We start from the raw sequence: 57,671 nt of genomic DNA, 5'->3' as shown, positions 1-57,671 counted from the left end.
GGTGAAGTCGCCCGCACCGATCTGTACTTGCCCGTTGGTGAAGCTAGAGGCATAGATACCTTTCTTCACCGTCGAGATCATTTCTTCTTCCGTCACGTTTCCGGCTTCCATATAGGTAGCGCGCATACGCGGGATCGGCATCTGGCGGAATGATTCACGGCGACCGTTCCCTGTTGAAGGTATACCGTAATGTTTGGCACTGATACGGTCGTGCAGGTAGCTGGTCAGAATGCCTTCTTTCACGATATAAGTCTTTTGCCCGGCGATACCTTCGTCATCGATATTGACAGAACCGCGGTTGAAAGGAATCGTACCGTCGTCCACCACATTGATATGCTCGTTACAAACCTTTTTGTTCAGCTGGTCGGAGAAGATCGATGTATTCTTGCGATTGAAGTCAGCTTCGAAAGCATGGCCGATTGCTTCGTGCAACAAGATGCCGGAACCTCCTGCACCCATTACGACCGGCATTTCGCCTCCTTTAGGCTTGATAGCTTGGAATAGGATGGAGGTTTTCTCTACTGCCTCCTTTGCTACTTCGGCAATGATATCATCTGTCAGGAATTCGGCTCCCATGCGGAAAGCGCGGGATGCATATGAATTTTCGATCTTCCCGTTGTCCTCCATGATACAGACTGCCCCCAGCGTCACCATCGGACGATAGTCGTAGTACATCTGTCCTTCGGAGTTGCAGAACAAGATGTGTGAAGTCGTGTCTCCCAACGAAGCCATCACTTTGTGCACCCGTTTGTCAAGCGCAAAAATCTGATCGTTCAGTTTCTGAAGATACGGGGTCTTTGCATTTACGGCGAGCTCGTCCCAAGGAGTTTGTACACCGTAATAATTATTCGGGATCGGTTCCTCCGTCAGGGCAACCGGAGCTTTTCCTGCCGAGCCGGTTGCGATACGGGCTGCCGTGCGGGCAGCTTTCAGCATCTCGTCGAGAGTCACGTTTTCCACATACGCATAACCGGTCTGATCACCGGCCAATACACGTACTCCCATACCGAAATCGATATTGGACGAAGCACGGTTTACGGCTCCGTCTTGCAATCCGATATTGTTCCGGTAGGAATGTTCAAAGAAAAGATCTGCATAGTCGCCTCCTTTCTCAAGTGCTGCTGCCAACACTTTCTTCATGTCGTTTTCACTGACACCAAAATGGTTCTGAGCGAATGAGATACCGGTAGCCTGATCTACCTTGTTTCCGGTACAACTTCCCAGGAATGAGGGAACTGCTAATGATCCAAGCATAACCATACCTCCTGTTTTGATAAAATCACGTCTGTTGATTTTCATATGTTCGATTATAGTTTATTCTCTTTTGCCCATTGCATGACGTTGGCTGGCGGGCGTTCGGCCAACAATTCTTTTTTCATGAAATCCATGTAAGGAGCCACGTGCTTAAAAAATTTCTTGTAACCTCTACATAGATAGTTCAATCCGGGTTCGCCGTTTGCCGTATGGAGAAAACGGTTCTTGGGACATTCGCCGTTGCAGGCAAACAGGTAGTCACACTCCTTGCATTGGGTAGGGAGTGTTTCATATTTGTCTGCTCCGAACTTCAGTTGGCGTTGGCTGTACATCATCTCGGTAAGCGTCTGGGTATGGATGTTACCTAACTTATATTCCGGGAATACAAAGTGGTCGCAGGCATATACGTCGCCATTGAACTCCATCACACCGGCATGTCCGCAAGTGCGTGCCAGCGTACAGACGCCCGGTTGTTCGCCTACCCAGTTTGCCAGTGTGGAGTCGAAAAGCTGGATATAATAATTACCGACATCCTCTTTCAGCCATTCGTCGAAGACCGCACAGAGGAAATCTCCCCATTTTCCGGCGTCGACCGTGAAAGGGGCTAGTTTGATGTTGGCATCCTGCTGTTCCGGCGAGGTGAGCAACGTTCCGTCCTGATGGAATCCGAGGCGTTCTACAATCGGGGTGAATTGGATATAGTGGCAATCTATTTCCTTGAAAAAGTGATAGAATTCCAGCGGATAATCTACGTTGTAGTCATTGACGACTGCCATTGCGTTGTATTCCACGCCATGCTTTTTCAGCAGTTCGATTCCCTTCATCACTTTATAGAAGGAGGGGAGTCCCTGCTTGTTGCGACGATATTCGTCATGAAACTCCTGCGGGCCGTCTATCGAAACTCCCACGAGGAAGTTGTTTTCTTTGAAGAAACGACACCAGTCGTCGTTCAGCAGTGTCCCGTTTGTCTGGATACAGTTGTCTATCTGGCGTCTGTGGCCGTACTTGCGTTGCAATTCCAGTGCTTTCCGATAGAAACTGATCGGACGCATCAGCGTTTCACCACCGTGCCAGGTAAAGAGAACCTGCGGCATCGTCTGACATTCCAGATATTCCTTGATGAATTTTTCCAGTAACTGTTCGCTCATGATATGATTTTTCACCTCTGGATAAAGTTTCCCTTTCTCCAGATAATAACAGTATTCGCACGCCAGGTTGCAAACTGAACCGACAGGCTTCAACATTACATATACGGGTTTCGCGAACGGGGATATATATGGATTACTCATGGTATGCTTAAAACGATGTTTTATTTAGTTTCATATGCAAAAGTAATCTTTTTAACGGATGAATGTTGTTTTTTTACCGTGTTTTTTTCTTGTAGCGGTTGTAATCGGTGACAAATCCTTCGCAAAGCCAATTCGCGAGTGCCTGACGGTTGTCGCTCAGGATGATTCGCTGCTGGTCGAAACTGTTTTGGATATTACCTAACTCGACGAAAACGGAGGCCGGTGTCGTATGCCTCAACACGTATAAGTTCCGTCCGTCCACTGTTCCGGTAAATCCTCGTCCCGGCTGGTGCTTCTTATATTTATGGGTGAAAGTTGTCCGCATGGTTTTCGCCAGATGCTTGCTTTCGGAGTTTTTATTCTGGTGGTAGAAAAAAACATCGGTCTGGTGTCCCTTGTTCCGGCTGTCCACATGCACGAAGATAGCTCGTTTGTAGGCGTATTTATCCTGCTTGAACAGGGTGTTTATCTTGTCACTTCGTTGTTTCAGGCGACGGACCTGGTTAAAAGGAATAGGGCTACCCATACAAGTTTCCCGTTTACTGTTCTTCAGGTATTTGTCATCCCGTATCCCGTCTTTGGCATCTTGAATGATAATGTGGACTTTGGCTCCTTTTGTCATCAGGTTGCGTGCCAGACGGAGTACGATGTCGTAGGCATATTCGTCTTCGTGCAACTCGATTTTGCCAATCCGTCCGATTGCTCCTGGATCAGGGCCTCCGTGTCCGCTGACCAGATAGAAACAGGCTCCTTTTAGTTCGGATGATGTTACCTTATAGGAGGCCAGTTCTTTGCCGAACAACGGTTCATAGTTCGCTCGTTTGATGGCGGATGCAACAGCTTCTTTTCCCTGTAAGGGGGGAAGCGTATATTTGACTCCTATCCTAAGGGTATTCCCCTTGCCTAACTTGTTTTTGTTCAGCTCGATGAACTGTTTCTGATATGAAATACCTGTACGGTTATGGCGTTTGAGGAACAGGGTGATGCCTTCTCCTTTCTTGGGAAAGGCTTTTTCCTGGGCCTGTAAACGGTTGACGCAAAATATGGTAAAAAATAACGCGAATATGATATTAAGTTTAAACTTCATTGGAGACATGTTGCTAATGCGAACAAAAATAACGCTTTTTCGGGATTATGCAAAATATACGGTTATTATCAGGCGGAGCAGCATGTCCTAGTAGTATCATAGGCAGGAAGAGTTTGTGCCATGTCGATGAAACGGTTGTGCCATGCTGATGAAACAGTTGTGCCATACTGGTGAAACGGTCGTGCCATGCCGATGGAATTATTGTGGCAAAGGCATGAAGCTTTATTTTTATGGTTTGTCTGCTTTTGTTCGCCTGAGTTCAGGAAATATCTCAGATCAAATGATTCATCGCCATGTATTTCCAAAGTGGGGCGGCATGGAGCGCTTGTTTGATCTGGTCGTTTAGCAACAATTCTTTTACTTCGTCGAGAGTCAGAAGGTGGACGCTGAGGTCTTCCGTGTCTTCCAGATGTTGTGCCATGACTGACTCTACATCTGTGGCAAGATAGCAATAAGTCAGGTTGGTGTGGGTGCTCGGATTGACGCCTATTACCATCAGTTCGCTCCAATTTCCGTTGCCGTAGCCGGTCTCTTCGAGCAATTCCCGTTGGGCGGAGACGAGTGGGGAAGCGTCTTCCTTTTCGCAGACACCGGCGCAAAGTTCGTGAGCCGTGATACCCAGTCCATGACGGTATTGGCTTACAAATACGAATTTCTGCTCTTTGGTGATTGCGATCACATTGATCCATTCTGGATATTCGAATATATAATATTCAGGAATCCTGTTTCCGTTCGGCAATTCCACTTCCTCCCTGCGCACGGTGAACCAAGGTTGGCTGGATAGGTATTCACTTTTCAGTACTTTCCAGTTTCTGTTTTTCGGAGTTTCCATATTTGTAGTTTGTTGATGGTGTGTATCAAAATATATAATTATGAAACGGTCGAGTTTGTAATAAATTGTATTTGTACTTATCTTTGTAATTTCGAAAGAGAGGACTTAGATGAATAAAGATAATAATTTTGGTAGGCTTTTGCTCCTGCTACTTCTTGCGTTTGGTATCTGCTTGGGACTTTATTACTTACCGGACCAGCTGTTCGGGATGAAAATAAAAAAAGTTGATTTACTTTCCGATCTCAGGATAAAACCAGAATCCCTGTCTATGGATTCCTTGCGTATGCAATTGGAACAACCGGATACGGTCCGGATAGATTCGGCCGCCGTGCGTGATTCGATCCTGAAAACGACAGGTATCGATTCCGTCGCCCTCGCATTACGCGATTCGCTTTACAAGGTTATGTATGCGGACAAGGGAGCCGATTCGTTGGGAACGCGTATCGAGGATTACTCTGTCGGCCATATCGGTTTGAAACGTTTTTTTGCCGCTTTAAGAAATAGCAGGCAGGCGAACCGCCCGGTGCGTGTCGCCTTTTTGGGTGATTCGTTTATCGAAGGTGACATTGTGGTGGCTGATTTCCGTTCGGGTATGCAGGAGCGGTTCGGAGGACGCGGAGTCGGTTTCGTTCCGGTTACGTCGGTAGCCGCCCAGTTCCGTCCGACGATCGAGCAAAAGGCGGAAGGTTGGACCACCTGGTCCATGTTGACGGATCATCATCATCGGTATACGCTTTCCGGAATGACGTTCGAACCGAAAGGGGAGAAGCCATCTATCTCGATCAAGACGACAGACCGTTATCCGGAGTTGAAAACGGTTTCTTCCCTTAAATTCTTGTATGAAAAGAATATCCGTACACAGATGACTTTGGTTTGCAACGGCACGCAGGACACGATCTGCGAGACCTTGGAACCGACAACCGCCATCACGCAATACGAACAAACAGGAACCTTTACGGAAGCCTCCTTCAGCTTTGCCGATACGGCCGGTTTCCGTGCTCTCGGGGTTGCACTCGAAGATAATTCTGGGGTGATCGTGGACAATTATTCGTTGCGTGGCAATTCGGGGATGATCCTTTCGAGATTGGACAGCACCCGTTGCCGAGAGTTGAACGAGATACGTCCCTATGATCTGGTCGTTTTGCAGTACGGGTTGAATATCGTCAGCGACAGCGTTCTCCAGTATGGCTGGTACGCCAAGCGGATGGAAGAAGCCGTACGCCACGTACGCGTTTGTTTTCCGGATGCCGATATCCTGATGCTGGGGGTTTCGGACAGGAGCCGACAAGTGGACGGAACCTTCGAAACGATGCCTGCCGTATTAGCCTTGCTGCACGCACAGCGGCAGGCGGCTCGCCGTTCGGGGGTCGCTTTCTGGAATGTCTTTGGGGCGATGGGAGGAGAGAACAGCATGATCCGTTTCGTGGAGAACAATTGGGCTAGCAAAGACTATACCCATTTGAGTTTCAGGGGAGGAAAAGAGATAGCTTCTGCCTTGTTGAAGGCAATATTATTAGAAAAGGAGTTTTATGATGAAGCAGACAAAGTGGCTCATTAGTCTATCGGCTTGCCTGGTTTTGATGGCCGCCAGTTCTGCCGGAGTGAAAGGAAAATTGGCGATCCCGTGTCAAGCGTGGGAACAGGGGAGTATTGATACGATCCCGCTCCCTTCCCGTATTTATTCGATCGGGAAGGAGGTCGATTCGATCCAGTCGCCCTCTTCGCTGCAATCCTTCTTTGACGAACTGGATTCGCTCGGAGCGGGGAAGGATACCGTATTGACAATCGTCCATTTAGGCGATTCTCACATACAGGCCGGTTATTATTCCGGTAAAGTGATGCGTCTTTTGCAGGCGCAGTTCGGGAATGCCGGACGTGGATGGATTGCCCCTTTCAAGTTGAGCAAGACGAATGAACCGGACGATTATTTCATCTCTTCTTCCGTCCGCGAATGGGTGACGGGACGCTGTATCCAAGCCAATAAGAAATGTCCTGTTGGAATCGGTGGAATCGGTATCCAGTCCGTTTCTCCTTCCATCAATTTGGACGTTCGGATAGCACCTAACAACGGGGCAGGCTATTCCTTCAACCAGGCGATCCTTTACCGGGGAGAAAAAGCCATGCCTATGTTGCCGGCCGGTTCGTTCAAAGATTCCATACAGACATCCTTGGCTACGGTTCCGGCTGTCGCAGGTGTTTTGGCCGATACCTTCCGTATTTCTCATCCGGTAGATACGTTGCAGCTGCACAGTACCCGGCGGAAACAAGGCACGGATAAGCTGCTTCCGGCCTCCAATTTCAAAAATGTTTATTATGGTTTCAGCCTGACGAACGGTTATCCGGGTGTCCTCTACCATTCGGTCGGCGTGAACGGGGCGATGTATGTCAATTACACAGACGAAGCATACGTTCGTCAGTTGGCCCTGTTGAAACCTTCTTTGCTGATTATTTCGTTGGGTACGAACGAAACCTTCGGCCGTCGCTTCCGTTCGGAAGAATTTGGCGGACAGATACGTGCGTTCGTTTCCCTCGTCAAGAAACAGATGCCTGAAACGGCTATTCTGCTCACCACTCCGCCGGAATGCTACAAGCGGACTTATGTCAATAAAAAACGGACGTATGTCCGTAACTCGAATACCCAACTTGCTGCAAAGGCGATTGTAAAGGCGGCACATGAAGAGGGCGTAGCTTGCTGGGATCTCTTTGCCGCTACGGGAGGGAAAAGCTCCTGCACCAAATGGCGCAAGGAAAAACTGATGGGCCGTGACCGTATTCATTTCACAAAGGATGGCTATCGTGAGCAAGGGACCTTGTTATATCGTGCCCTAATGCAATCTTATAATCAAATGTTGAAAATCAGAAAAGATGATGAATGATTTTATAAATAAAATGGGAGAATATTGGTCTCAGCTCTCATTCGACAAACTTGGCGATATATTGACCTACCATCACAATGCTCCGATACTTTTCAGCAGCGGATTGTTTTTCTTCCTTTTTATCGGTTTCCTGATTATTTATATGTCGCTCAGGAAGCATTTGCTGACGCGTATCATTTATGTTACGTTGTTTTCCATCTATTTCTATTATAAGAGCAGCGGATTGTTTTTCTTTCTCCTGCTGTTTGTCGCAACATCCGATTTTTGCATTGCGCAGTGTATGACTAAGACTGCTTCCAAGTGGGGACGCAAAGCATGGGTTGTCCTGAGCCTGTGCGTTGACTTAGGGCTGTTGGGATATTTCAAATACTTCAATTTCCTACGGGAGATCATGGCTGCCGTTGCTCATGAGTTGGGGTATCAGTTAGGGAATACCTCGTTGCAGAACATTACCTATCAGCCGTTGGATATATTTCTGCCGGTCGGCATTTCCTTCTTTACCTTCCAGACCATCAGCTACGTGATTGATGTGTACCGGGGTAGGATAGCCCCCCTCCGGCGTTGGATCGACTATGTTTTCTATGTCTCCTTCTTCCCGCAGCTGGTGGCCGGTCCAATCGTTCGGGCACGCGATTTTATTCCTCAGATTTATAAGACTCCGGTTGTTACGCGGGCGGAGTTCGGAGAGGGGCTTTTTCTCGTCTTATGTGGGCTCTTTAAGAAAACCGTCATATCCGACTATATCAGCTTGAACTTCGTCGACCGCATATTCGATGCTCCTTTGCTCTATACAGGGGTGGAAAATCTGTTGGGTGTGTATGGTTATGCCTTGCAGATCTATTGCGATTTTTCCGGCTATTCGGATATGGCGATCGGGATTGCATTGTTGTTAGGTTTCCGTTTTAACGTGAATTTCGATTCGCCTTACCAGTCGGCGACCATTACGGAATTCTGGCGACGTTGGCATATCTCGCTCTCTTCTTGGTTGAAAGACTATTTGTATATTTCACTCGGAGGTAATCGGAAAGGGAAAATACGGACATACATCAACCTGCTGATAACGATGTTGTTGGGCGGTTTATGGCACGGAGCCTCCGTGAGTTTTATCCTTTGGGGCGCCCTGCATGGAGTTGCACTGGCCGTCCATAAGTTCGTGATGAACCATTTCAGCAGTTTCAAACCATTAGGATCAGAAATGAAACCCTGGAGAAGAGTGATAGGTGTTCTGATCACTTTCCATCTGGTGTGCTTTGGCTGGATTCTGTTCCGGGCTGACTCGATGCAAACGGTTGGCGAGGTGCTGACGCAGATTTTCACGAATTTCCATCCGGAGGTCTTTATGCAGTTTGTGGTGGGCTATAAAGGAGTGTTCGTCTTGATGGTGGTGGGTTATATCCTGCATTTCATGCCGAAATCGGCGGAAAACGGTTTGCAGGCAGTCGTTACCCGTTCTCCTTTGCTTGTTCAGGCGGTGATGCTGGCGATTGCGATCTTTGTTGTCGTGCAGTTCAAGAGTGCCGGGGTGCAACCATTTATCTACTTCCAGTTCTGACATTGTTTCCTGCCATATCGGGAATCCGATGGAAGCAGAGTTTAATAACAAAAGCCCTTCCGGAGCGGGGAGGGCTTTCGTTATTAAATGTAGGAGGGATCAGAGTCCAGCTTGCGGGTCGAACGTCCCGTTTTCCCAGCCTTTCGTCTGTTCCAGGTTCGGATTGTTACTCATCTCGCTGCGTTTCATCGGCAGGAAGTAGATGTTCTGGTTGGTGATCATCGGTGTGTTATCACGGTCGAACAGATAGGTCGTGTATGTATTATCGGCCTGCTTGTTCATCACTAAGGCATGGCGTTTGCCTTGCCCGTTCATCAATTTGTCGTAGATCATCCAGCGGCGCATATCCCATAAACGTTTTTGTTCGAACAACAATTCGATAAAACGTTCTTCGCGAACTGCTTCACGCATTTCCGTCTGGTTCATGTTTGGGTTCAATCCGTAAACTCTGCCTTTCATTTCCGGATTGGAACTAGTTTCATTGATGCCTGCACGCTTGCGGATCTGTTTCAACATATCGAATGCTTCGTTTGTCTTTCCGACCTCGACGGCAGCTTCGGCATAGTTCAGCATTACTTCAGCCAGGCGAATGTCAATATAGTCGGTTCCAGATTTTTGGCAGTCTGTCACTGAAAGGCTTTCGTCAATGGCTTTACGGGAATAATAGCCGGTTTTCGATCCGACGTTTTTGCCGTAGGCATAGTCGTTTTGCGCATTTTCGTTCAGTTCCATTACGGTATTGAAATATGTCACCCCCTGATAGACGATTGTCGCATAAAAACGTTTGTCCCGATTTTCCCACAAGGCGAAGATATCTTTGCCTTCCTTTTCCCAATCGGCATAGGTGTAAGTTCCTCCGTCTATAGTAGGGAAGCGGTCAATCACTTCCTGTGTCGGGTGATTACCGCCGGTGTTGTTCATCGAGAACGTGATCGGACGGACGGTTGCATCTCTTTTCTGTGTGCGGGTCGGGTTTTCGTAGCGGATGGCAAAAATTACCTCTTTGTTCATCTCATCTAGGAACAGTTTTCCGTAATCATCATACAAGGCATGGCCTTGTCCGATCAGGTAATTCAGTGTCTCTTTGTTGTAGTTGTAGGCGGTTTGCCAATGTTCGTTGTTGTTCGGGTTGAACTGTGGACTAGCACGGAACAAGAATACGCGTCCGAGGAATGCCTTGGCTGCACCTTTCGTCACGCGGCCCAAGTCTTCAGCCGAATAAGAGTCTGGCAACCCTTCTGCACAAGCTTTCAGTTCGTCGATAATGAAATCGAAACATTCTTTTGTAGAGTTACGTTTCACATAGAGGTCGTCCGTCATTTCTTGCGGGATAGTGATCAGTGGGACACCACCGTAACGTTTGACCATTTCGAAATAGAGGTAAGCACGAATGAAACGGGCTTCGTAAGTTAGACGGTCGGCTAGTTCACGGTCTATCGTACAGACTTCGGGATTCTGTGCATTCTGAATGAAAATATTGCAGTTTCGGATGTCAGAATAGGGCCAGTACCAGGTCTGGGCGGAATCTTTCGTGTCACTCATATTGTCCGGTGTGGTGGTTCCCTGTGTCCAGTTGCCTCCGCCCGTCGCTTCGTCGGTCGCATCGGCCACGGCCGTGTCCCAGCTTGGGATGGAAACATACAAAGCATTGAGAAAAGCTGTAGTCAGCGTTTTGTCAACCCAAACCTTGTCCTCCGAGATTGAACTAAGATCTTCCTTATCCAGTACGCTGGTGCAGGAAGAGAATAATGCCAGAATGGCAGCACATGTTATAAATATCTTTTTCATATCTAATTACTCAAATTGTTAGAAACTTACATTGATACCAAAGTTGAAACTTTTTGTCAACGGATACTGATAAGCTCCACGGTCACCGCTGTTTTCGGGATCGTAGATGCCGATGTGGTCGAATACGAACAGGTTTGTGCTTGAAACGTAGACACGGCAACGATCTACACCGATCGAATTCACCCACTGTTTCGGCAACGTATAGCCGAGCTCGATGTTTTTGCAACGGAAATAGTTACCGTTCATCAACCAGAATGAAGAAGCCTGTCCGTTGGCGCCTTTCGAGCCTGTACCACCGACGCGCGGATATTTACCGTCTGTGTTGTCGGGTGAATAAGCGTCCGACCATATGTTCAGAACGGTCTGTTCTGTCCAGGTATCGCCGCGGTTCGGGAACATGATGCTTCGATGGCCTACGCCTTGGAAGAAGGCTGTGAAGTCGATACCTTTCCATTCACCTCCTAAACTGATACCGTAGATGATTTCCGGGTCTTTGCTGTAGAGCGAAAGAACGGCTTGGTCGTTACCGTCGACAACTCCGTCAGGGCCTCCGACGCCGCCTGCACCGTGGATATCTTTCAGGATAATATCGCCTTTCGACCATTCGAATCCGCCGTTATAGAGCGGCAGTCCAGCTAAATCTTCATCCGTACGGGCGATACCGTCGGCGATGTAGCCAGTGATGAAGTTGATCGGGCGTCCTGTCTTTATTTCCCATTCATAGGCGTTTGCCGATTCGTCGATATACGTGTAATGGTTGCGGGCGAAAGAGAAGTTACCGGATACATAATATGTGAAGTTACCGATCTTATTATCGTGGCGCAACATGAACTCACATCCCTGGTTTACCATCTCTGCGTAGTTCTCTTTCGGTAATGTGGCTCCGAAAGTCCCCGGAATCGTACGTTTACGGTCCATCAGGATATCTGAAGTTTTCTTATGGAAGTAATCAAATTCGAGGCTTAGCAGTCCGTTCCACAATCCCAAGTCAAAGCCGACGTCGGCTGTCGTGGTTGTTTCCCAAGTGATGCCTTTGCTTGGATAAACACCCGGTAGAATACCGGTTGCACCTGAACCGAAGACGGCATTGGTTCCTGTTGTAAATTTACTTAAATATTGGTAATAAGCAACATCGTCTCCTCCGTCGTTCCCTAATGTACCATAGGATGCACGTAATTTCAGATTACTGATAAAGTTCAGTTTTTCGTTCTGCTTGAAGAAATTTTCTTCAGTCACGCGCCAACCGGCTGAAACAGACGGGAAAAATCCCCAACGTTTGCCCGGAATCCATTTTACGGACGAGTCGTAACGGAAGTTGGCTTCTAATAGATAGCGGTTGTCGAAACCGTAGTTCACACGGCCGACGTAACCGATGCGTCCAATTTCCGATTCGTGACCATCGGCATCTTTCCACTGGCTGTCCGCGCTTCCGGCGAATAGCTGTTCAAGGGAAGATGAAAGCAATTGCTTGCGCTGTGCCCAAAACATATCACCCCATTCTTCGTATTGCTCATAGAGGAACATGGCGCCGATGTCGTGTTTGCCGAATGTCCGGTTATAGTTTAACTGCAAGTTTAGCGTATAAGCGCTCGTTTCGTTGAAGTCTTTTCGGACGAAGTTTCCGTTTTCGGTTCTCGTACGTGTGCCGACAACCGGGGCGTCGTCGCGGATGATATGGTTATGTCCGCCGCTCGTTTCGTGTATATATAAGGTATACTCTTTTCCTACCTGTTTTTCATTCTCGTAATAACGGCGATAGTTGAACATCGCGTTTGCTGTCAAGCCTTCTACCCAAGGAATTTCCCATTTGGCGCTTAACTTCGTGTTCAGTGTGTTATGTTTTTTGGAAACATGCCCGTTGTTGATTGCTTCCAGAATATTCCAGTTGTAGATGGTTGCGTTCGGCTTTCCGTTTATATAGGCCGGCTCGGTAGTCGGGAAGTTTAGTAGGGCACGATACATATCGTTCATCAAATCTTTATCAGAGTCATGAGGCCAGTAAGGTGTGCGTTGGTCGCTCATATTACCGTCCACATCCAATCCGATCGTAAAGTTATCCGCAACTTTGGCATCTACATTCGAACGGAAACTGTAACGTGTGAAGTCCAGGTTGTTGAATGTTCCGCTCTGGCTGTAATAACCGGCTGACATAAAGTAATTGATACGTTCGCTACCCCCGTTGACACTTAGGTTGTGCTGTGTCGTAAACGGGTTTTTCCAAGCGAGGTCGAACCAGTTTGTACTGTGTGTTTTGAAGTATTCTTGTTCGTCGGCTGTGTAGTAGCGGGAATCTGTTTCCGGGATGCCATTATACATGAATTGGTTATTCAGATATACAGTCCGGTCATAAGCGTTCATCACTTCCGGTGTGCGGGTTGGACGGTCCGTTCCGAATAGACCTGAATAGCTAAACTGAGGCTTTTGGTTTTTACCGCGTTTTGTCGAAACGACAATCACGCCGTTAGAGGCACGAGAGCCGTAAACGGCAGCGGATGCTGCGTCTTTCAATACGGAAATGTTCTCGATCGTGTTCGGATCCAAAGCATCGAAGTCTGCTTTTTCACGAACAACGCCGTCGATGACGTAAGTCGGATTTGTATTGTTGGGTGTATTGACGCCACGGATCGTGATCGGGGAAGATACACCCGGCATACCGGATTTATTGTAAGAGAAAATACCCGGCATACGTCCTGCCATCGCATTGGAGATATTGGAAACCGGGATTGTCGCAATGTTATCTGCCGAAATAGTGGCGACCGAACCGGTCAGGTTCATTTTCTTTTGCGTACCGTAACCGATCACGACCACTTCATCCAGCTTTTGTGTATCTTCCGTCAGTGTGACATTCAGGTTGCTTTGTCCTGCAACTTTTACAAAACAAGTATTGTAACCGATAAACGAAATTTGTAAAGTTGCGTTTTCAGGAACTTCGATCGTGAAGTTTCCGTCCATATCAGTAATGGTCCCGACGGTCGTTCCCTGGATTGAAACGTTTGCTCCGGCGATAGGACCAAATTGGTCGGAAACAACACCTTTAACGGTTTTCTGCTCTTGTTGGACCTTGGCAACGATATCCATCTCTTTCGGACGAAGGATAATTTGTTTCTCATTTACCTTGTACTCGACATTGGTGGATTTGAAAACTTTCTTTAGGATGGATTCGATTGTCTCATTGTCGAATTTTACATTGACTTTTCTGTCTACATTTACCAGTTCATTGTTATAAATAAAATGGAATTCAGAGTTTTCCTCTATTTTGTTCAATACATCTTCTATCGAAACGTTGTTCATTTCTATAGAAAGACGTGCAGATTGCGAATATAGACTATTTGCATTTGCTGCACTAAGAAAGCAGGTTAAACATAAAGCGGCGATTTTCATACGCGTAGGAATTTGAGGAGACAAGTCGAAATATGACCTGAAACCTTTTTGTTTTGATGTAATTTTCATAACTTTACATTATCAAATTTAATTAGGTAGTTATATGACTTAATTAGACAATTATCATTCGTCAGGTGAGATTTTCGGATTGATAATTATTTTTGATCACGGGATGGGAAGATGTTGCAAGCATCTTTCCATCTTTTTGATTCAGATGTGTGTAGCAGCTATGTCTTCATGGTATTTCAATTTTTGTGTTAATCATTCATTTCTGTTTATTACGGCTATTAGACGTAGGAGATAAAAAATCCCCTACGCCAAAATGCAATTTTTTTATCTTGCTTCGATAATAACGGTCCGACGGGTATAAGAATAGTCGCTGGCCTGTTTCGGTTCGATCATTGTGCACTTGATAGGAGCAGTCTTTTCGAGCAGTTGCAGGATCTCTTCAAAGGTTTCGGTCGTAAAGGTTGCAGAATATTTGTAATTGAATATTTTTTTGCTTTGTAAGATGATGTTTACGTTGAAATGGCGTGACAGGCGTTGAGCTATCTCTGCCATTTCGGTCCGGCGGAAGACCATTTTTCCTTCCTTCCATGAAGTAACCATATACAGATTGATGTCTGAAACCTTAGTGTTATCTGTTATCTTATTATATACGGCCTGTTCACCCGGATTCAGAACTTGGGGGATTGGTTTCTTTTCATTTCTGATTTCTATGGAACCGTTTGCCAGAGTGGCTTGTATTTCGTCATCATCTTCATAAGCATTAATATTAAATTCTGTGCCGTAGGCGCTTACCGTAATTCCGTTTGAAAGTGCTACATCGAAGCGGTGCTTTTTATCTGATGAAACCTTGAAATAAGCTTCGCCGGACAGATATACTTTACGATGGTCTCCGACGAACTGTTTAGGATAATGCAGCTTGGAACCTGAATTCAGCCATACTTCGGAACCATCCGGCAGTGTAATTTTAGAAACAAGGCCATAAGCGCTTGACAATTCCACCTGTTCGATCGGCTGATTTTCCAATCTGTAGATACGCTGGTAAAAGTAGATACTGCTAATTAAGGCTGGAATGAGCAATATGGCTGCCGTGTAACGAAAATAGCGACCGATCTTTTGTCGGAATCGGTTTTTCTGCATGGTTCTCGATACATTTTTCCAGTGGTTGTCTACATCTATTTTTTCTTGCAAATATAGCATCTGGCTGGTGTCACAGATAAAACGGAGATCACCGACCTCTTTCCGTAATTCAGGTGAATCCAACATTTGTTTTTCAAAAGCAAGGCTATCTTCTTTCGATAGTTTGCCTTCCAGATAGGCTATGATATGTTCGGTTTGTATATTCACGTTTGTCATGTATTTGTGATTAGACGCATAAAGGGGAGATTCCCCTATGTTAAATATATTTATCAGGAGTTTGAAATAATAAAATAAGGAATGGCAGATAGTCTTTCAGTTCGACGCGTAAAATTTTAAGTGCTTTACTTATATGCGCTTCGACTGTTTTGACTGATATTTGTTGTTCCTCGGCGATCTCTGTATATTTCTTTCCTTCGAAACGATTCTTTTCGAAAATGAGGCGAGTGTTCTCCGGTAGTTTATCCAATGCTTCAGCCAACATCGTTCTAAGTTCGACAATCGAATAGATATCTCCACTTGGTTCGTCCCCCTTGCTTATCTTCCATTGTTTCCAGGCCAACTCGAGTTCCTGTTTTCGGAGATAGTCGATACAATTATTGCGTACGCTTGTGACCAAAAAATTGCGGGCAGATGTTTCGATTCTGATACTTTTTCTGTTTTCCCAGATTTTGAGAAAAGATTCCTGTACGACGTCTTCACATGTTTCCCAACGTTCAATGTACCGGTGGGCAAAGATGCAGAGGGGAGAAAAGAATTGGAAGAATAATGTTTTAAAGGCATTCTCGTCGTCGTTTACAGCGATGTTCCAAAACAACTTGTCGATTGTATGTGGCAGTGTCTCCTTCATGTTTTCGTTTGATGACAACAAATATTTACTAAGTTCTCATAGGACTACGTTAATTAGATCGTCTGTATATAAAAGAATATCAATTGATTAGGGAATTTAATAAGAGAAACACTTCTCCAAATGGAGGCAAATTCGATTTGAATATCATATCGAATTTAGACCTCACTATTAAAAGTTTATGATAATTTTATTATAACTTTGTACATCTAAATTGAATTAGTCCTATGAGAACTATGTGTATCAAAGAGGCAATGAGGTAGAAATAGGTCAAAAAAATAAGGCGTCCCATCACGAGAAACCTTATCTTTGGTATATTCAAATTCAATAGATGTAGGCTTTACCTCTGTATTCTTGATGTGTCATACCTACATGCTGACATATATGGTTTGTAGGTAAAACACCTATGTTTTAAATTCAGATGTCTTTCCTTAATTATATATTGGTTCATTTGCCATCGGATGAATCCTTTCCACTAATGTCCAGTATATCCTTGACTATGTACCAAATCACGAATAGGACCATGATGCTTCCGATCAGGATACCTCCGACTTTGATGACTGTACCGATGTATTCTTCCATATCTATTAAGTATTATTTGGGGTAAATATAGAAATAAAATAATCGATTCTCGTTTTTTTTCATGAAATATGTTGGCGGAGTGTAGTAGAGGAGTAGACACTTATCATAATTGACAGGTATTCTGTCAATTTTATAACATAATATCACGGTTAACTCTTTATTTTTGTTCTTATAATTCTTAAATTCTCAATATTATGATGATTCCGTTTAAGGTGAAGACTTTCTCTTTCCTGTTGGCTTGTGCCTGCTCGACGGCAGGGATGGCGCAAGTAGGCAATGACTCTCCTGTAAAGCAGGTAAAAATATCTGGTTATGTAGGGACTCGAATCACAGATTGTATCGAACATCGTGTGAAAGCGCAGGATGTGGACCATTTGGTCGAACCGTTCCGCCACCAGAACGAGAAGTCGCGCTGGCAAAGCGAGTTTTGGGGGAAATGGATACAGGGTGCGATCGCCTCCTATCGTTATAACCGGGACCCCGAACTGTACCAGATCATAAAGGATGCGGCCGAATCGCTTATGGCAACGCAGTTGCCGAACGGTTATATCGGGAATTATGCGCCGGAATACCAGTTACAGCAATGGGATGTCTGGGGGCGCAAGTATACATCATTGGGATTGATCGCTTGGTATGACCTGTCGGGTGATAAGAAGGCATTGGAAGCAGCTTGCAGAGTTGTCGACCATCTGATGACGCAGGTTGGGCCCGGAAAGGTGGATATCGTCTCAACCGGCAATTACATTGGCATGCCGAGCTCGTCCGTCCTCGAACCTGTCATGTATCTGTATAACAGAACGAAAGAAAAACGTTATCTCGATTTTGCCAAATATATTGTCGGACAATGGGAGACACCCGGTGGTCCGCAGCTGATCAGCAAAGCTATTGCCGATGTGCCCGTAGCCAACCGTTTTCCGCATCCGAAAACTTGGTTTTCGAGGGAAAACGGACAAAAAGCTTATGAAATGATGTCCTGCTATGAAGGCTTGTTGGAACTGTATAAGGTAACGGGCAATCCACTCTATCTCTCTGTCGTGGAAAAGACGGTCGGGCATATCGTACGCGAAGAGATCAACGTGGCCGGATCGGGTAGTGCATTCGAATGCTGGTATGGCGGGAAAGAACGTCAGACGCAACCTACTTACCATACGATGGAAACTTGCGTGACCTTTACCTGGATGCAGCTCTGTAACCGTTTGTTACAGATGACGGGTAACTCCCTGTATGCTGATTATATGGAAACGGCTATCTATAATGCTTTGATGGCATCTTTGAAGGCGGATGCTTCGCAGATAGCCAAATACAGCCCGTTGGAAGGTTGGCGTCATGAAGGGGAGGAGCAGTGCGGCATGCACATCAACTGTTGCAATGCGAACGGCCCGCGTGCCTTTGCCATGATTCCTCAATTTGCCTATCAGGTTCAGGACGATTGTGTCCGGGTAAATTTTTATGCTCCCTCGGAAGCGGAGTTGGTATTGCCGGGCAAGAAGCCGGTCCGGTTGAAGCAAACGACCGATTATCCGCAGACTGATCAGATCGAGATAGAGGTCGATCCTGCGAAAGAGACGGCTTTCACCATTGCCTTGCGCATCCCGGCATGGAGCAAGATTGCGGTGGTTTCTGTAAATGGCCAACCCCAGGATGGTGTCCTGCAAGGTGCATACTTGCCAGTGAACCGTAAGTGGAAAAAGGGCGACCGGATCACTGTCAAACTCGATTTACGTGCCCGTCTGGTGGAAAGGAATCAAGCACAGGCCATCGTGCGCGGTCCGGTCGTCTTGGCTCGCGACAGCCGTTTCGGGGATGGCTTTGTCGATGAGGCGTCTGTTGTTGTTAGTAAAGACGGGTATGTGGAGTTGACGCCTGTAAAGGCTCCTGGTTTTGCCTGGTTGGCCTTTACCGCCCCGATGGTGTTGGGTACGGACTTGGAAAGCAACCGGGCTCCGAAACAGATTCATTTCTGCGATTTTGCTTCTGCCGGAAATACCTGGGACAAGACGCAGCGTTACCGGGTGTGGCTGCCGAAGACATTGAATGTGATGCATTCGCCTTATAGGCCGTACAATCAGTGAACGGGGGCATTTTTACACACTTGGTAATCCGAAGAATGAGTACGGATAGTGGCACACATAGCATCGAGAACAGTGACCTGAGGCGGGACAGTAAATAAAAATTCGTACCTTTGTATCCCTAAAAATACAAGATACGTGGAAGAATATCTGAAACAATTGAATGAAAGTCAGCGCGAAGCAGTTGTCTATACAGACGGGCCTTCGCTTGTGGTAGCCGGAGCCGGATCGGGAAAGACACGCGTGCTGACCTACAAGATAGCCTATCTTTTAAGGCAGGGACTGCCTCCCCAAAGCATTTTGGCACTGACTTTTACGAATAAGGCGGCACGCGAGATGAAAGATCGTATCGCCTCCCTGACAGACGAACGGATGGTACGGCGGTTGTGGATGGGGACGTTCCATTCCGTTTTTTCCCGTATTCTCCGTTCCGAGGCGGAGTGCATCGGCTATCCATCTAATTTTACCATTTACGATGCGACAGATTCCAAAAGTCTACTCCGTTCCATCATGAAGGAGATGCAGCTCGACGACAAGGTGTATCGGCCGGGAATGGTACAGGGCCGTATCTCGAATGCAAAAAATGCACTTATTACCTATAAGGCATACGAACAGAACAAGGAGCTGGTGCAACATGATATAGATTCTAAAGTTCCTTTGCTGCGTGAAATATATAAGCGGTATCAGAATCGTTGCCAGCAAGCGGGGGCGATGGATTTCGACGATTTGCTGTTGCAAACGAATATACTCTTCCGCGATCATCCGGACGTATTGGAGAAGTACAGGAGCTTTTTTCAGTTTGTGCTGGTGGACGAGTATCAGGATACGAATTTTGCCCAGCATCTGATTGTACAGCGCTTGTGCGAAGTACACCGACGTATCTGCGTGGTCGGAGATGATGCGCAAAGTATCTATTCTTTCCGGGGAGCCAATATCGATAATATCCTGCAATTCAAGAACCAGTATCCGGGTTGCCGTATTTTCAAACTGGAACGAAATTATCGTTCGACGCAGAATATCGTAAATGCGGCGAACAGTTTGATACATAAGAATACGAAGCAGATCCCAAAAACCGTTTATTCAGAAAAGGAGGAGGGTAGCAAGGTCTCCATTTGTTCGTCCTATTCCGATTATGAAGAGGGATATGCCGTTGCTGGTAAGATTAACGATATGAGGATGCAGAATTACGATTATGCTGATTTTGCCATCCTGTATCGGACAAATGCACAGTCACGCATCTTGGAAGAGGCCTTGCGTAAAAAGGGAATTCCTTATAAGATATACGGAGGCTTGTCTTTCTATCAGCGTAAGGAAGTGAAGGATGTCATTTCGTATCTTCGTCTGATTGTCAACCCGCATGATGAAGAGGCTTTCAAACGTGTGATAAACTATCCGGCTCGTGGGATAGGCGATACGACTCTCAATAAATTGGTCGTTGCCGCTACAGATCATAATGTCAGTTTGTGGACCGTGTTGAACGATCCGATCGGGTACGCTCTGCCGGTCAATAACGGTACGGCAAAGAAGTTAAGCGATTTCCGGGAGCTTATTTCCGGTTTTATCGAACGGAATGTTAAGCTCTCTGCCGAGGAAATCGCCGCTGCAGTAGTGAAGGAGAGCGGCATTGTCAGTACCTTGTTTCAGGATCGCTCGGTGGAAAGAATCAGCAAGCAGGAAAACTTGCAGGAGTTGTTGAAAGGTATTGCCGAGTTTTGCGAGATACGCCGCGAGGAAGGAACGGAGCATGTCTCGCTTGCTGACTTTCTGTCTGAAGTCTCGCTGTTGACAGATCAGGATAATGATAAGGAAGAACAGGCAAACAAGGTGACGATGATGACGGTGCACGCCGCCAAAGGCCTGGAGTTCCGGAATGTTTTCGTTGTCGGGCTGGAAGAGGACCTGTTTCCCTCCGCCATGTCGAAAGACAATCCGAGAGCGGTGGAGGAAGAACGCCGCCTCTTCTACGTCGCCATTACTCGTGCGGAAGAAAATTGTGTATTGACACACGCCAGAAGCCGTTATCGCAATGGCCAGAGTACGATGTGTTCGCCCAGTCGTTTCTTGAAAGATATCGATCCCAAATATATTTATACGTCGGCAGATGCCGTTACTACCAACGGTTTATTGGCTACTCGTCGTTCCTCGGTTTTCCAGCAACCGAAGGCAATGGAAGGAGAGGCCTATGTCTCTCCGGTCGCTCAGGCAGTCGGACGGCAGGCTCGTCTGACACGGATGGAAACGGCTTCTTTGTCTTCGGCCCCGTCTTCGTCTTCTGCGCCGGCTCTGTCAGGTTTGCATGTCGGGGCTAAAGTTCGGCACGATCGTTTCGGAGAAGGTGAGGTAACTGCCATTGAAGGAGAAGGGGGTAATGCGAAAGCAACCGTTTCATTTGCTCATTTCGGTCAAAAACAATTGCTTTTGAAGTTTGCACGCTTGACAATTGTTGAATAAATCGGCTAGAAGTTCGGATATGTCATTCAAGTAGAATAGAAGGCTCTACCGAAGCTATGAATTAGCGTTTGATTCGGCAGATGGAACGGTTAAACTGGCTGCTATAAGATTGTTATTGAGGAAAATAGAAACAGGCTCTAAATCCGACATTTCACATCAAATAAAAACGGTGCAGTCAATGGCTCAATATAAACCATTAATTATGAGTGGCTTATAGAGGTTTTCCGTTCATTGTGGTTCAATCCTACATCTTAAAATAAATATATTAATATATATATAAGCTCATTTCCTTGTACCCCTTTAAACCGGCAAAGACACGATAGGAACGAAAAAAATCCCTTCTTTCGCATCCGGAAGTCCGGTCTTTCACCTCCCGAACTTCGTGGTTTGACACGTCAAAGTCCCTTATTTCGCACACAGAAGTCCCTTGTTTCAAGGCTCACCCAGATATTGCACGATCGTCCTCACCTGCAGGGGAGTCAACATCTTTTTCCCTTTCCTCCAACCGTTACCCTGTAGCTCTGTCTTTAGCTCCGGGTTTACCCCCACCCATTGGGACAACCGTTTCCCTGCCGATGCCGGCATCAAATCCGGACCGTAAAGGACCGCCAATTCTTGCCACCCGTAACTCCTGACTTCGAATTCATCCATCATCATAACCACCATCGTTTTATTGTCCTGTAAAGATAAGCAATAATTACTGATATTCAAAATATAATGGCGTTTATATTCTACCTGTTTCTGCACCTATCTTCACCGATATTCGCCGATATTCCCCAAACCGTATTCCAACCTGTTGCGAAGCCCTATCTTCGTGTTGTCATCGATAATGAGATTTGCAGGAGGTTGTTGCCAATTGAGCGTTTGGCAAAATTCTCTTAGAAATTTTGTACCAACACATGGGCTATCCGTTCCAGACCGTCGGCAAGCAACGTCCGGGGACAGGCTATATTCAGACGAATGAACCCCTCTCCACCAGGACCGTACAGTGTACCAGAATTGACCATCAGCTTCTGTTCCTCTTGCAAGCGCAGGGTCGTGGCATCCGAGCCGATACTCGATGCTCGGCAATCTATCCAGACCAGATAGGTTCCTTCGAGTGGCAACACAGGATATTGCGGTAGCCGTTGCTCGAAAAAACGGTAAAGATATTCGTAATTCTCCCACAAGTATTTCCGCAAAGCATCGAGCCATGCACCGCCTTCATTGTAAGCGGCTATCGTGGCGATAACGCCGAACGGATTAACGTCGCACACTTCGTTGATGTTGATGGCGCGGTCGATACGGCGGCGTACCCCTTCATCGGCAGCGATGATGTTGGCGATTTGCAATCCGGCAAGGTTGAATGCCTTACTCGGCGAAACGCAGGTTACGGAGTTTTGGCGGAAACGTTCGGACAGGGAGGCGAAAGGCGTGTAGTCATGCCCTTCATAGACCAGCTCACAATGAATCTCGTCTGCCACAACGAACACCCCGTTATGCAGGCAGATGTCACCGATGCGCCACAGTTCCTCCGGCGTCCAGACCCGTCCGACCGGATTGTGAGGATTGCACAACAGCAGGATTTTCGCCTTCGGATCGGCCGCCTTTGTTTCGAGGTCGTCGAAGTCAATCGTGTAGCGGCCGTTCCGATAAACGAGGTAGTTGGCCGACAGTTCGCATCCGCTATTGCGAATCGACGAATAGAAACAGTTGTATGCCGGAGTCTGGACGATTATCTTGTCACTCGGTGCAGCCAAAGCTTTGATAATAGCGGACAGAGCTGGCACGACACCGTTCGTATAGATAATCCACCGGGGATCTATCTGCCAGCGATGCCGGTCATCGAACCACCGGATAACCGCGTCGTAGTAGGCTTTGGGTACTTTGGTATAGCCGAAAATACCATGCGCTATCCGCTTTTGCAAGGCTTCAACAATAGCTGGTACTGTACGGAAATCCATATCCGCCACCCACATAGGCAATACATTCTCCTCTTCGGGAGTATCCCATTTGTAAGAATTCGTCCCGCGCCGCGGGATGATTGTATCGAAATCGTATTTCATAATTTATCTTTTTATTCGTAATTTATAAATCCAGTTACTACCCCAAAGCCTGACAAGAAAAATCGTTCCCCGGAAGCAAAGCTCGATATCCAATATATCAAAGCTCCCATGACACCCATAATCAGCATCCCCGACCAGCCAACTGGGAAGCATATCACTGATGGTAATACCGGTCACCGCCAGCAGGGAACTGAAAATAAGCGTGGCTGTAACCGACTGGCGCAGTATCTTTCTGGCTCCCGCGAAATCCTCGGCTCCGATCCGGTGTGCTACCTGCACGGAAAATCCTGTTGTGGCTGCTGCTTCAGCGTCATACTCTTCCCTTCGCGGATAAGCGACAACAAGTAATCGGTCTTTCTCTTTTCTCTTCCCAAAGCCTCAATTCACAATCGGCAGGAGCCTTTATATTTTCATCGAGGATGATCTCCCCATAGCTCTCGGCGGTAATACAGCCTGTCTGCGGATTCTTCACTCCGCCTATTGCACCTTTGATGGTTGCCTGCACCGAACTGTACTCGAAAGCCCGGTCACAATCTGGGCCGAAGGTGCAATTCTCCAACACGAGGTCGTGGGCATAGCAGAGCGGCTGTTCGCCGGTAATGTGACAGTTCACCAACCGAAGATTGCGCGAATGCCAGCCCAGATATTCACCGTTGAGTTCGGAATCGTAGATCGTCACATTCTCCACCTCCCAGAAGGCATCCTTCGTAGTGATTTTGGCATTGCGCAACTCCACATTCTTCACATACTGGAAAACGTATTTGCTGTCGCTTTCCAATCCGTCTATACGGATGTTGCTGCTGAACATAAACGGATAAGTTCCTCCATGCAGTTTCAGATTTTTGATGTTCAGATTCTGGCAACGCCAGAACACTTCATCAGCATCGTTCATCTCTACGTTCTCGATTTCGATGTCGTGCATCTCGCGGAACATTTTGGGGGCGTCGATACGTGTATCGGTCATTTTCAGATGGTCGGAGTACCATAGTGCCGAACGTCCGCCTATATCGAAAAAGCAACGGTCAATAACGAAACCATGCACGTGCCAGAAAGGGTAGTTTCCTTCGAACCGGCAATCAATGGCTTCGATGTTGCTGCATTCCTTGATGGCCGACTCCCCGGCACGGATGACGACGTTCTCCAATCTGAGATTATGTGATTCGAACAAAGGTCTTTCTCCGCCGAATTCTGTGCTTGATATTACTTCCATATATTCCGTTCTTTAATTGTTATATAAATTATGTTTTGTCGGCCATGCCCTAATCTCGTTTCGCAGTGAGCAGCCACCGCTGTCATGCGGGCTTCGCTGACTGAAGTCGAGATTCCGCTACTGCCGCTTGTGGCGGACAGAGCGATTCGTTTACCGGCGAGTTTCCTTATTTTGTTCGAGTTTGTCATACTCTTCGTCCGTGACTGGTTCGAGCCATTCGTTGGATGTCTTTTCTCCCGGAACCTCGAAAGCCAGATGTGCAAACCAACTGTCGGCTGCCGCTCCGTGCCAATGCTTCACGTTAGCCGGGATATGGATGATCGTACCGGGTAGAATCTCTATCGCCGGCTTGCCTTCTTCCTGATACCAACCTCGTCCGGCTACACCGATAAGCATCTGTCCACCCCCTTTTGTCGCTTTATGGATATGCCAGTTATTACGGCTGCGAGGCTCAAAAGTTACGTTTGCTATCGGCACCTGTTCGCTCGAAACGGGTGCGAGGTAACCGTTACTAAACTGCGGTCACGCAGGCCCAATTTATTAGTGCGGCTCCACACTTCGCCGAAAAGAACATCGTCGTTGAGTTCCGCAAATTTGGGTGCGAACTCAACGAGTTGGGTGCGTCCTGCTGTCTGTACTATTTTTTCCTGTGCCATAACATTGAGTGTTAAAATGCTGAATACTGAAATTAAAAAGATCTTGTTCATAGTTGTTTTATTGTATGAAATTATTGAGTTTATTAGCCGGATTGAGCGGCGTCTGGTCAGACAATATTAACGACTTGACCATGTGCAGCGTCTCCAGCTTGTACCTCTGAAAGTGTTCCGATGCGATATGTTTTTCATAAGCCGCATGACTCGCATACGTTTCAAGAATCGTTATATTGCAGGGATTCTCCTTTTCACCAATCGCATACATTGTCAATACGCCCGGCTCGCTACGCAGGGATATTTCGCCCACTTCGGTCGCATAGTTTATGTACTTGTCGAGATACTGCGGATAAACCTCTATTTTCGACAGCCTTATGATACCATCGGCCGTCATTGGCTCTTTGGCACACATACCTGGCAGCTTATCCAGATTCAAATATTTGCCGATGCTCTCTCCTGTAGTACGGGAAGCATCTGTTGTTGCTCCGACTGTGAGCAATGTAAAACTCGATGCCGTCCTTAAGAAATTTCTGCGATCCATCATCTTTTGTTTTTTCATTGTTTTTTCTGATTGCAAATTTATCGCGGTCGAATAAGCCGACTTGTATACGATTTACGGATATTTATACCCGAATCCTCGATTCAGTAATAACGCTGTATGTAATTCAATTCAAATGAATTACTTTTGCTCAAAAGAAATAAAAGAAAAGCTTATGGAAGAAGTTATAAAACTCAATGAGGTAGATAAATACAACAAACTGTTCGGACTCGAAACACGGCATCCGTTAGTAAGTGTAGTCGATTTGTCGAAGGCGACGCGGTGGCCGGAACATTTCAAGGTCAACTACGGCGTGTACGCTCTTTATCTGAAAGATACCTACTGCGGGAATATCACGTATGGACGTCAGAGTTACGACTATCAGGACGGTACGATAGTCGGTTTCGCCCCTGGTCAAGTTGCGGAAACCGAGATGCTGAAAAATATCCAGCCGAATGCTCACGGCATTCTGTTTCATCCCGACCTGATTCGAGGAACTGCTCTCGGTCAAGAAATTAAGAACTACTCATTCTTCTCTTATGAAACCCGCGAGGCGTTGCATCTTTCGGAGGATGAGCGTGAGATTGTAATGGACTGCCTACATAAAATAGAGACGGAATTGAAGCATAGTATCGACAAACACAGCCGCCGGTTGATTTGTGCCAATATCGGACTGTTGCTCGACTATTGTATGCGTTTCTATGAAAGGCAGTTCACGACACGAGAACAGGTAAACAAAGATATTATCGTCCGTTTTGAACGACTATTAGACGATTATTTCGACAGCGATGGTCCCTTACGGGAGGGGTTGCCGACCGTCAAGTATTTTGCCGATAAGGTGTTTCTGTCTGCGAATTATTTCGGAGACATGATCCGTAAACAGACAGGGCAGACTGCCTCGGAATATATTCAAAATAAACTGATCGAACGGGCTAAAGAAGCCTTACTTGGCACAGATAAAACAACAAGTGAAATTGCTTACGGGCTGGGATTCCAATATCCGCAGCACCTGAGCCGGATGTTCAAACGGGTGACAGGTTATACTCCCAATGAATTTCGTTCTCAAAACTAGTCTTTATATAGTAAACTATGAACGAACTGCAATTTCCTGGGCTTTATATCGACGACACAGCTAACCCTCATGCAATTCTTTCGTTCTTATGTCAATCGGGATACTATTGTCTGATATTAACGGATTTTCTTGCTGAATTCGGAACAAAGTGTGGTCGGGTGTATTGCGACTACTGCGACGGAACACTCATCAGTTATCGTCCGGATACCGTCTGTGTGGAAATTCCCGCACCTTGCCTATGGATGGTTGCGTTTCACCCTGATCTGTTCAAGGGAAAAATGCTTGAAAAGACTATTGAAGAATACACGTTCTTTTCGTATGCACTCAAGGAAGCGTTGCATGTATCCCTAAAAGAAAAACGGATACTCTCTTCATGTGTTGACGATATTCGTAGGGAATTTCATCATGGTGCAGATTCCTACAAACGGACTATCTTGATACGGCATATTACCCGTCTGTTGGATTATACCACTCGTTTTTATGAACGGCAGTTCATTGTCCGTGAATTGAACAATGAACTGCTGATACGGCAATACGAAAAACTTGTCAAACAATATATTGGAGATGGAAAACTTGCACAGAAACCGCTTACTTCTGCCTATTGTGCCGGACAACTTCATTTGTCGGAAGCCTATTTCAATGATCTGCTCGAATTGCAACTCGGACACACGCACAGCTGCCATCTTCAATTGAAACGTATCGAAATGGCAAAGGAGAAGCTACGTTCCTCAGGAGAATCCCTTTCTCAAATCGTTCATGAACTCGGATTTCCTTCGATACAGTATTTCAGTTTTCTTTTCAAGAAGATGACGGGGATAACGCCAAATAGTTACAGATCATTAAGTTAACAATGCTTGATTTATTCAGCCATTCCTATTCGATACTGCCCAGCTTCTGTTCCGGATCATGCAGATCAAAGAATGCAGCATTTCATGTCCTGTTAATTTATTGAATTGGTCGATGGTCGTAAGTCCTGAATTATTCATTTGTATCATTGTTCTCTCTTTTATTCAGTTTCATGATACAAATTACATATCTTTTCACCTGCATTGAAGACTTTTAAAGACGGCGTAAGCGAGAAAGGAGAGGAGATGTATAAAGTGAGGGTGGACAGCGTGAATTTTCGTTGCGCGAAGAAACCTAAAAGAAAACTTGTACAGCGGCAAGGATATAAGGCACATTGTGTATATATCCTTGTCACTGCACAAGATGAGTGATCTTTATATATCGCAGTTTTCTTTATGTAAATCCTTGCTCAGCCGCATGGCACAGAAGTTGGGGCCGCACATCGTGCAATATTCACCGTCCGTCACGGCACTGTCCTTGTAATATTGAAGGGCGCGTTCCGGATCGAAAGACAGGTTGAACTGGTCTTTCCAGCGGAATTCGAAGCGGGCTTTGCTCAGAGCATTGTCACGGACTTGTGCTCCGGGATGTCCCTTTGCCAGGTCGGCGGCGTGGGCGGCGATCTTATAGGTGACGACACCCGTGCGGACATCTTCCTTATCCGGTAAACCGAGATGTTCTTTCGGAGTGACGTAACAGATCATTGCTGTGCCGTGCCAGGCAATCTGGGCGGCTCCGATAGCCGATGTGATATGGTCGTAACCTGGGGCGATATCTGTTGTTAGCGGGCCTAACGTGTAGAACGGGGCATTATGGCAAGCATATTGCTGTTCTTTCATGTTCTCTTGGATCTTATTCATCGGGACATGGCCCGGACCTTCGATGATGACCTGTACAAACTGGTCCCAGGCAACCTGGGTTAACTCCCCCATCGTATGTAGTTCGGCAAATTGGGCGGCATCGTTCGCATCGTAGATGGAGCCCGGGCGAAGCCCGTCGCCGATCGAAACGGCGATATCGTACATTTTCAATATCTCGCATATTTCGGCGAAATGTGTATACAAGAAATTCTCTTCATTATGGATTTGCATCCACTTAGCCATGATTGAGCCTCCGCGTGAGACGATACCTGTCAAGCGCGTTTGTGTCAGTTCGATATGCTTTTTAAGCAAACCGGCATGGATGGTGAAATAGTCGACTCCCTGTTCAGCTTGTTCGATCAGTGTGTCGCGATAGATTTTCCAACTCAAGTCTTCTATCTTTCCGTTCACCTTTTCCAAAGCCTGGTAGATAGGGACTGTTCCCATCGGAACCGGACAGTTACGGATGATCCATTCGCGGGTTTCATGGATATTGTCTCCTGTCGAAAGATCCATCAAGGTGTCGCCTCCCCATTTGCAGCTCCATACGGCCTTTTCGATCTCTTCATCTATACCGGACGAAAGGGCGGAGTTGCCGATATTGGTGTTGATCTTCACTAAGAATTTCCGGCCGATAATCATCGGTTCTGCTTCGGGGTGGTTGATGTTTGCTGGGATGATGGCACGCCCGGCGGCAATTTCTTTGCGGACAAATTCGGGAGTGATATATGATTTCAATCCTAACGCCTCGATCTGCTGGTTTTCGCGGATGGCGACATATTCCATTTCCGGAGTGATGATGCGCCGTTTCGCATAATACAGTTGGGTGATGTTTTTCCCCGCTTTGGCACGATAGGGTAGATGATGTTTTGGAAAACGGATGTGATCCAGTGAGGAATCAGCGAGGCGCTGCCGGCCATAATCGGAAGTCAGTTCTTCCAGGCGGATCAAGTCTTTGCGTCCTGCATACCAGGATTCGCGGATACGGGGAATGCCGTTTTGCGTATTGACCGGGATTTTCGGGTCCGAATAAGGTCCACTGGTATCATACACGATGACGGGATTGTTTTTTTTGTGGACCAACTCTCCGTTCTCATCGCGTGTGACGGTATCCAGTATTTTGATCTTTCGCATACCCACATTTATCTTATGTATCTTGCCGGGTATGTAGATCTTTTCCGATGAAGGATACGTGATGCGTATTCTGTTTTTATTTGCCATAGCTGTATTATTTTATTCTTTTTATATTTCAGAATCGTCCCTGCAAGGGTCCGGTTTATGTTTGTTGATCTCCCGGATGAAACGGCGTGTCTCTTCGACCGGATCTTCAGCATTGATGATCGCTCCGGAAACGGCGATGCCTTCTATACCTGTTTCCATCAATGGTGCAATATCTTCAAACTCGATCCCTCCGATGGCAAAGATAGGAATTTCAAGGCCAGCTTCTCTGCATTGTTCCATGATTTTTCGATACCCTTCCAATCCCAACACCGGACTCAGGTTCTTTTTGGTATCGGTGTAGCGGTAGGGGCCCAAGCCTATGTAAGAAGCTCCTTCCCGATCTGCTTTCAGGATATCTTCGAACGTGTTGGCTGTTGCCCCCACCAGGAAAAGATCCTCTTTCCCTTTTTCGATGATACGGTGCCAGGCTTCGGAGACCGGTATGTCGTTTTTACCTAAATGGACACAGTGAATACCGGCTTTGAAAGCCATTTCCAGATCGTCGTCCAGACAGCAGGCGCAATCCGTATCGCAGTCAAACAGGGTAAAATGGGCGATTGCTTTGGCAACTTCCAGGTTCAAATTCTCTTTCATGCGGAGCTGTACCCAAGTACAACCGCCTTTGGTCACCATCTTGACCTCATCCAGTTCTGTGTATTTATTCGTACGGTGTGTGATGAACATCAACCGATTAGTACCGGTAAAACAGGCATACCTTCCTCTACCTGCACTTGTATATAAAAAATCGTCTAATTCCATGCTTGTAGCTTTTTATATTGTGTGATAATAGAATCCTCTTTATCTGCCGAAGGGGAGTCTCCCCAAACTGCTCCCAACACGGCAGCTCCCCCGAAGCAGAAAGGGCGTAGAAGGGGAAGGGTCGTCAGGTCTATGCCTCCTAAGGCTATGACTTTATCATTGATGATCCCGGCATTGGAAGCCTGTCTGAGTGTTTCCGGCTTGAAACCGTTCCCATAACCTTCTTTGGATATGCTTTGAAAAATCGGGCTAAGAAACAGATAGTCGAGTTTCCCGAACTGTTCGAGTTCCTCGATCGAATGGCATGAACAGCTGATTGTGCCTGTAAAACCGTCTGGCGACTGGTTGTTGCGTCTGTTCAGGTGTATGCCGCCTAGGCCATATTCTATTGCCAGGTTGAAACAGTCATGAAGCACGACTTTCGGATAGTAGATATCCGGAATCCGATCCAGCAACTTGCGCAATTCATTTGCTTCGCTATCCGGTTTACGCAGGTGAAGATGTTGCATCCCTTCATCAAACAGATGTGAAAGGATGGAATCCTCTCCCTTGAAAAAATAGGGCGAAGTAATAACGATCAGCTTTTTCATACTTCTATTTTTATGAGGGGAACCGGATCGAAAAAATGATTGAGAGGTCCGTGTCCATGTCCAGTCTCAACATTGGCCCCGGCATGAAGGGCTGCCGTTATGTAATCTTTTGCCGCACGTACAGCGTCTGGCAGTTCTTTTCCTAAAGCCATATAGGCGGCGATGGCGGACGAGAGTGTGCAACCTGTACCGTGTGTATTTTGAGTCTGAATGGTCGGCACAGCCAGTCGGAGCGGAGCTTCATCGTGTGTAAACAAAATATCGGCCATTTCTTTACCTTCCAAGTGGCCGCCTTTCATCAATACGGCACGGCATCCCGAGACCAACAGCTTTTGTGCGGCCATTTCCATTTCTTCCTCGTTGCGTATCTGCATACCGGAGAGAAAGGCTGCTTCGTCAATATTTGGGGTGATCAGTGTGACGCGGTGGAAAAGTTCTTTCACGATGACTTCGATGGTTTCATCTTCTATCAGCTTGCTGCCGCTTGTCGAAATCATAACTGGGTCGAGAATGATTTTCGACGGGCAGAAATGATCGATTGAGCAGGCAACGATCCGGGCTGCTTCCCAGTTATGCAACATCCCGATCTTAACGGCATCGACGGTTAAGTCTTCGAATACGGCATGAATTTGCCCTTCGACGATTTCTGGAGAAACTGCGTGTATGCCTCTTACTCCCTGTGTGTTTTGGGCTGTGATCGATGTGATGGCAGAGGTTCCGAAGACCCCTAAAGCCGAAAATGTTTTCAGATCCGCTTGTATTCCGGCACCACCACTACTGTCTGAACCGGCAATAGTAAGTGCCACCGGATAGCGAAACGTCGTGTTTATTTTCATTTCTATATACAAAAGGAGGGAAAAAGCCTAATCTGTTCTTTCCTACGGCGGCATTACCCGCATCAGGTTCATGAGGGTATAATCTCAGCCCGTTAACAGTATGGCACCCCTTTCGGGAGACAAAGGTAGGAAGATTTTTTGTAATTGGAATATAATGTGCGTGTTTTGGAACACTCTGTAAAAAGAATCTGTTATACTTTTGCAGCGGTTTATTTAGAAACTGTTTTGATTTTTTACAAACAGCTTATTTTGCTGTTGGTTTTGTCTATGCTTTGAGTTTCTTTTGGTCATATCCGTCCCGCTCCTTCGCTAGATAGCCCGCTATCTTTCTCATTAGGGTGACGAATATGTTCCAAAAAGCTATCTCGAATCATGAGGTAAAAAATAAAAACAGTTTCTTGGGAATAAAGTAAAAATAAAAGGATAAAAAATCGTGATGGGGAAGAAGATTGTTTTTTTGCTGGCATCCTTGTTTACGGTATGGATAGCAAACGGACAGAATACTATTATAAAGGGAGTTGTAACCGATTCAATTACAGGAGAAAGATTACCTTATGTTTCTCTTATCTTTAAAGGGACGACAATTGGAACAGCGACTGACGGGGATGGCAACTTTTCATTCTCCGCTTTGACCGATGTCAAGAATTTGGAGGTATCTTATTTAGGGTATGACACGAAAGAAGTGAAGGTCATTCCGGGTAAAACGAATAATCTGAAAATAAAATTGGCTCCGAACGGGATCACGTTGAATGAGGTCGTCGTAAAGCCCAAGAAGGAGAAATACAGCAAGAAAGAGAATCCGGCCGTTAAGTTTGTAAAGCAAGTGATTGCTTCACGGGAAAGCAATGATCCGCGTAACCACGATTATTTCCAATACGATCAATATGAGAAGATGGTCTTTGCGATGAATGACTATCATCCCAAACCCAAAAAGAACGGAAAACCGGGCAAATTCGATTTTCTGATCGATTTTGTCGATACGCTTGATGTCGGTACGACTATTCTTCCGGTGTCGGAAAAGGAAAAGGTGGAATCTGTCTATTACCGTAAAGAGCCGAAGTCGGAAAAGCGTATTGTGAAAGGAAACAAGTCATCAGGTGTGGATGAGATATTCTCGCGTGATGGTATCCAGCAGTTTTTGAATGAGGTTTTCCGGGAAGTCGATATTTTCAAGAATGATATTCCTCTGTTTTTACAGAGATTTGTCAGTCCGCTGTCTACTATCGGACCGAATTATTACAAATATTATCTGCTCGATACGTTAAATGTGAACGGACAGAAATGTGTGGATTTGGGGTTTGTTCCTTTCAACTCGGAAACATTTGGTTTCACCGGCCATCTGTTTGTTACACTTGATTCTACGTTCTTTGTACAGAAGGCAATTTTGAATGTCCCCAAAGACATCAACCTGAACTTCGTTTCCGGAATGACGATCGAACAGACATTCGAACGCACGCCCGACAGTACCCGGATCATTACGAAGGACGACATCAACGTCAACTTCAAATTGAGCGAGAAATCGAAAGGTATGTATGCGCGGCGATTGAATATCTACAGCAACCATTCTTTTGATGAACCCGATGCCGAACGGGCGCTTGTGTTTAAGGAGAGTGCACCCGTCATTACGCTAAAAGACGCTTATCAGCAATCGGAGGATTTTTGGACAAGTAACCGTCCGGAGGAGGCAATAAAGAAGAATCCGAACTCGGTCGAAAAGCTGATGGCTAAATTCCGTTCTGTTCCGATCTTTTATATAACGGAGAAAGTAGTTTCAGTCCTCGTGTCCGGCTATATCCCGACGAATAAGGACCCGCTGAAAAGTAAATTTGAGTTCGGGCCCATGAACACGGCAATCAGTGGCAATGCAATCGAAGGAGCCCGTTTCCGTGTGGGAGGAACAACAACGACGGCATTTAGCAGGAACCTGTTTTTTGACGGATATATGGCGTATGGAACAAAAGATGAAAAGCTGAAATATGATGCTCTTGTCGAGTATTCGTTCAATGATCGTAAAGAATACCGTAAGGAATTTCCGCTGAACTCGATCCGCCTGGAATATATGTACGATATCAACCAGTTGGGACAGCAATACATGTATGCCAGCAAGGATAATATGTTCTTGGCCTGGAAACGCCAGAAAGATACGCGGGCCACTTATCTGCGGCAAGCTGAACTGACCTACTACCACGAACATTATAATGGTCTGGCTTATGGGGCTGTCATCCGTAACCGTCGCGAATATGCAACCGAATATGCGGTGTTTGACCGGATCGGACCGGATGGAGCCATTAGCCCGGTCAAGAGCTATGATATGACGGAACTGGAGTTGAAATTCCGTTATGCCAAGGATGAAAAGTTCTACCAGACACGTAACCTTCGCTATCCGATTACTTTCGATGCGCTGATCTTCAATTTCAGCCATGTAATGGCAAAGAAAGATTTGCTGGGTTCATCGTACGATTATCACCGTACGGATATCGGTATTCAGAAGCGTTTCTGGTTCTCGGCTTTCGGTTATGTCGATCTTATCACGAAAGCGGGAAAAGTATGGAACAAGGTTCCATATCCTTTGTTGATCCTGCCGAATGCAAATCTTTCGTATACGATCCAGCCGGAATCTTATACGAACATGAATGCGATGGAGTTCATCAGCGACGAATATGCCTCCTGGGATTTGACATATTACATGAACGGAAACTTGTTGAACCGCCTGCCGCTTGTCAAGAAGTTGAAATGGAGAGAAGTATTCTGTTTCCGCGGCCTATGGGGACATCTGACCGACAAGAACAATCCGATGAATGGGGGAGAGGGGCTGTATCTTTTCCCTAACGGTTCGTACACCTTGGGCAAAGCTCCTTATATGGAAGCCAGTATCGGCATTGAAAACATCTTTAAGTTCCTTCGCCTTGATTACGTATGGCGTTTGAACTATCGCGACCATCCGGGTATCCAGACGAAAGGGGTTCGGTTCATGATGCGAATGTCATTCTGATATTATGTTTTTTCAGGCACGGATTTCACGGACAACTGTTTTCTTTTCGTGGTGGTTTCCGTGTAATCCATGCCTAAATTATAGAAAGTTGGATTTATTTCCCTTCTTAGAAAGCCTCTGTCATATTCATATAGACCTGCATGCCCGGCTGCCCGGGTTCTTTCCCTACGTCCAGTCTGAAGTTTTTTCCCGGTTGCATCTGAAAGCGGAGGCCGGCTCCGAAATTTAGTTTCCATTTATTCCAGTCAAAAGGAGTTTCCCCGATCGTTCCGGTTCCGACCCATGCCACAAAACCGCATTTTGCCCAAAAATTCCCGCTTTTGTATTTGGCCGGAGAGCCGAACATATGACGGTATTCAACGATTCCGTAAGCCATCGACTTGTCCCGGTACTTGCCCATATAGTAACCACGAAGGTCGAAAGGAGAACCGAAAGTCGGGAGTTCCGTAAAAGGAATGTCCCCTAAGCCGATCTGGCTTTTGGCAATCCAGGCAAGCGTACTGCGTGGACGAAATACGTTTTTAAACTGTCGGTATTCAAGCTCGATGATCTCGTAGTTATAAGCGCCTCCCCAATATTTACCGAACAATTTGAAATTAGCTCCTAACAACATACCGCGCGTAGGTGTCGCCACATCATCACGAGTGTCATATTGGATAAGTCCGCCGATACCGACGTTGAAGTATTTCCTTTTGAACTGTTGGAAATAGGGATCTTCCTCCATCACCGGATTAACATCCGAAACCTTTGTGTAGTTCAAGTCAAACAAGCCGCCTAAATAAAAATGTGGGCGGACTTCCCATACGAATCGGGGGTACAATTGAAAATAGCTTCGATGAAACCGAGTAGTGGAATCACCCCTTTCGAGATTCTCCGCCTTTTCAAATCCTTTCCCGTAATAGTGTGAAGGCTCGTTCCGATAACCATAATTCATATAGATACGGAAACGGTTTTCATTGAAGAAAAACGTTCCAGCGCCAGCTACAACAATGGTCCCATTTATAGACAGGTTCAAACCGGCAGGCAGGAAAGAACGTTGGGAAATAGTGTCTTGTTTATTCATTCGGAAGCTGGCAAGGACGGCACCACCCACACCGAACGAAGCTTCTGGTGTATATGAAGGACCGCCCAGTACAGACCACCATATGTTTTTGTGGGCCCGGATGGAATCTTTACGCAATTGACGATAGTAACGTTTCAACTGCTTTTCGTTCAATTCCACTCCGTCTACGATGACAGTCTTCTTTCGAGGCACGGTATCTGAAGGAGTCATTATTTCTTCAGAGGAGAGCGCAACGATATCGCGTTGTTCCTGAGCCTTTGCTGGCAAAGAAATCGCAAGTAAAGAGGCTCCCGCAAATACAACAATATATTTAAGCATTGACTAATCCTATTAATGAGGGCAAATGTAGAAAAAAAATCGGATTTATTTCAGAGGGGCAAACGGAACCAAAAGGTCAGCCTTTCATCTTGCTGTAGATCTACATCTATTATTTCCCCGAATTTGTCGGTAATCATGGCAATATAGCATGGGCTGTACAAAAAACGATTGTTTGTGTAAACAAACCATGTGTATTAATTGTTATTAATTTAGAGATATTGTTTAATAACAGAACCTGGCAACCTTAAGAAGTCCTGACTGGCAGGCACACGAAGATGAAAATTCAGTTTGAAATTAAGGAAAAATTGCCTGAGATTATTGCAGAAATAATGCATTCAGACAAGTGGCAAACGAAAATTCTTGAAAAAATGCATGGACTGGAGCGGATAACGATCAAGGATCCGAACTATAAGTCAGAAGCTTGTATCGAAATCTGGCAACATGAAATCCATATCCGGACAGCATGGTCCAATTATACTTATCGTATTTTTACGCGTGGAAATGCCGTCTGGTGTGAATACATCGGAGCCTATCGCGGTTTACTCGAACAGAAGCTCTTGCCGTCTCTTACCCCCAAAATGAATATTTTGGATTCGGAAGTAGTGGAAAGTTCATTAACTGGGAATAAGAGGCAGACCTTGCGTACTTATAGTTCGGAGAACTTGAAATTGAAGAACTTCCGTCGCGATAATTTCAAAGAAGAATATAATGTCACATCTCCGCAGGATCATCCGACTGTTGTATATGACGAATATATAAAGGAAGGGATGCCAATGCCTTCTCCCTATGGGGACAGTCAGCAAAGTAAATAACTACAAAAAGAAAGCACTTGGCTTCAGAACCAAATGCTTTCTTTTTGTAGTTATTTGTCACTTTCGACAATATCTGTGTCGGTCGGTATCTAAAGTTCCAGCGATGAAATTGTCCCACTGCCATAAGTTCTGGTTTATCGACAGACAGGTATATGTGAAATAAGATTAATGATATGTTGCAAAACATATCATTTTTGATCTGTTTATGCGATAAAACATATAAAAAACCTTGCTTTTCGGCTGAAAAGTGTTATATCATTTGGCTAAATAGGGCTTTTGCCTGTATATTTGCAGCCGTTAAAAACAAGAAAGCGATCCTTTAGCGAAGGTGAAGCCCTTGTTTATTTCCTGAAAATCAGGAGTCGGAGAAAAAGGCAATTAAAGGATGCTCCGATTAAGTTTAACATAAAAATGATGATATGAAAGTAAGAGCTTATGTTCTCTTTGTTGCGGTTGCATTGCTTGCTGTGTCTGCCGGAACTAAAAACGCAAAGCCGACAGTCGGCATTAACCCTGGCGACTTTGCTCCGAGAATAGAGTCTTTAGGAACCGAGAGCAATTTCAGTTTTCAAAATCATTCAGGACGTTACACATTGCTGAATTTCTGGGCAACTTACGATGCTGAATCGCGGGCTCGTAACGTTCAATTATGGAATGAAGTCAACAAGTTGAGTTCAGACAAGATTGCAATGTATTCGATCTCTTTAGACGAGAAAGAATCCATTTTTACTGAAACGGTAAAAGCCGACAAATTGGAAGGTACAAAGCAATTTCATGAAGAACTTGGCAGAAAGTCAGAATTGTTTGGGAAGTATAACCTGCAAAAGGGATTCTGTAACTTCCTGATTGACGACAAGGGGGTTATTATTGCTGCCAATGTAGCCCCGGAAGATCTGACGAAGGTATTGAAGAAGGGTTAATCAGCAGATTATTAGCAAAAAAGAGTTGTCCTTATCAAAAGGGGCAGCTCTTTTTTTATTATATTAGTCTATTTTGTTGATTCTTCTTAGTAAGTAGTGCGGTGCGTATGCACTGTTTAATGGTGCCTTTGTCATCATATCCTCGGCAACTGTTCATCACTGAGCATATCGACGATCCTGTAATTGCCATACAACGTTTTCATTTTAACCAGTGCATAGCCTTTTTCCTGAATACAGCCGATAACAGCTGCGTTCTTTCCTTCCGGATAATTCTGCATGACGGCAAGAGCCTGCTCCGTCTTTTCATCCGGTAAGATCACCAGCACCAGTCCTTCGTTGGCGATATGAAGCGGATCAAGTCCTAAAATCTCTGAAGCGCCGCGCACGGCATCGGGAATCGGGAGCAATGTGGACACCTTTGGGAACGACGCCGATTACGCATCCGCCATGATCTTGTTCCAACAAGGATTTGCGGAAAGCAGGATAGAAGATGCTGCTTATCAGTTGGTGCGTCATTCGTCCGCCGCCACCGTGTGCCAATAACACACAGTCGGAATCGGAGAAAGGAATGGGACAATTTGTCGTTATCATATTCTGTATCTATTTATATCTATAGTAAGCAGCACAAACCCCTTCCGAAGAAACCATCGGTGCACCGATCGGATGCTCGGGTGTGCAAATCGTTCCAAAGAAAGGGCAGTCTTTCGTTTGTTTTGTTCCTCGCATAATATCACCAGCGATGCACTGTCTCTTTTCCACGCTCGACGCAAGATCGTCAAAGCACTTTTTATACGCCTCCGTGTCTGCCGAGAGAAGAAGGTATGAGGCATCCTTGTGAAAGGGATTACATTTGTCAAAACATAAATGAAGAAGATGAAAGAGGAGGAAGTTGTCATATCAGTCCTGACCATTCAAGGTTTGGTACAAAGTGTCGGTTTCCGTCCGTTTATCTATCGGATCGCCAGTGAAATGAATATCTGTGGAGAAGTGGACAACCGGAATAATGGGGTCTGTATCCGTACGGCCCTTACTCCCGTGCAACGGGAACTCTTCATCGAACGCATACGTCGCGAACATCCGAAGGTGGCTTCCATACATAGGATAACCGTTTCGGAAAGGATAGAAGTTAGGAATCCATATATGGGTTTTCGTATTACTCCCAGTCGGTCGGAATCGGACGAGGTGACGCAGGTTGCTCCCGATATTGCCGTCTGTCCCGAATGCTTACGTGACCGGAAGACACAAGCGCAGCGCTTGCAATACCCTTTTGTCAACTGTGCGCATTGCGGACCTCGTTTTTCTATCATCCGTGATCTGCCTTATGATAGGAGCCGAACAACCATGTCAGCTTTCTCGATGTGTCCGTCCTGCCGAAAAGAATATATAACGGTCAGCGACCGGCGTTTTCATGCTGAGCCTGTTGCCTGTAACCATTGCGGTCCGTCTTATTACGCCTTATATAATAAGGTAAAGGTAACAGACTATTCGGAACTGCTCAACCTTTCATCCCGTTTGCTTCGTGAGGGTGAAGTGATTGCCGCGAAAGGGATAGGAGGCTATCACCTGATTTGTGATGCGAGGAGTGAAAAGGCAGTTTCCCGGCTACGGGATATCAAGCAGCGGGATGGCATGCCTTTTGCCGTACTGTTTCGGGATATAGAGAATATCCGCCGATACGTTTTCTCGAATGGGGTGGAAGAAAAGGCTTTGCTTTCCTGGCGTCGCCCGATCGTTCTGTTGAAGCAACTCCGGCTGTTGGCTTCGTCCGTCAATCCGGGAATGGAGACATTAGGATGTATGCTTCCTTATATGCCGCTCCATTCCGATTGGTTTGAACGGTTGGATACACCCGCATTGGTGATGACGAGTGGCAATATCAGCGAATGTCCGATAACCATTACCCCCGAAGAGGCAGAAAAGCAATTGGCCGGTAAAATACCCCTCTTGCTCCACCATAACCGGGTGGATGACTCTGTGTTACAGGTCTGTGGCGGTCAGTCCTGCTTGATACGTCGTTCGCGAGGATATGTGCCGGAACCGTTCTTTGCTGACGTTCCGGTTGAAGGAATCTTGGCTTTCAGAGCCGAAAAGGTAAATACGTTTGCTTTAGGGGAGGGAGAAACGATTCTGCAAAGCCAGTATATCGGTGACCTAAAGAATTGGGAGACCTTTCGATTCTATAAGGAATCACTTGAACGTTTTCAACATCTTTTTCGTTTCCGGCCATCCCTTTTGGTCTGCGATCTGCACCCTGACTATCTTTCCAGTGCGGGCCGGTTATTCGATGCCGTTTCATCTTTACTGGGCGTCTGCGATGTCTCCACGCATCAGGCGGAAGCACCTGTTAAGCTGGAACAACTGGCTTCCGATGAATATCAAAGTCGTTATTCTGTTTTAATAGAAAAGGAGTCTATCTCCATGCGTCCCGTATTGGAAGGAATATTGGAAGATCTGGCAGCCGGAGTTCCGGTAACCTGGTTATCCGCCCGTTTTCATAATACGTTGGCATGGCTTTTGGTAGAGATGGCGAAACAGTACAGGATGCAGACCGGAACGGACAAAGTCGTGATCTCAGGTGGCTGTTTTCAGAATAAACGTCTGACGGAACAGTTGCAGCGCATGTTTGCCGAAGCTGGTATCCCGCTGTTCGTACCGGGACATATACCCTGTAATGACGGAGGTGTGGCGGTCGGGCAACTGGCAATAGCGGCTTCCCGGAAGAGGCAGTTATAGTATGAATGCAAAACATATATGTTTTGAAAACGAATCATATATGTTTTGATTGCAAAACACCTATGTTTTAAATGAAGTAGTTATATCGTTAAAGTTATGCATGAATTGTCGATCGCTCAAAGTATCGTTCAGCTATCCGAACAGCAGGCTCGCGAACATCATTCTTCGCAGATAGAAGAAGTGGAGCTTGAGATAGGGTGTCTTGCCGGAGTATAGCTGCAAACATTGGAGTTTGCGATGGAAAGTGCAGTTAAAGGCACTTTGCTTGAAAAAGCGAAGATAATCCGCCGCTATGTAGACGGAGAAGGGCAGTGCTGCGATTGCGAAACGGTCTTTCCTATCGGGAATTTGTTTTCTCCCTGTCCTAATTGTGGTTCTTATTTGATAAATATAACAAAAGGGCGGGAACTTCGGATTAAATCAATTGTTATAAAATAAAAAGACAAACGCTTATGTGTGGAACTTGCGGATGCGGAGAGCATCATCATCACGATCACCTTCATGACCATGAATACTGGCACGGACATGAACATCACCACCGTCATCACGGTGAAGGGAAAGTAATAACGCTGGAACAGGATATTCTCCAGCGCAATAATCTGTTGGCTGAACGTAACAGAGGCTATTTTGAGGCGAAATATATTTTTTGTCTGAATCTGATGAGTTCTCCAGGTTCCGGCAAAACGACATTATTGGAAGAAACGATACGCCAGTTGAATTCTGATGCCACTCTCGTTTGTCCTGCCATGTTCGATTTGGGAGAAGCGAAGAAAGTCGTTATCGTCAGTACCACCGAAGGGGATGACAAGCCGTTGAAATATCCTCATATCTTCTTGGAGGCAGATATCTGTGTGATCAACAAAATCGATTTGGCGCCTTATCTGGATACGGATGTGGAGACGTTGCGGAATAATGCCTTGAAAGTAAACCACCACTTGCAACTATTCGAAGTGTCTGCGACAAAAGGCACAGGAATGGATGCCTGGTGTGATTGGTTGGTGAAAGAGTGTGCAAAATGTAAATAATTTACCCCAGATTTGATGGATAAACGGAGAAATAGACTATATTTGTTCCCGTTCATTGAATCAATTTAATCAAAATGTCATGATTAACCGAGAATTAATTAATCCTCAGAGCATCGTAGTGGTGGGAGGATCCAATAATGTACATAAACCGGGTGGCCGTTTGGTTCGCAATCTACTAGACGGGAAGTATAAAGGCGAACTATATGTCGTAAATGCTAAAGAAGACGATGTGCAGGGCCTGAAATCCTATCATTCAGTGCATGATATCCCAGAGACGGAACTGGCAATCATTTCTATTCCCGGTCCGGCCTGTCCGGAAGCTGTGGATGTGCTTGCCAAACAGAAAAACGTAAAGGCGTTCATTGTCATTTCGGCTGGTTTCGGAGAGGAAACGCATGAAGGGGCGATTCTGGAAGAACAGATGCTGAAAAGTATTAACGAAGCCGGTGCTTCATTGATCGGTCCGAATTGCATCGGTCTGATGAATATGCATTATCATGGTGTTTTTACTCAGCCGATTCCCGAATTTCATGCAGACGGGGTCGATTTTATTTCCAGTTCTGGCGGTACGGCACTTTTCATTATTGAATCGGCTCTGACAAAAGGACTCCGTTTTTCTTCGGTTTGGTCTGTCGGTAACTCCAAGCAGATCGGAGTGGAAGAAGTGATCGAATATATGGATCGCAACTTTGACCCGGTCCTTGACTCCAAAATAAAGATGCTCTATATCGAGCAGATCAAAAATCCGGATAAGCTCTTGTATCATGCTTCTTCCCTGATTCGCAAGGGTTGTCATATCGCAGCTATAAAAGCGGGTAGTACGGATGTCGGTAAGCGTGCCGCATCTTCCCACACAGGAGCGATTGCCAACTCGGACTCGGCGGTGGAAGCCCTGTTTCGCAAAGCGGGTATTGTGCGTTGTTTCAGCCGTGAAGAATTAACAACCGTTGCCAGTATCTTTACCTTGAAAGAAGTGAAGGGTAAAAACTGTGCGATTATCACGCATGCCGGAGGTCCGGCAGTAATGTTGGCGGATGCACTGGAAAAGGGACGGCTGAACGTTCCTAAGCTGGACGGTCCGCTTGCCGCAGAATTGAAATCCAAACTATATCCGGGAGCTGCTGTCGGCAATCCGATAGATATTATCGGTACAGGTACTCCCGAACATTTGGCCACCGCTATCGATTTCTGTGAGAACTGTTTCGAAGATATTGACCTGATGATGGTTATCTTTGGCAGTCCGGGTTTGGTAAAATTATACGATACTTATGAAGTGCTTCATAAGAAAATGGAGGAGTGCAAGAAGCCGATTTTTCCGGTATTGCCATCCATCGTAACAGCGGGTCCGGAAGTGAAAAGTTTCGTGAAGAAAGGTCATGTGAACTTTTCGGATGAAGTGACGTTGGGTACAGCCCTCTCGCGTGTGCTCAACACGCCGAAGCCCATGAGTACGGATATACAGTTGTATGGTGTTGACGTGCCCGAAGTTCGCCGTATTATCGACCGGTTGCCGGGCAGCGGTTATTTGAATCCTGAAGAAGTCCGTACTTTGCTGAAAGCGGCCCAGATACCGTTGGTAGAAGAGTTCACGTCGACTGACCGCGACGAACTGGTCGCTTTCGCCAAGAGAGTTAAGTTCCCGGTTGTAGCCAAGGTAGTCGGTCCTATACATAAGAGCGATATGGGGGGCGTTGCCTTGAATATCCGAAGTGAGGAGCATCTGATATTCGAATATGAACGGATGATGCGTCTGCCTGATGTGACGGCCGTTATGGTACAACCGATGTTGAAAGGGCAGGAGTTGTTCTTAGGAGCTAAGTATGAAGACCGGTTCGGTCATGTCGTGCTTTGCGGTCTGGGAGGCATTTTTGTCGAAGTGCTGAAAGACGTCTCTTATGGTCTATCACCTCTGTCGTATGACGAAACTTATTCCATGATCCGTTCCCTGCGCGGTTATCCTATTATAAAGGGAACACGCGGCCAGCGGGGAGTGGATGAACAGCAGTATGCGGATATCATAGTCCGCCTGTCCACATTGCTCCGTTTTGCATCCGAAATCAAGGAAATGGACATCAATCCTCTTGTTGCGACTGAGCGGGGGTTGTTTGCCGTAGATGCACGTATACGAATTGAGAAGTGATTGATCTTGGATAAATTTCTGATACTAAATGTCCTGTATTCCGAAAGTCTTATAAAAAACTTTTGGAATACAGGACATTTCTTTTAGGCTTTAAAAATTCCCGCACGCAAATGTAGTTATTTACCGAATATGGATGGTAAAAAATAGTTGTAAAACATCTAAAATTATTTAACCATACATGCGAATGCGATCTTTAAATAGCATATATTTGCAGCATTGCAATCTGGAGATAGCAAAACTAAAATCTAAAATTAAATACTGTCGAATATGGAAAGAAAAAGAGTTTACACATTCGGAAATGGAAAAGCCGAAGGTAAAGCAGATATGAGAAATCTGCTGGGTGGTAAAGGTGCTAACCTTGCCGAAATGAATCTGATTGGTGTTCCGGTTCCTCCGGGTTTTACTATTACCACAGAAGTATGTTCCGAATATTATGATTTAGGAAAAGACAAAGTGGTTGAATTGTTGAAATCAGACGTTGAAAAGGCAATCGCCAATATTGAGACGTTGATGAATTCAAAGTTTGGAGATGTTGCCAATCCGTTGTTGGTATCCGTTCGTTCCGGTGCACGTGCATCTATGCCGGGTATGATGGACACAATCCTGAATTTAGGTTTGAACGATGAAGTGGTGGAAGGACTAAGCCGTAAGACGAACAATCCTCGGTTTGCATGGGATTCATATCGCCGTTTCGTACAAATGTACGGAGACGTCGTGTTGGGTATGAAACCGACCAACAAGGAAGATATCGATCCATTTGAAGCAATTATCGAAGAAGTCAAGGAAGCGAAAGGAGTGAAGCTTGACAATGAACTGGATGTGGAGGATCTGAAAGCACTGGTCGCTAAATTCAAAATGGCTGTCAAGGCTCAGACTGGTAAGGATTTCCCGACTTCCGCCTATGAACAACTTTGGGGCGCCATTTGTGCTGTGTTTGACAGCTGGATGAACGAACGCGCTATCCTCTATCGTAAGATGGAAGGGATTCCTGCCGAATGGGGCACGGCTGTCAGCGTACAGGCTATGGTGTTCGGCAATATGGGCGATACTTCCGCTACCGGTGTATGTTTCTCTCGTGATGCCGGTAACGGAGAAGACCTCTTCAATGGTGAATACTTGATCAACGCACAAGGCGAAGACGTGGTGGCTGGTATCCGTACACCGCAACAGATCACGAAGATTGGTTCGCAGCGTTGGGCGGAACGTGCTGGTATTTCAGAAGAAGACCGCGTCGCCAAATATCCTTCAATGGAAGAAGCCATGCCGGAAATCTATAGGCAACTGGACGAACTGCAAACAAAGCTGGAAAACCATTATCATGATATGCAGGATATGGAATTCACCGTGCAGGAAGGAAAACTGTGGTTCCTGCAAACCCGTAACGGAAAACGTACCGGTGCTGCAATGGTTAAAATCGCAATCGACTTGTTGCATCAAGGTATGATTGACGAGAAGACAGCATTGAAACGTATCGAACCGAATAAACTGGATGAACTGCTTCACCCGGTATTCGACAAGGTGGCCGAGAAACAGGCGAAAGTTTGGGTGAAAGGCTTGCCGGCATCTCCGGGAGCGGCAACAGGGCAGATCGTGTTCTTCGCCGATGATGCGGCAAAATGGCATGCTGACGGAAAGAAGATCGTAATGGTCCGTATCGAAACATCCCCTGAGGACCTGGCTGGTATGGCTGTTGCTGAAGGTATTCTGACTGCTCGTGGTGGTATGACTTCGCATGCTGCCGTTGTTGCACGCGGTATGGGTAAATGCTGCGTATCCGGTGCCGGAGCTTTGGAAATCGATTATAAGAATAAGACCGTAGAAGTCGATGGTATTAAGCTGAAAGAAGGCGACTATATTTCTATAAACGGTACGACCGGTACGGTTTATGTCGGAAAGGTAGAGACGAAGGCTGCCGAACTGTCCGGTGATTTTGCCGAATTGATGACTTTGGCAGATAAATATACGAAGTTACAGGTTCGCACGAATGCCGATACTCCGCACGATGCTACGATCGCACGCAATTTCGGTGCTGTAGGTATTGGTTTGTGCCGCACGGAACATATGTTCTTCGAAGGTGAAAAAATCAAAGCCATGCGTGAAATGATCCTGGCGGAAGATGCGGAAGGGCGTAAGAATGCACTGGCAAAGATCCTGCCTTACCAGAAGGAGGACTTCAAAGGTATTTTCAAGGCAATGGCAGGTTGTCCGGTAACCGTGCGTCTGCTCGATCCTCCTTTGCATGAATTCGTTCCTCATGATCTGAAAGGTCAGGAAGAAATGGCTGAAGCAATGGGCGTATCGGTAAAAGAGATCCAGAAACGAGTTGAATCATTATGTGAACATAACCCGATGTTAGGACATCGGGGTTGCCGTTTGGGTAATACATATCCCGAAATCACAGAAATGCAGACACGTGCCATTTTGGGAGCCGCTCTTGAACTGAAGAAGGAAGGTATTGAAGCTAAACCTGAAATCATGGTTCCGCTGACGGGTATCTTATACGAATTCAAGGAACAAGAAAAAGTGATCCGTAAAGCTGCCGCACAGTTGTTTGAAGAAATGGGAGACAGCATCGACTTCAAGGTCGGTACGATGATCGAAATTCCGCGTGCGGCATTGACTGCCGACCGTATTGCTTCTTCTGCCGAGTTCTTCTCGTTCGGTACAAACGACTTGACACAGATGACCTTCGGTTACTCTCGCGACGATATCGCTTCCTTCCTGCCTGTTTATTTGGAAAAGAAGATTCTGAAAGTCGATCCGTTCCAAGTTCTCGATCAGAATGGAGTGGGACAGTTGGTGCGTATGGCTACAGAAAAGGGACGTGCTATCCGCCCGGATCTGAAATGTGGTATCTGTGGCGAACATGGCGGTGAACCTTCTTCTGTGAAGTTCTGCCACAAAGTAGGACTGAACTATGTATCCTGTTCACCCTTCCGCGTTCCAATTGCACGTATCGCAGCGGCGCAGGCTGCTATAGAAGACTGATCCGGTTATGAATGTTCGATTTCATAATAGTGAAATTGGAGTTCCATGACTATGAAAATAAAGTTCCATGCCTGTGAAACAAAAGTTTCATGGGTATGGAATTTTTATTTTATCGTAGTATCCGATGATTTTCGAGAATAATTTATGAAAAAAAGTACCGAAGAAATCACAAAATAATGTACATTTGTTTTTTGATGATGAACGAATAAACAATATCTACGTATGGAGCGATATTTAATAATTAAGACGAGAGATGAATTATTGCGTATCAAAATAGGGCAGATCCTCTATTTTGAAGCAGATAGAAATTACACTAAACTACTTTTATCTAACGGAATTCAATTCACATTTGCAATCAACATAGGAAAAATTGAAGAAATATTGGAGAAACAAGTCGCAGGTTGTAACACAATCCTGATGCGTGTAGGTAAAAGCCATATCATTAATAAAAATCACATCTTGCAGATAAATTTACCCAAGCAGAAGCTATTATTGCTAACGCAGGATGGAAAACCGAGGGAGTTGGTGATATCCAAGGATCCCTTGAAGGTATTGAAAGATACGCTCGAAAAGGAAATGGGAAAACCTGAAGAACCAAAAGTTGTTACAGAATGATCATCAGAATTGGAAAAGCTAGCGATAATGATTTTGTAGTAAACGACCCTCATGTAAGCCGGTATCATGCAAAGCTGATCCGTGAAGAGGGGGGATGTTGGCTACTTGAAGATTTGGGATCGACAAACGGAACATTTGTCAATGGTGCCCAGATCGTTAAGAAGCATGTTACTCCCAGCGATACGATCAAGCTGGGAGATAATTATGTGTTAAACATTTCCGAAGCCTTGAAGTCCAACAACGATTACAGCGAAGAGTTTGCTGCGCTGAAGCAAGTTTACGATAATTACATTCAAGCAAAGGTTAAGATACAATCTTCTAATCAATTTAAGACCAGATTATTCCAGTCTCTTCCATTTGCTCTTCCCGGTGTAGTGGGGGTTGTGATCGGTTTCCTAGGGAAAGGAAGTCCGGAACTGTTCGGATTGAGTCTGTTTATTACGATCTGTGCTCCGACCGTCGGTATCTACCTGGGTGCGAAACAGTCGGCCAAGATCCCACAGTTGCTGCAAGATCTGACCAATCAATTCAAAATCGATTATGTTTGCCCCAAATGCGGAACGTTTTTGGGTGAAATACCCTGGGAATCATTGCGCAATAGAAAACAATGCCCGATGCCTTCTTGTAAAGCTAAATGGGTGAGCGAATAAGAATCTGTTTCATATACTAAAAGTAATACTTTCGTACAGTAAACCCAAACATTTGATTATAAGGAACTATTTTGTGCTTGGATGTCAGCTCGTTTCCCTACTTTTGTTTCCAGAAAATTTAATTATAACATTTTATGCAAGAAGAGGATTACACATTCGTGACTTTAGACAGCGACGATGCTATACTGACCGACGCTGTTATTGTGGATGTGGACGGGGAAAACGACTTGTCGGATGTTGTAATGATTGACGAAAGTATTGATGTTTCTGATTTTATTACATTATCCGATGACACTATTATGTTGTCCGACGCAGATATGCTGGATACATATTCAACCGATATTGACGGATCTGATATATCGTTCATTTTATGATTTCCGTTAAATGTCCACATTGCCATGTTGGGTTAAAGGTAGACGAGGGGAAAATTCCCCTCGATATCACCTCTTTCAAATGCCCGAAGTGCAGACAACCGATTCCAGTCTCTTTGCTATCTATGGAGAAAGGAAGTGTCGCATCTGAATCGGAAACGGTTCTGATACAGCCTTTTCGTATGACGACCGGACATCTCTCTGTAATTGCAAATGCTGATACGCCGGAGCAAACTTTCCCTCTTCAGGAAGGTGTCTATATCATCGGACGAAAATCCAAGGCATCTACTGCTACGATCGGTATTGTGACGGCTGATAAATCAATGAGCCGAGAACATATCCGGATCGAGGTAAAAAAAGATGCCAAAGGAGGCTATAAACATTATCTTTCTGACAATAATAGTAAAAATCATACGTTATATAATAGCAATTACTTAGAGAATGGAGAGATTGTCGTACTCAATAATAATGATGAAATTATTATTGGTCGCACAGTTCTCCGATTTAATGAATAAAAATAGTCTATGCTATGAATATAACGATCGGCAACCCCTGGGCAGTCAGTGAAAAAGGAGGCAGATTGAATAATGAAGATTCTATCTTTCCTTTGCCGGAAACGGCAAATTCCAATCAAAACTTATTTTTGGTATGTGATGGTGTCGGGGGGGCTGAAAAAGGGGAGATTGCAAGTTCATTGGCTTGCGAGTCTTTCCAGACTTTTTTCTCAACTTTTCGTGAAGGTGAGCCGAACGCAGATTTTATAAATAAAGCGATTCGTTATACCGAAGCACGTTTTGATGACTATGTAGCAATTCATCCGGAAGCCAAAGGAATGGCAACCACCTTGACCATGACCTTTGTAGGTACGACCGGCATAACCTTGGCGCATGTGGGGGACAGTCGGATTTACCATTTCCGGAAAGGAGAAATCTTGTTCCAGACTGAAGATCATTCATTGGTTAATTCGTTAGTGAAATTAGGAAAAATCACCCATGAAGAGGTTGCACATCACCCACAGCGGAATGTGATCATACGGGCTATCCAAGGGACGGACCGTCCGACAGAGGCTGATGTCGTACTTTTGGATGATATCAAGGCTGGTGATTTTTTGTTCATGTGTTCGGATGGTGTACTCGAACGTCTTAACAATGATGAGCTTTCGGATATATTCAAGCATTTAGGTGGTCCGGAAGAGATTAAAAACGCAATCATGTCCGCTTGTAGCGGGAAAACACACGATAACTTTTCTTTTTATATCATACCTATACAAAATGTGTTAGATTCCGCAGGAATTAAACAAAATATTCTTTCATTCCTTTATTCTTTTATATAAATAACGTAATTTTGGCAGACTAATAGAATTGCGCATAGTATAGTTATGAATTTGCCAAACGGACATGTTCTTCAGAATGGAAAATATCGGATCACTCATGTAATCGGTCAGGGCGGCTTTGGTATAACATACAAAGGCGTCTGGTATACGGAGGTGAAGGGATCGTTAGGAACCGTACAGACAGAGGTGCCTATTTGCATAAAAGAATACTTCTTTAAAGACTATTGTTACAGGGAAGCAGAATCATTTGCTGTCAAGGTGCATTCCGAGACAGGAAGGGTTCTTTTCGATAAATTCAAAGAGAAACTTATCAAGGAAGCCAAAATTCTTTCTGAAGTTCACCATCCTCATATAGTGAATGTGCTGGAAGTTTTCGAAGAAAACGGCACGGCTTATATTGCCATGGAATATATTCCCGGTTGTTCACTCAAATATATGATGGACAGGGAAGGCATATTGCCGGAACCGAAAGTCCTCAGATATGTTCGCCAGATAGGAGAAGCACTCCAGTTTGTACATGAAAAGAACATTCTTCACTTGGATATCAAACCCAGCAATATCCTGATTGACTCGTCAGGGAAAGCACGTCTGATTGATTTCGGTGTGAGCAAGCGATATGACATCGAGCAACAGGAAACAAGTACGACCATGCTTACCTTATCAAAAGGATTTGCCTCGATCGAACAATACGATAACGAAGGAACACAAAGTTTTTCACCCTGTCCGGATATCTATTCGCTCGGTGCTACCATGTATAACCTTTTGACAGGGAAGATTCCGACCGAATCTATTTTGCGGGCAACACGTCCTTTGCAGAATCCGTCGGAACTGAACAGGAATATATCTCCTAAGACAGAAGCCGCTATAATCAAGGCAATGCAAATCATTCCGGCCGATCGTTTCCAAACGGTGGATGAAATGATGGCTGCATTAGATTTTCCTGCGGAAGAAGAAATACCTGCAAATGAGTTGCAAAATACAGACGGGCAGGAGGCGGATGGTGAGACAACGGTCATACATCCGAATGAGCAATCGCCTCTGAATGAGGAGGACGAAGATCGTACGATTATAAATAGCGAAGAAATTATTTCTCAGCCCTCTAAGAAAAAAAGAAAAGGGATGCTGATATCCGTGCTTATTGCTATATTTGCCAGTGCAGGATCTGTTGTCGCTTTTCTGGTGCTGGGGAACAAAACCTCTACGAAACCGGATGTAACGGAGTTGATTAGCCCGGTCGAAGAGGAAAAAGATTCAATAGGCATCTTTCAAGACACAACTGTTTCGGAGGTGAAAGAAGCATCTATGCTTAGCGAGAAGGATAAGAAAACAGAGGCAGCAATGGCCCGACAGCCGGAAAAGGTGACGCCCGTTGTTGTTGATGAACCCCGGAAGCAACCGGATACAAAGCAGGTTCCGGCTGAAGGAAATAAAATAACAATACAGCCAGTACAGCCTACTGCTGAAGAAATTGAGGCGAAATATGTCGCTTTAATAGCTTCTGGCAAGGAGAAGATGGGAAAAGCGGACTTTACGAACGCAAAGAAAGATTTCACGAAAGCGAAAGAAACCAAGTTGACGGAAGAGGTCGTACGTCTTTTGATTTCTTGTGATGAAAAGGAAGCAGCCAAACTTTTGGCCGACAGGAAAGCTCAATATGAGATGAAGAAAACTTTCGGGAACTTTACAATTGTACGAAAGAAATCGACCATGTTATATGGGGCGATCGATTCGGATGCGAACGAGCGTATACCATGTAAATATCGTAATGTCGGGATTGCCGAAAATGGCCGTGCTTTCGAACGTAAAGATGGTTTGTTCGATATCTATAATGCTGATGGCGTGTTGGTAAATGAAGGATCAACGTATTATTAACGTGTTTATGAAAAGACTTTGGATTTTAACTCTTTTTGTTGCGTTGCCGATGTGTTTGCTGGCTCAACAAAAAACAGAATATAACAGAAAAGGTGACGAGGCGATGAAACGCTTGGACTATAGCGATGCAAGGATGTGGTATGAAGAAGGTGTCGTGCAATGTGATCCTTACAGTATCGAGCAGCTCACATCGATTTGGTTAGCCAACCAGAGAATGCGTCCATCAATGCACAGTCTGATGAACAAGTGTCGGGCTTGTCTGGAACTGATGGCCAATAATGAGGATACAACAGCCATTTCGCAGCTGATAATCTATTATACCGAGGGGATAGGAACTTCCAAAAACGAAACTTTGGCCCAATCCTGGCAAGATCGTCTGGAAACACTTCGCAAACCGGTAGAGCCCGTTTTCTATCCTTCTGCCAACCCAATAAAGCCAGATACCCCCAAAGAACCGATGAAGTTCTTTATTGGTTATGCCTACTCCATAGAAGCACCTTATGGCTTGACAGTGGGAGGGGTGAAATCTCGTTTGGGTTGGTTCCTGCGTTTTAAGACCAATCTAGGTTTTAAGGAGTACGACGGGGAATGCCGGGGAACAGATGAGTTTGTCGGTCCTACTCCCGATAATCCGTTTTATTTCACGAATAAGAAAAAGGTGAATAACTATGCCGGTACAGCTGGTTTGGTTGTAAAATGTACATCCTGGTTATATACGTCCGTAGGTTTAGGATATGGCAGTCGGGAATTATTATGCGAATATATCACAATCGATAATTCGGATTATAGAATAGAAAAATCCTATTGGGCGAAGAATTTGGATTATTCTTATAGCGGGTTAGCTGCCGATCTGGATGTAATGGTTAAGTTCGGTCCTGTGTTTGTAAGTGCAGGGTGCAATACGTTGAATTTTAAATATGTTGATTTGAATGCCGGTGTCGGTCTGTTTTTCTAATAAGAATTATTTATGAAACACATATACTCAATCTTTTTATCAGCTGTTTCACTTTTATGGATGCTTTCCGGATGTGTGGAAGATCCGGATATGGATACGCGTTTGCAGAAAGCAAAGGCTCCGGAGGTTTCCGAGACTTCAATGGAAGGAGAAGCATATGCTTCTTCGATCACTTTAAAGGCTCAAATAATGAAAGAGAACGGTTTGCCAGTAAAAGAATGTGGGGTTTGTTGGAGTACCCAAACAGGAACGGAGCCGCTTGAAAACATGCGTAACAAGCGATATACAAAAGCTGATAAAATAGAAAACCACAATTTTACAGCTACCATATCCAATTTGGAAGATAGTACAAAATATTATGTATATGCTTATGCTATTAATGATATAGATACTGCATTTTCAAAAACAGAAGGAGCGTATACAACAATAAATGGTATTGGAGAAGTTGCGACTTTGGATGTGGATAGTGCCACAGTAAAAGCAACTTCCACTTGGGTAAAAGGGAAAGTTAAGAATCGGGGAGTCGGCATTGAGAAATTAGGTTTCTACTATAAGAAAAAGAAACAAACCGGAGATATCGAACCCTCGGATCAAGATTCCGTTATCACATACGAAGGGAGTGACTTGGCAACTGTCGATACTTTCTCCTGCCAGATTACGAATCTGGAGCCGGAAACTTGGTATTATGTCCGTGCTTTTGCCAAAAATCAGTTTGGCGAGTTTGCTTTTAATGTGGACTCTTTTAGGACTACAGATGGCAAACCTTTTGTCGGTAAGTTGAGTCTGATAAAAGACAGTACGACTTTCACCACAGCCGATCTGTTTGCTTTCTTGATCAATGAGGGAGATGCACCTGTCAGTGCCTATGGTTTCTGCTGGAGTGTAGAAGAAGGGCCGACGATAGATGCTGATACAATCATTTGTACGAGCCTTGAGGATGATGGTAAATTTACGGGAAGGATACAGGGATTGGAGTCTGCCAAAAAATATTATGCAAGGGCTTATGCCATAAATAACTTCGGCACAGTATATAGTGAAGAAGAAATTACGATTTCGACAAAAAGCGAGAAGCCGAATATTATAACATTCCCCATCACCCCTGATTCGATCAAAAGCGATGGAACAGTTCACATTGGCGGGGAGTTGCAGAATGGCGGAAACAGTGCTGCTACAGAGTGGGGAATTTGTTGGTCTTCAAGCAATAAGGAACCGAGTATCAAGGATAATCATGTTGCTGTAGATGATACGCTTTTCATGTATGCATTGCCTTCGTTAAAAGGTGCAACAATCTATTATGCAAGGACTTATGCTACTAACAAAAGTGGTTTGACTGGCTATGGAGAAGTTAAATCTTTTACTACTCCGAATATTTTTGAGAATAAAAATATTTATCCGGGAGCTAATAGGCAATTTTCTGCTGGATTTATCCTTAATGATCAAAACTCAGGTTCTCGTATCTATGTTGTAGGAGGAGACTTAGGTGGTGAACGGAGTAAAGAAATGTTTGGATATAATGTGCAGGCTGATGAATGGATTCCTATGGCTGAATGTCTAAATGCCTACTCTCAAATGAGTGCTGCTGTTTATAAGAATCAAGCCTATCTCCTTGGTGGTATAGACAAACAGACGATAGGGGCTAATTGCCAGATATACAATTTGGACAACAATTGGTCGGAACCTACTCAATATTCACTACCGGGAGGTCGTTTCGGTGCTGTCAGCTTTACTTATCGGGACTCTTTATATGTATTGGGAGGATCGGATGGAAGCAATAATATGAATGAGATATTGCGTTACGACCTGTCTTCACAGAATATAGATGGAAGTTGGGATGTAATCGCTAAATTCCCTGCTTATCAACGTGGTGGTATTGTTCAGGTTGTAGGAGATAAAGTTTATGCCGGATTGGGAGAAGGCGGAAATGGCATAAGAAGTGGTTTTTGGGAATCTTCCGATAGTTTGAAGATATGGAATCCGATATCTATTCCTGATAAAATAGGAAGTGTCTCATCTGGCGTTTATGATGAACAGAGAAACAGCTTTTTTATGATTGATAATAACGGGAAGATATGGGAATATAATCTGTCAAGTGGTGAATGGACAGCTCGTTCTTTATTGGGTTATCGCATGAACAATTACCATATGTTTATGTTAAATGGTATAATCTATATTTTAGGACAGGATCTATATTATGCCAACAAATTTATCAAGTATAATCCGATATGGGATAATTAATCATGAACAGAACAAAGATATTAGAAGAGATTCAAAAAAACGTAGAACTCTTGTCGACTACTGGTTTAGAGGCGTATAAATATATTCCGCTACACCAGAAACCTTCCCCGTCGGTGACGGCACTCAGGGAAATCATGAATTTGCTCCGCAAGGTTATTTTTCCCGGTTTCTTCGGAACGGAACAGGAGGCACAGACGGATTCCATACAATATTATACGGGTGTATATCTGGAGCAGGCCTACGACCTGTTGCAGGAACAAATCTATAATGGCTTGTGCTTTGAGGTCGAACGTTGTTGTGATTCCAAAGATCGTGCTTCTGAAATAGCCATTGCTTTTATCAATAAGGTTCCACATATCAAGTATCTTCTATCGACAGACGTGAAAGCTATCTTGGATGGTGATCCGGCAGCCAAAAGCCCCAGTGAGATTATTTTCTGTTATCCGGCAATTCATGCCATTCTTTATCAGCGCGTAGCACATGAGTTACTGAAGCTCGGTGTGCCTGTGATTCCACGTATTATAACGGAAATGGCCCATTCGGATACAGGAATAGACATTCATCCGGGAGCGCAAATCGGAGAATATTTCAGTATCGATCATGGTACGGGGGTTGTGATCGGGCAGACGGCTATAATCGGTAATCATGTCCGCCTTTATCAAGGTGTGACATTGGGTGCAAAAAGCTTTACCTTGGACGAAGAAGGATTGCCTTTGGACGTACCGCGCCATCCGATTATCGAAGATTATGTTACAATCTATTCCAATGCCTCCATTTTAGGGAGGATCACTATTGGTCACGGCTCCGTGATTGGTGGTAACATCTGGCTTACCCATAGCGTTCCACCTAATTCCAAAGTATTGCAGACACGTGCTGTCGAAGATAAATAGCAGAGGGCGGCATATTGTTTTCACTTTCATTTCAAAACCCATAGCTTTAGGCTCCATAACCCATAGCATTAGATACCCTAAAGCTATGCTTTATTAATCCCCTAACGATTTTTGCACAATAGCCTTGGGATTAAAGAGAAAAGATAGGCTTTATTCCGGAAAAATATGTATGTTTGCAGATATACCTTATTTGAGCGAATTATACCTTAAAATAGTGTAGACCATGAATAAAGTGAAAACATTGGATGATCTTCGGAAGATGCGTGAAACCTTGCGCTCGACCTTGGATATTAGAGAAAAAAGTAATCATCCTGAACAAATGGTACAGATCCGGATATCTATGGCAACTTGCGGGATCGCTGCCGGAGCCAAAGAGATCATGAATTATTTCATTGAAGCACTGGATCGTGAAAAAGTAGATGCATTGGTGACACAAACCGGATGCATGGGGTATTGCTATGCCGAACCGACTGTCGAGGTTACCCTGCCAGGTAAAGAACCTCTTGTTTTCGGACATGTGAAGAAAGCGAAAGTGGATGAAATCATTGACCGGTATATCCGGAATGGGGAACTGCTGGACGATATTATCCCGGTCACTTACACGGTTGTTAAACCGGAATAACAAAACTTCCTTAAACACTTAATACTTACATAATGGCACAGTACAATAGTTATATACTGGTGTGTGGCGGTACCGGCTGTCGTGCATCACAGAGTGAACTTATACTTCAAAATCTGAAAGAGGCCGTCGAACGACATAAGTTGCAGGATATTGTCCAAGTGATCCGTACCGGTTGCTTCGGTTTTTGTGAAAAAGGGCCGATAGTTAAAATGGTTCCGGACAATACGTTCTATGTTCAGGTAAAACCGACGGATGCCGAAGACATTGTCCGGGAGCATTTAGTGAAGGGACGTAAGGTAGAACGGCTTCTATATGTCAATCCCGAAACTAACGAGCAAGTACCGGATTCCAAGCATATCAATTTTTACAAGAAACAGCTCCGTATCGCTCTAAGGAATTGCGGTTTTATCAATCCCGAAAATATAGACGAATATATCGCCCGCGACGGTTATGTAGCTTTAGGTAGAGCCTTGACCGAGATGACGCCCGAATCGGTGATCAAAGAGATCATGGATAGTGGCTTACGCGGTAGGGGAGGAGGCGGTTTCCCGACCGGCTTGAAATGGCAGATAACCCGTAAAGTGAAAGCTCCCCAGAAATATGTCGTCTGTAATGCGGATGAAGGCGATCCGGGAGCATTCATGGACCGTTCCATCCTGGAAGGTGACCCGCATTCCATCGTTGAAGCGATGGCGATCAACGGATATTGTACGGGAGCCACGAAAGGGCTGGTTTATATCCGGGCCGAATATCCGTTGGCCGTAGAGAGGTTGAAGATTGCAATCCGGCAAGCCAAAGAATATGGTCTACTGGGTGAAAACATCTTCGGGACGGATTTCTCTTTCGATATCGAGATACGTTATGGGGCAGGAGCATTCGTTTGTGGTGAAGAAACGGCGTTGATTCATAGTATGGAGGGGCTTCGCGGAGAAGCGACTGTTAAACCGCCTTTCCCAAGCGAACAAGGTTACAAAGGTTGCCCGACCAATGTGAATAATGTGGAAACATATGCCAACGTGCCGGTTATCCTGTTGAAGGGAGCTGAATGGTTCAGTAGTATAGGTACGGAGAAAAGTAAGGGGACGAAAGTCTTTGCCCTTGCGGGAAAAGTAAATAACGTTGGGCTGATAGAGGTTCCGATGGGGACGACGTTACGCGAAGTGATCTTCGGTATAGGAGGAGGCATCAAAGATGGAAAGAAATTTAAGGCTGTGCAGACAGGAGGTCCTTCAGGTGGCTGCCTGACTGAGAAGCATCTGGATTTGCCGATCGACTATGACAATCTTTTGGCTGCCGGTTCGATGATGGGGTCGGGGGGGATGATTGTGATGGACGAAGACGATTGTATGGTCGCTATGG

The 57,671-nt window shown here is 45.3% G+C and carries 44 protein-coding genes, 5 pseudogenes and 1 riboswitch (2 of these 50 running past the window's edge); of the genes and pseudogenes, 26 read left to right on the top strand and 23 right to left on the bottom strand.

The annotated features are described in order from the left end of the window. The 4 genes from KTG12_RS02995 to KTG12_RS02980 all read right to left on the bottom strand — a co-directional run. A protein-coding gene (locus KTG12_RS02995) for a TldD/PmbA family protein (RefSeq protein ID WP_046452342.1) crosses the window boundary here: on the bottom strand, positions 1–1,299 show its 5' portion. 234 nt of this gene lie to the left of the window's left edge; the window shows 1,299 of its 1,533 coding nt (coding positions 1–1,299); its start codon is at positions 1,297–1,299; the stop codon falls past the left edge of the window. Positions 1,300–1,307: 8 nt separating this feature from the next. Next, the gene (locus KTG12_RS02990) at positions 1,308–2,543 is read right to left on the bottom strand and encodes an anaerobic sulfatase-maturation protein (RefSeq protein WP_022322959.1); all 1,236 of its coding nucleotides are present in this window, start codon (positions 2,541–2,543) and stop codon (positions 1,308–1,310) included. Between the two features lie 73 nt (positions 2,544–2,616). Further along, positions 2,617–3,630, bottom strand: coding sequence for an N-acetylmuramoyl-L-alanine amidase (locus KTG12_RS02985; protein WP_022322960.1), 1,014 nt, complete (start codon positions 3,628–3,630; stop codon positions 2,617–2,619). A 271-nt stretch (positions 3,631–3,901) separates the two neighbouring features. Further along, positions 3,902–4,462, bottom strand: coding sequence for an NUDIX hydrolase (locus KTG12_RS02980; RefSeq protein ID WP_022322961.1), 561 nt, complete (start codon positions 4,460–4,462; stop codon positions 3,902–3,904). 109 nt (positions 4,463–4,571) lie between these two features. Between KTG12_RS02980 and KTG12_RS02975 the strand changes: the two genes are divergently transcribed. Genes KTG12_RS02975 through KTG12_RS02965 form a run of 3 tightly spaced genes read left to right on the top strand, consistent with a single transcriptional unit; the run spans position 4,572 to position 8,890 of the window. Beyond that, a complete protein-coding gene (locus KTG12_RS02975) occupies positions 4,572–6,020 on the top strand; it encodes a hypothetical protein (protein ID WP_005641815.1) in 1,449 nt (482 codons plus the stop codon). Continuing rightward, entirely contained in the window at positions 5,992–7,338 is a 1,347-nt protein-coding gene (locus KTG12_RS02970; RefSeq protein ID WP_173022574.1) for a GDSL-type esterase/lipase family protein, read from the top strand. The genes KTG12_RS02975 and KTG12_RS02970 overlap by 29 nt, the downstream gene beginning before the upstream one ends. Beyond that, entirely contained in the window at positions 7,331–8,890 is a 1,560-nt protein-coding gene (locus KTG12_RS02965) for an MBOAT family protein (RefSeq protein ID WP_005649347.1), read from the top strand. The genes KTG12_RS02970 and KTG12_RS02965 overlap by 8 nt, the downstream gene beginning before the upstream one ends. 99 nt (positions 8,891–8,989) lie before the next feature. Here KTG12_RS02965 and KTG12_RS02960 read toward each other — a convergent pair whose 3' ends face one another. From KTG12_RS02960 to KTG12_RS22070, 5 genes are all read right to left on the bottom strand, one after another. Then, entirely contained in the window at positions 8,990–10,678 is a 1,689-nt protein-coding gene (locus KTG12_RS02960; RefSeq protein WP_138273035.1) for a RagB/SusD family nutrient uptake outer membrane protein, read from the bottom strand. A gap of 18 nt (positions 10,679–10,696) precedes the next feature. Then, positions 10,697–13,969: a TonB-dependent receptor gene (locus tag KTG12_RS02955; RefSeq protein ID WP_227226040.1), complete on the bottom strand. Its 3,273-nt coding sequence runs from the start codon at positions 13,967–13,969 to the stop codon at positions 10,697–10,699. A 423-nt stretch (positions 13,970–14,392) separates the two neighbouring features. Then, entirely contained in the window at positions 14,393–15,421 is a 1,029-nt protein-coding gene (locus KTG12_RS02950; RefSeq protein WP_005641823.1) for a FecR family protein, read from the bottom strand. A 40-nt stretch (positions 15,422–15,461) separates the two neighbouring features. Further along, the gene (locus KTG12_RS02945) at positions 15,462–16,052 is read right to left on the bottom strand and encodes an RNA polymerase sigma-70 factor (RefSeq protein ID WP_005641826.1); all 591 of its coding nucleotides are present in this window, start codon (positions 16,050–16,052) and stop codon (positions 15,462–15,464) included. 444 nt (positions 16,053–16,496) lie between these two features. Continuing rightward, positions 16,497–16,631, bottom strand: a complete 135-nt coding sequence (locus KTG12_RS22070) for a hypothetical protein (protein ID WP_005643426.1) — start codon at positions 16,629–16,631, stop codon at positions 16,497–16,499. 194 nt (positions 16,632–16,825) lie between these two features. Between KTG12_RS22070 and KTG12_RS02940 the strand changes: the two genes are divergently transcribed. Both KTG12_RS02940 and KTG12_RS02935 read left to right on the top strand, forming a co-directional pair. Then, positions 16,826–18,703, top strand: coding sequence for a glycoside hydrolase family 127 protein (locus KTG12_RS02940; RefSeq protein WP_138273037.1), 1,878 nt, complete (start codon positions 16,826–16,828; stop codon positions 18,701–18,703). A gap of 135 nt (positions 18,704–18,838) precedes the next feature. After that, entirely contained in the window at positions 18,839–21,151 is a 2,313-nt protein-coding gene (locus KTG12_RS02935; protein ID WP_173023000.1) for a UvrD-helicase domain-containing protein, read from the top strand. A gap of 432 nt (positions 21,152–21,583) precedes the next feature. Here KTG12_RS02935 and KTG12_RS02930 read toward each other — a convergent pair whose 3' ends face one another. The 6 genes and pseudogenes from KTG12_RS02930 to KTG12_RS02905 all read right to left on the bottom strand — a co-directional run. Continuing rightward, entirely contained in the window at positions 21,584–21,808 is a 225-nt protein-coding gene (locus KTG12_RS02930) for a DUF4248 domain-containing protein (RefSeq protein WP_122115840.1), read from the bottom strand. A gap of 221 nt (positions 21,809–22,029) precedes the next feature. Next, a complete protein-coding gene (locus KTG12_RS02925; RefSeq protein WP_138273039.1) occupies positions 22,030–23,196 on the bottom strand; it encodes a MalY/PatB family protein in 1,167 nt (388 codons plus the stop codon). Positions 23,197–23,322: 126 nt separating this feature from the next. Continuing rightward, a pseudogene (locus tag KTG12_RS02920) lies at positions 23,323–23,499 on the bottom strand (MATE family efflux transporter); the annotation flags it as partial. A 7-nt stretch (positions 23,500–23,506) separates the two neighbouring features. Continuing rightward, positions 23,507–24,406 carry a DUF3737 family protein gene (locus KTG12_RS02915; protein WP_046452608.1) on the bottom strand — a complete coding sequence of 300 codons (900 nt, stop codon included), beginning with the start codon at positions 24,404–24,406 and terminating at the stop codon, positions 23,507–23,509. Positions 24,407–24,556: 150 nt separating this feature from the next. Further along, positions 24,557–25,113: pseudogene (locus KTG12_RS02910) on the bottom strand (cupin domain-containing protein). A gap of 7 nt (positions 25,114–25,120) precedes the next feature. Continuing rightward, positions 25,121–25,516: pseudogene (locus KTG12_RS02905) on the bottom strand (putative quinol monooxygenase); the annotation flags it as partial. Positions 25,517–25,769: 253 nt separating this feature from the next. Here KTG12_RS02905 and KTG12_RS02900 point away from each other — a divergent pair. Then, positions 25,770–26,666, top strand: a complete 897-nt coding sequence (locus KTG12_RS02900) for an AraC family transcriptional regulator (protein WP_005649338.1) — start codon at positions 25,770–25,772, stop codon at positions 26,664–26,666. Between the two features lie 17 nt (positions 26,667–26,683). Next, the gene (locus KTG12_RS02895; RefSeq protein WP_122115807.1) at positions 26,684–27,514 is read left to right on the top strand and encodes an AraC family transcriptional regulator; all 831 of its coding nucleotides are present in this window, start codon (positions 26,684–26,686) and stop codon (positions 27,512–27,514) included. A gap of 372 nt (positions 27,515–27,886) precedes the next feature. On the opposite strand, the gene thiC is transcribed toward KTG12_RS02895, so the two are convergent. Genes thiC through thiD form a run of 4 tightly spaced genes read right to left on the bottom strand, consistent with a single transcriptional unit; the run spans position 27,887 to position 31,778 of the window. Next, positions 27,887–29,593 (bottom strand): phosphomethylpyrimidine synthase ThiC, encoded by a 1,707-nt coding sequence (gene thiC / locus KTG12_RS02890; RefSeq protein ID WP_022322977.1) that lies wholly within the window; start codon positions 29,591–29,593, stop codon positions 27,887–27,889. 21 nt (positions 29,594–29,614) lie between these two features. Continuing rightward, positions 29,615–30,352, bottom strand: a complete 738-nt coding sequence (locus KTG12_RS02885) for a thiamine phosphate synthase (RefSeq protein WP_138273040.1) — start codon at positions 30,350–30,352, stop codon at positions 29,615–29,617. Then, the gene (locus tag KTG12_RS02880; RefSeq protein ID WP_046452612.1) at positions 30,343–30,942 is read right to left on the bottom strand and encodes a thiamine phosphate synthase; all 600 of its coding nucleotides are present in this window, start codon (positions 30,940–30,942) and stop codon (positions 30,343–30,345) included. Before KTG12_RS02880 ends, KTG12_RS02885 begins: the two co-directional genes overlap by 10 nt. Continuing rightward, a complete protein-coding gene (gene thiD / locus KTG12_RS02875) occupies positions 30,939–31,778 on the bottom strand; it encodes a bifunctional hydroxymethylpyrimidine kinase/phosphomethylpyrimidine kinase (RefSeq protein ID WP_022322980.1) in 840 nt (279 codons plus the stop codon). Before thiD ends, KTG12_RS02880 begins: the two co-directional genes overlap by 4 nt. A 20-nt stretch (positions 31,779–31,798) precedes the next feature. Then, positions 31,799–31,899: riboswitch (TPP riboswitch) on the bottom strand. A gap of 315 nt (positions 31,900–32,214) precedes the next feature. Here thiD and KTG12_RS02870 point away from each other — a divergent pair. Next, the gene (locus KTG12_RS02870) at positions 32,215–34,770 is read left to right on the top strand and encodes a DUF5686 and carboxypeptidase-like regulatory domain-containing protein (protein WP_005641880.1); all 2,556 of its coding nucleotides are present in this window, start codon (positions 32,215–32,217) and stop codon (positions 34,768–34,770) included. A 106-nt stretch (positions 34,771–34,876) separates the two neighbouring features. Here the strand turns inward: KTG12_RS02870 and KTG12_RS02865 are convergent, their stop codons facing one another. Then, positions 34,877–36,151, bottom strand: a complete 1,275-nt coding sequence (locus tag KTG12_RS02865) for a BamA/TamA family outer membrane protein (protein ID WP_005641882.1) — start codon at positions 36,149–36,151, stop codon at positions 34,877–34,879. Positions 36,152–36,426: 275 nt separating this feature from the next. Here KTG12_RS02865 and KTG12_RS02860 point away from each other — a divergent pair, with 275 nt between their 5' ends. Both KTG12_RS02860 and KTG12_RS02855 read left to right on the top strand, forming a co-directional pair. Next, positions 36,427–36,963, top strand: a complete 537-nt coding sequence (locus tag KTG12_RS02860) for a hypothetical protein (protein WP_005641883.1) — start codon at positions 36,427–36,429, stop codon at positions 36,961–36,963. Positions 36,964–37,382: 419 nt separating this feature from the next. Next, entirely contained in the window at positions 37,383–37,883 is a 501-nt protein-coding gene (locus KTG12_RS02855) for a thioredoxin family protein (protein WP_005641889.1), read from the top strand. Positions 37,884–38,017: 134 nt separating this feature from the next. On the opposite strand, the gene KTG12_RS21625 is transcribed toward KTG12_RS02855, so the two are convergent. The 3 genes and pseudogenes from KTG12_RS21625 to KTG12_RS02845 all read right to left on the bottom strand — a co-directional run. Next, a complete protein-coding gene (locus tag KTG12_RS21625) occupies positions 38,018–38,290 on the bottom strand; it encodes an AIR synthase-related protein (protein WP_046452613.1) in 273 nt (90 codons plus the stop codon). Next, positions 38,238–38,474 carry a hypothetical protein gene (locus tag KTG12_RS21620; protein WP_005649327.1) on the bottom strand — a complete coding sequence of 79 codons (237 nt, stop codon included), beginning with the start codon at positions 38,472–38,474 and terminating at the stop codon, positions 38,238–38,240. The genes KTG12_RS21625 and KTG12_RS21620 overlap by 53 nt, the downstream gene beginning before the upstream one ends. Before the next feature lie 9 nt (positions 38,475–38,483). Beyond that, positions 38,484–38,717 (bottom strand): annotated as a pseudogene (locus tag KTG12_RS02845) (hydrogenase formation protein HypD); the annotation flags it as partial. 39 nt (positions 38,718–38,756) lie between these two features. Here KTG12_RS02845 and KTG12_RS02840 point away from each other — a divergent pair. The 16 genes and pseudogenes from KTG12_RS02840 to KTG12_RS02765 form a co-directional block, all read left to right on the top strand. Next, the gene (locus tag KTG12_RS02840) at positions 38,757–40,616 is read left to right on the top strand and encodes a Sua5/YciO/YrdC/YwlC family protein (RefSeq protein ID WP_005649326.1); all 1,860 of its coding nucleotides are present in this window, start codon (positions 38,757–38,759) and stop codon (positions 40,614–40,616) included. 96 nt (positions 40,617–40,712) lie between these two features. Next, a pseudogene (gene hypA / locus KTG12_RS02835) lies at positions 40,713–41,054 on the top strand (hydrogenase maturation nickel metallochaperone HypA). 14 nt (positions 41,055–41,068) lie between these two features. Beyond that, complete coding sequence (locus KTG12_RS02830; RefSeq protein ID WP_005641903.1) at positions 41,069–41,641, top strand: GTP-binding protein; 573 nt, start codon at positions 41,069–41,071, stop codon at positions 41,639–41,641. A 79-nt stretch (positions 41,642–41,720) separates the two neighbouring features. Next, positions 41,721–43,781 carry an acetate--CoA ligase family protein gene (locus KTG12_RS02825; protein WP_005641906.1) on the top strand — a complete coding sequence of 687 codons (2,061 nt, stop codon included), beginning with the start codon at positions 41,721–41,723 and terminating at the stop codon, positions 43,779–43,781. A gap of 267 nt (positions 43,782–44,048) precedes the next feature. Beyond that, positions 44,049–46,769, top strand: a complete 2,721-nt coding sequence (gene ppdK / locus KTG12_RS02820; RefSeq protein ID WP_005641908.1) for a pyruvate, phosphate dikinase — start codon at positions 44,049–44,051, stop codon at positions 46,767–46,769. 222 nt (positions 46,770–46,991) lie between these two features. Next, complete coding sequence (locus tag KTG12_RS02815; RefSeq protein WP_005641912.1) at positions 46,992–47,384, top strand: LytTR family DNA-binding domain-containing protein; 393 nt, start codon at positions 46,992–46,994, stop codon at positions 47,382–47,384. Further along, positions 47,381–48,034, top strand: coding sequence for an FHA domain-containing protein (locus KTG12_RS02810; RefSeq protein WP_005641914.1), 654 nt, complete (start codon positions 47,381–47,383; stop codon positions 48,032–48,034). The genes KTG12_RS02815 and KTG12_RS02810 overlap by 4 nt, the downstream gene beginning before the upstream one ends. Positions 48,035–48,168: 134 nt before the next feature. Continuing rightward, complete coding sequence (locus KTG12_RS02805) at positions 48,169–48,408, top strand: hypothetical protein (protein ID WP_005643312.1); 240 nt, start codon at positions 48,169–48,171, stop codon at positions 48,406–48,408. After that, entirely contained in the window at positions 48,405–48,920 is a 516-nt protein-coding gene (locus tag KTG12_RS02800) for an FHA domain-containing protein (protein WP_005641917.1), read from the top strand. Before KTG12_RS02805 ends, KTG12_RS02800 begins: the two co-directional genes overlap by 4 nt. 14 nt (positions 48,921–48,934) lie before the next feature. Then, positions 48,935–49,738 (top strand): PP2C family serine/threonine-protein phosphatase, encoded by an 804-nt coding sequence (locus KTG12_RS02795; RefSeq protein WP_005648997.1) that lies wholly within the window; start codon positions 48,935–48,937, stop codon positions 49,736–49,738. Between the two features lie 45 nt (positions 49,739–49,783). After that, a complete protein-coding gene (locus KTG12_RS02790) occupies positions 49,784–51,610 on the top strand; it encodes a serine/threonine-protein kinase (RefSeq protein WP_005641920.1) in 1,827 nt (608 codons plus the stop codon). 7 nt (positions 51,611–51,617) lie between these two features. Continuing rightward, positions 51,618–52,565 (top strand): hypothetical protein, encoded by a 948-nt coding sequence (locus tag KTG12_RS02785; protein WP_022322984.1) that lies wholly within the window; start codon positions 51,618–51,620, stop codon positions 52,563–52,565. A 12-nt stretch (positions 52,566–52,577) separates the two neighbouring features. Continuing rightward, positions 52,578–54,800 carry a kelch repeat protein gene (locus KTG12_RS02780; protein WP_022322985.1) on the top strand — a complete coding sequence of 741 codons (2,223 nt, stop codon included), beginning with the start codon at positions 52,578–52,580 and terminating at the stop codon, positions 54,798–54,800. Between the two features lie 2 nt (positions 54,801–54,802). After that, on the top strand, positions 54,803–55,690 hold the full coding sequence (locus KTG12_RS02775; protein WP_022322986.1) for a serine O-acetyltransferase: 888 nt from the start codon (positions 54,803–54,805) through the stop codon (positions 55,688–55,690). Between the two features lie 223 nt (positions 55,691–55,913). Further along, positions 55,914–56,312, top strand: coding sequence for a ferredoxin (locus KTG12_RS02770; protein WP_005641927.1), 399 nt, complete (start codon positions 55,914–55,916; stop codon positions 56,310–56,312). A 32-nt stretch (positions 56,313–56,344) separates the two neighbouring features. Further along, positions 56,345–57,671: the 5' portion of an NADH-ubiquinone oxidoreductase-F iron-sulfur binding region domain-containing protein gene (locus tag KTG12_RS02765; RefSeq protein WP_155143997.1), read on the top strand. 467 nt of this gene lie beyond the right edge of the window; the window shows 1,327 of its 1,794 coding nt (coding positions 1–1,327); its start codon is at positions 56,345–56,347; the stop codon falls past the right edge of the window.

Origin of the sequence: Parabacteroides sp. MSK.9.14 (assembly GCF_019041495.1) — a bacterium.
GTDB lineage: Bacteria > Bacteroidota > Bacteroidia > Bacteroidales > Tannerellaceae > Parabacteroides > Parabacteroides merdae.
The sequence above is the reverse complement of the archived record's forward strand: the minus strand, read 5'-3'. Positions and strand labels throughout refer to the sequence as shown.

What these genes read in the sequence shown, in the direction of transcription:
- KTG12_RS02955 (WP_227226040.1), bottom strand. Translation starts at nt 13,969, where the DNA reads ATGAACAACGTTTCGATAGAAGATGTATTGAACAAAATAGAGGAAAAC.
- KTG12_RS02775 (WP_022322986.1), top strand. Translation starts at nt 54,803, where the DNA reads ATGAACAGAACAAAGATATTAGAAGAGATTCAAAAAAACGTAGAACTC.
- KTG12_RS02985 (WP_022322960.1), bottom strand. Translation starts at nt 3,630, where the DNA reads ATGAAGTTTAAACTTAATATCATATTCGCGTTATTTTTTACCATATTT.
- KTG12_RS02805 (WP_005643312.1), top strand. Translation starts at nt 48,169, where the DNA reads ATGCAAGAAGAGGATTACACATTCGTGACTTTAGACAGCGACGATGCT.
- thiD (WP_022322980.1), bottom strand. Translation starts at nt 31,778, where the DNA reads ATGAAAATAAACACGACGTTTCGCTATCCGGTGGCACTTACTATTGCC.
- KTG12_RS02785 (WP_022322984.1), top strand. Translation starts at nt 51,618, where the DNA reads ATGAAAAGACTTTGGATTTTAACTCTTTTTGTTGCGTTGCCGATGTGT.
- KTG12_RS02885 (WP_138273040.1), bottom strand. Translation starts at nt 30,352, where the DNA reads ATGGAATTAGACGATTTTTTATATACAAGTGCAGGTAGAGGAAGGTAT.
- KTG12_RS02980 (WP_022322961.1), bottom strand. Translation starts at nt 4,462, where the DNA reads ATGGAAACTCCGAAAAACAGAAACTGGAAAGTACTGAAAAGTGAATAC.
- KTG12_RS02915 (WP_046452608.1), bottom strand. Translation starts at nt 24,406, where the DNA reads ATGGAAGTAATATCAAGCACAGAATTCGGCGGAGAAAGACCTTTGTTC.
- KTG12_RS02945 (WP_005641826.1), bottom strand. Translation starts at nt 16,052, where the DNA reads ATGAAGGAGACACTGCCACATACAATCGACAAGTTGTTTTGGAACATC.
- KTG12_RS02940 (WP_138273037.1), top strand. Translation starts at nt 16,826, where the DNA reads ATGATGATTCCGTTTAAGGTGAAGACTTTCTCTTTCCTGTTGGCTTGT.
- KTG12_RS02870 (WP_005641880.1), top strand. Translation starts at nt 32,215, where the DNA reads ATGGGGAAGAAGATTGTTTTTTTGCTGGCATCCTTGTTTACGGTATGG.
- KTG12_RS02965 (WP_005649347.1), top strand. Translation starts at nt 7,331, where the DNA reads ATGAATGATTTTATAAATAAAATGGGAGAATATTGGTCTCAGCTCTCA.
- ppdK (WP_005641908.1), top strand. Translation starts at nt 44,049, where the DNA reads ATGGAAAGAAAAAGAGTTTACACATTCGGAAATGGAAAAGCCGAAGGT.
- KTG12_RS02900 (WP_005649338.1), top strand. Translation starts at nt 25,770, where the DNA reads ATGGAAGAAGTTATAAAACTCAATGAGGTAGATAAATACAACAAACTG.
- KTG12_RS02810 (WP_005641914.1), top strand. Translation starts at nt 47,381, where the DNA reads ATGATCATCAGAATTGGAAAAGCTAGCGATAATGATTTTGTAGTAAAC.
- KTG12_RS02790 (WP_005641920.1), top strand. Translation starts at nt 49,784, where the DNA reads ATGAATTTGCCAAACGGACATGTTCTTCAGAATGGAAAATATCGGATC.
- KTG12_RS02780 (WP_022322985.1), top strand. Translation starts at nt 52,578, where the DNA reads ATGAAACACATATACTCAATCTTTTTATCAGCTGTTTCACTTTTATGG.
- KTG12_RS02855 (WP_005641889.1), top strand. Translation starts at nt 37,383, where the DNA reads ATGAAAGTAAGAGCTTATGTTCTCTTTGTTGCGGTTGCATTGCTTGCT.
- KTG12_RS02990 (WP_022322959.1), bottom strand. Translation starts at nt 2,543, where the DNA reads ATGAGTAATCCATATATATCCCCGTTCGCGAAACCCGTATATGTAATG.
- KTG12_RS02830 (WP_005641903.1), top strand. Translation starts at nt 41,069, where the DNA reads ATGTGTGGAACTTGCGGATGCGGAGAGCATCATCATCACGATCACCTT.
- KTG12_RS02925 (WP_138273039.1), bottom strand. Translation starts at nt 23,196, where the DNA reads ATGAAATACGATTTCGATACAATCATCCCGCGGCGCGGGACGAATTCT.
- KTG12_RS02880 (WP_046452612.1), bottom strand. Translation starts at nt 30,942, where the DNA reads ATGAAAAAGCTGATCGTTATTACTTCGCCCTATTTTTTCAAGGGAGAG.
- thiC (WP_022322977.1), bottom strand. Translation starts at nt 29,593, where the DNA reads ATGGCAAATAAAAACAGAATACGCATCACGTATCCTTCATCGGAAAAG.
- KTG12_RS02960 (WP_138273035.1), bottom strand. Translation starts at nt 10,678, where the DNA reads ATGAAAAAGATATTTATAACATGTGCTGCCATTCTGGCATTATTCTCT.
- KTG12_RS02860 (WP_005641883.1), top strand. Translation starts at nt 36,427, where the DNA reads ATGAAAATTCAGTTTGAAATTAAGGAAAAATTGCCTGAGATTATTGCA.
- KTG12_RS02970 (WP_173022574.1), top strand. Translation starts at nt 5,992, where the DNA reads ATGATGAAGCAGACAAAGTGGCTCATTAGTCTATCGGCTTGCCTGGTT.
- KTG12_RS21620 (WP_005649327.1), bottom strand. Translation starts at nt 38,474, where the DNA reads ATGATAACGACAAATTGTCCCATTCCTTTCTCCGATTCCGACTGTGTG.
- KTG12_RS02815 (WP_005641912.1), top strand. Translation starts at nt 46,992, where the DNA reads ATGGAGCGATATTTAATAATTAAGACGAGAGATGAATTATTGCGTATC.
- KTG12_RS02770 (WP_005641927.1), top strand. Translation starts at nt 55,914, where the DNA reads ATGAATAAAGTGAAAACATTGGATGATCTTCGGAAGATGCGTGAAACC.
- KTG12_RS02795 (WP_005648997.1), top strand. Translation starts at nt 48,935, where the DNA reads ATGAATATAACGATCGGCAACCCCTGGGCAGTCAGTGAAAAAGGAGGC.
- KTG12_RS02975 (WP_005641815.1), top strand. Translation starts at nt 4,572, where the DNA reads ATGAATAAAGATAATAATTTTGGTAGGCTTTTGCTCCTGCTACTTCTT.
- KTG12_RS02800 (WP_005641917.1), top strand. Translation starts at nt 48,405, where the DNA reads ATGATTTCCGTTAAATGTCCACATTGCCATGTTGGGTTAAAGGTAGAC.
- KTG12_RS02930 (WP_122115840.1), bottom strand. Translation starts at nt 21,808, where the DNA reads ATGATGATGGATGAATTCGAAGTCAGGAGTTACGGGTGGCAAGAATTG.
- KTG12_RS02825 (WP_005641906.1), top strand. Translation starts at nt 41,721, where the DNA reads ATGATTAACCGAGAATTAATTAATCCTCAGAGCATCGTAGTGGTGGGA.
- KTG12_RS02950 (WP_005641823.1), bottom strand. Translation starts at nt 15,421, where the DNA reads ATGACAAACGTGAATATACAAACCGAACATATCATAGCCTATCTGGAA.
- KTG12_RS02895 (WP_122115807.1), top strand. Translation starts at nt 26,684, where the DNA reads ATGAACGAACTGCAATTTCCTGGGCTTTATATCGACGACACAGCTAAC.
- KTG12_RS22070 (WP_005643426.1), bottom strand. Translation starts at nt 16,631, where the DNA reads ATGGAAGAATACATCGGTACAGTCATCAAAGTCGGAGGTATCCTGATC.
- KTG12_RS02865 (WP_005641882.1), bottom strand. Translation starts at nt 36,151, where the DNA reads ATGCTTAAATATATTGTTGTATTTGCGGGAGCCTCTTTACTTGCGATT.
- KTG12_RS02840 (WP_005649326.1), top strand. Translation starts at nt 38,757, where the DNA reads ATGAAAGAGGAGGAAGTTGTCATATCAGTCCTGACCATTCAAGGTTTG.